The sequence below is a fragment of the Spirosoma jeollabukense genome (assembly GCF_054777855.1).
The window spans coordinates 1-57,671 of record NZ_BAAHAD010000017.1 but is presented as its reverse complement, the minus strand read 5'-3'; the positions used below and the strand labels follow the sequence as shown (position 1 = coordinate 57,671).

The window sequence follows — 57,671 nt, the reverse complement described above, 5'->3', positions numbered from 1 at the left end:
TGAAACGTGATAGGATCGCTGTTTAGGTGTTTCGCTAGTAACCAGCATCCACGCAGACAGCAAACACTCATCATCGTTTCCAGTCCGATGATCAATACGTAGCCCACATGAAACAGCAGTGGATTGTTGATATGTCGGTACTGAATCCGACTAGCCGGAAAGGTGGTATCCATTTTCAGCACGTGCTCGACGAAGCGATAATTGGTGTAATAATCGGTGGTGTTACCCAGTACAATGATGAGACCAAGGAGACCGATGGCCCCTACCGAAACTGTTTTGGCAACCCTTACTAAGCGAGCAGTTGTATACATGATTCAGGCGTTAAACGAGACGTTGCGTAGGAATATATGGCACGCTACATGGGCAGGCATGACGGTCATTTCTTGAAACAGGGTCGTATGCTTACTGGATTGAATCGGTTTGATGGATGGGATTCTTCCAAAAACTCAATCGTTTTTTTGAGTTCTAGATGATGTCGGTAGCAAGTGATCCACCAATAAATTAATGTACCTAAGCATAGCATAATCATACATTGTAAAACCGTAGACCTATTACTGTGGTCGCGAACCAGCCTGAAGCGAGTCACTTTCATAACGGCGCCCCTTCGTATAGTGGACTTCAAGTACGAAATTTGCGTAGTCATCAAACAAACATGTAAGAGTAGTTTTTATAGAATGATCGATAACAGGCGCTACCTGTAAAGAGAGAGTGTCGTCATGGGAAGTGGGCAGCCTTACATTCCTTTCGTTAGTGAACGTCAATAATCCACCGATTCGCAACGCGTCAATTTCGGAAAAATCAGGATTTGGTCTGATTAAGGCCATACACGGCATCCAGCCAGTCGAAGGCGCGCTGATTGAATAGCGAGCGATTGCCGCCCTCGCAGTGTTCACCGGCTCCTTCGGCCTTGGGAAAGAAAACAAAGGTTTTCGGGCAACGCAGCCCTTCATAGACGTCCTTGGCGAACGAGGCAATGTCATCGTTTTCGACCGCGCAGACCAGCGTAGGGCAGCGGATAGCCGACACGGTATGTTTGTAGCTAAAGGTTTTGGCGAGGTTAATGTAGTCGGGCACCGATGCGGCTTGATGCACGGCAAGGCCCCGGCGTAGCGCCCACCCTTTCAGGGGGTCCTGAAGGATGCGTTTGAGGATCATCTGAGCAATCCTATTGTTGAAACGGCTTTCACTCTGGATAAGCTTCAGCAGAAAACGGGGCATGCGCCGGGTAATCGCATCGTACAAATCGAACTGGGCCGGATCCGCGATCAGGGCCGAAATACGGTGTTCCTGCGTGAGAGCCCGGGGGGCCAAATAGCCCCCCAGGCTAATGCCCATTTGCGCGATACACGCCTGATCGACATCGGGGCGGGTGGCTAGATAATCCACAACGGGCGTTACTACGTTTTCCCAATCGGGCCGGAGGGGAATCCCCTGTTCAATCAGCATGTCGCCCTGCCCCGGTCCGTCGTAGAGCAGACAGTTGTAGCCACGGCGCAGGGCGGCTTCCCCGCTTAAAAAAAACAACTCTTCGGCGGTGCCATCGTAGCCGCCCGTCATGATGAGGGTAGGACGCCTAGCCTCCGATTGATCGGGTTTGAAGAAATAGCCCCTCATGGCTGTCTGTTCATAGGGTATAGTAATTTCGTCCACCCCATAGGGGGAATACCGCATGGCCTGGCGAAATGTATCGCGCTGCTTTTGGTAGGTTACTTTCACGCGTGGGTCCGTGAGTGAGCCGATGAGAAAAATATAGGCCGTGCGGTAATAGTTAGAGGCCTTGAGGTAGGCCTCCCGGGCACTGACCCAATGGCCAGCCTGCTCGCTGCTTTGTGCTTGCTGATCCATTCGCCCGGCGGTGGCGGTCCATTCACGGTACCAGCTTTCGGTGTCTTTTTCACGGATACGGCTGGCCGTCATCAGGCATTCGCCGACATCCGCCCCATTATGATACACGTGATTGACGGCCCGCATCAATTGTCCGTCAAACATTAGATCGTTAAAATAGAGTCGCATAGAGAGTAGGAGTGTTAGGATCAACGTAGTCGCTTCGGGCTAGTTTGTGGGATTATCTTACGTAATGAGTCTGTTTGTACCTGTCGGAAACGATCAATAGTCACCAGCGACCACCCGCCAATACACGAGTACACTCCGGTTCTGGCTAGGTTCGTTGAGCCGATAGCCGCTCGGTTTCGGCCTGGACGAGGCTAGCCAGAACCGGGGTATCTTGGGGCGTTGATTCGGGTTGAGAAGTGGTGTGACAGGCTGACAGCAGCCAGGCCATTAGTAATGCGGTTCAGACAGACGGCCCGTTAACGAGCCTGACCGGTGTTGGCATGCGTGAAAATGGATTAGCGAAAAGTTCGGGGCAAGCGTCCGCCTGATCAGCAGAGACAATGACGGTTGACGGCGGGACAAAATTACCCGGGGAGCTGCCCGGCCTGGTTGCCTGAATCCGACAATTCACTTGCCCAAATCCGCCAATGTTACCTTTCAGGGCATGCCAAACCGGACTGATTGGCAAAATCAACCGAACGAAGTAGCCGAAAAGGGCGCTTTATTAGGGTTGAGACCGGGTTAGCCCGTAGGCCGAGGGGGAAACGGCGAACTGCGCTTTGAAGGAGCGGGAGAAATGAGAAACACTCTCAAAGCCGGTTTTCTCGGCGGTTTCGGACACCGAACAGCCAGCCTGTAAGAAAGCAGCCGCCTTTTGCAGTCGGTACGAGCGCATTAGCTCGGCGGCATTGCTGCCCGTCAGCGTTGTCAGCTTGCGCAGCAGCGTCCTTGGACTGACGGCTAACTCGTCGGCTAACTGCTCCACACTGAACGCCGAGTTCGTTAATTGGGTGTCCAGCACACTATACAGTTTGTGCAGGAATGGGTCATCGACGGGCAGTGGGGCCGCCGGTAGGGCTGATTGTCCCTGTCCTAACTGACTCATCTGCTGCTGCCAATGCTGGCGCAACTGCTGCTGATGGTGAAGCAAATTACTAATCCGGAGCTGCAACTCCCGAACGTTGAAGGGTTTGGTCAGGTAATCGTTGGCCCCCACCGATAAGCCCTGGATGCGTGAATCGGTCATGGTTTTGGCCGTTAGCAGCATCACGGCAATGTGGGCCGTCAGGGGGGTGGTCTTGATCCGCTCCACTAGCGTAAAGCCATCTACCTCAGGCCCATCCAGGCTGGGCATCATGACATCCGAGATGACCAGCTCAGGCAGTTCGCTCAGGCAAAGCTGCCAGCCTTCCTCCCCATTGGCGGCTGTGAGCACCCGGTAGGTACCGGCCATCTCACCGGCGATAAACTCGCGCAGCTCGTCGTTGTCTTCCACCACCAGCACCAGCGGAGCCGTAGCGGGCGCTACCAACCGATCAGGCACGGCCCCGGACTCAATACTGGGTTGATCGGGTAGTGTCTCCACCAGGGGTGCTACCGCGTCGGCCGGCTCCAGCGGCAGGGTTACGGTGAAGGTCGTGCCCTGCCCGGGCTGACTCTCGACCTTGACCGAGCCACCCATCAGGCGGCTAAATTCAGCCACCACAAACAAGCCAATACCCGTTCCTGGCCCACTACTGGCGTTAGCACTCGCTCCCTGATAAAACCGGTCAAAAATATGGGACAGTTGCTCGGGGGCGATGCCCACCCCCGTGTCGGAGACCACCAGCTGAAGCCCGCTGTGTCCACCCGCGACGTTTTCCGGGTTTAGATGCACGTCGATACGTCCACCGGGGGGGGTGAATTTGAGGGCGTTGGCCAGCAGATTATAGCCGATCGACTCCAGCTTATGGGCATCGAAGCGGTAATCGGCCGTTAGGCCCGAGGCTTCGTAGGTGAGCTGAAGCCCCTTTTTTTCGGCGCGGGGCCGGAACGAATCGACCAACTGGGCAACGAAAGCCGGCAGATTGCCCTGCGACTCGGTCACCGTCAGTTGGCCCGCTTCCAGCTTGGCGATGTCCAGGAGTTGATTGATCAGCCGTAACAGGCGCTGGGCATTGCGGTACATCACCCCGTACTGCTGCTGCAGACTGGATCGGGACATAGGGGGGAGGGGCTCCATGAGCCGCTCCAGGGGATTGATGATCAGCGTCAGGGGCGTTCTGAACTCGTGGGTGATGTTGGTAAAAAAGCGGGTCTGCCAGTCGGCGTTCTGCTGGATCAGGCGGGCCTCCTGTTTTTGCAGGGCGATTTCCTGGCCAAGCTGCGCCTGGTTGATCCGGTACTGGATGTAGGCCCGGATCAGCACCAGGAGCATCAGTCCATAGACGCCATACGCCCACCAGGTTTGCCACCAGGGTGGATCAATCACAATCCGAAGCGTTTTCATTAGCGGGCTCCAGTGGCCCGAGGCATCGGCGACCATGGCCCGAAATTCGTAGCTGCCGGGGGCCAAATGGGTATAGTTGGCCAGGGTTTGATTGCCCACGTAGACCCAGCCGGCATCCACGCCTGCCAGCTGGTAGCGATACTGAAGCGTGGTGGGTTTGTTGAACTGTAAACCGGCAAATTCCAGGCTCAGAAAGTTTTGGGTATAAGTTAAGCGTAACGTCGGCGTGTCGTTGATCGAGCGCGTCAGGGGCGATCCACTCGGACGAGGTTCGATGGGCACATTACCGATCCTGAGCGCCGTCAGGGCCAGGGGGATAGGTCGGGGCGATTCCTCCAGGGTTAACGGATTAAACACCGTCATGCCGGTGATGCCCCCGAAAGCCAGCCGCCCGTCGGGGAGCTGAGCCGCGTGCTGGCGTCGGTACTCAATATCGAGCAGCCCGTCGTCGGTGGTAAAGTGACGCATCCGCCCGGTGCGGGGATCCAGTCGGCTGATGCCCTGCAAGGTACTGAACCACAATCGCTGGTGGGAATCGGTGAGTAACGTGTTAATGGTGGCGTTGGGCAGGCCCTGCCGCTCGGTCCAGTTCCGACAGCGCAGGCTGCGGGTGTCCAGGCGGCTGAGCCCTTCCTGCGTACCTACCCAAAGTACGCTGGTATCAGCTGGGTCAGCCGCCAGACACAGAACCTGGTCGGAGATGGGGGAGGTGGAATCGGCCGCCTGAAAGCGCAGGTGGTGCACGATACGCCGCCTACGCAGATCATAGGCGTATAGGCCATTGAACTCGGTTCCTACCCAGACCAGCGAACCCATCGGCTGAATATCGCCCACCCGTTCTAGTCGCAGCGGCCATTCGGCCAGCACCCGCCCCGTCGTATCGACCTGGAGAAGGCCTCGGTAGGAATTATAGAGCCAAATCTCCCCAGCGGTAGTCACCTTCAGGCCGTTGCCGGGAATAGAATTGCTGGAGTAGATAGGGGCCGAAGGCTGAAACTGGTGGTGCTTTAAATCCGCGCGCGACAGCCGGTAAGCCCGGTCCATATAGCCCGCCAGATAGCGCACACCTTCACTCCAGCGTAGCGAGTACGCCATCTCATCGCCCCTGATGTAGTTTGGTACGGTCAGTCCCAGCTCACCGGCCAGCAGATCGACCAGGTAATTGACCCGGTAGGGGTACGTTTTGGTGGGCAGCGCTTTCAGATCTAGCTGCTGCACGCCGTCGCCGTTGGTGCCCACCCACAACATACCGGAGCGGTCCAGCAGCAGGGCATGAAAGTAGTTCTGGTAATCGATGCGCGACGCCGTCCAGAGGGGGGTAATCGTATCGTCAGGCGAGAGTCGGTACACGCTCATGCCGTAGGTAAAGTACGTATTGCCATCGAGTCCAGCGTGCAGCACGCCGGCCCGGATGGATAGCTTGTCCGGTATAGAGATGGTCCGAAACCGGTGGGTATGGGGCGAAAAAGCGATTAAACGGCCGGGAGCTACGGTCAGTAGTTCACCATTCGCCCGCCGGCTAATGGGAATGCCCAGATAGCTTTCGACGGCCCCCTGCTCCCCTAAACCGGCGAAGGGCCAGGCCTGGTACTGGCCCGTGCGGGTGTTTAACTCGGCGATGCCGCCCGGATAGGGTGCGTAGATGCGGTGTTGACTGGAGTCCAGCAGCAGATGGTTCCCCGCAAAAACGTCGTCCGGCAGGAAATCCTTCGGTAAGGGGTGGCGGGTGAATCGATTCTGACGAAGCGAGTACTCGGTCAATTGCCGTTCATTACGAACCCAAAAATGGCGTTGGTCGGCCGTTAACAGAATGTTAGTCACCGGGATACGCTCCTGATCGAGCCGCTGGCGAGTGAGCAGGTCTTTGACCTGTTCGGTTTGGGGGTTAAAGAGCTGAATCGTTCCCGTCTCCAGGTGGACCAGCAAGGCACTGTCTGAAACGAGCTGGAGTGAGGAGATCACGTTATTGGCTAAGGAGCTGGGATCACGGGGTTGATGGCGAAAGAGCTTGAAGCGCCGACCGTCGTAGCGGGCCAGCCCGTCGCGGGTGGCGATCCAGATAAAGCCCGCCTTGTCCTGCACGATGCCGGACACGTAGTATTCGGGTAAGCCCTGCCGAAGACTCAGGTTACGACTGGGTACGTGCTGAGCTACCAAGGAATGCATAGCCAGCATGAACAGAACCGTAAACCAACGTCTTGCTACCATGTCGTGTAGGGGGTAGGTTAGCCGGTTTAAATATAGTTAATAGGGCGTATTAATAGATACGTTTGCCTGGTAAGTAGCCCTCCTTGAAAAGGAATTGTGGCCATATGGTACCCATACACCTTAGTCTGAACCAGTCCGCTAGTGCGGTCGGTCCGGCATCATTCCGGCGCAGGGTACAGGCCGCCCTGCGCAAGTTGAGTTTCTCCCGGCAGGTAGTGGCATTAGGTACGATGTGTCGCTCAGATAACTGCTTTTAACGAGTTGGGTGTAAACGCATCGGTGACCTGACTTCGCTCGATTATGTTTCGCTCTCAGCTGATAGGCTCACCCGGGCTCGCTCTGAAGTCAATCTAGCTTTCGTAAAACATCTTCTGCTAATTCTGTTAGTAACCTTCCGAAAGTGTGTCTGAAAACGGCCTGGAACGCAAAATTGGCGGATTCAGGCAAGCATATTGGCGGATTCAGGCAACCAGGCCGGGCAGCTGCCCGGCTAATTTTGTCCTGCCGTTGAGCTTCCTGGCCACCGCTGTGCACAGCGTACCATAAGCCCCGGCCAGTCCCATACACAGGGTCTCGTAAGGGGGCTATTAAGTAGGTATACATTATGTATCTACGCCATTGATGCCCCGCTGCGAGCCACCCGGAATCAATCAACTTTCTCCATCCGTTTAACGACTAATACCATGTTTTCACAAACAAGTAAGACGACTCGCCGACAATTTCTGGAACGTTCCATGCTGGGATTCGGCAGTGCATTTCTGTTACCCAGCCTGCTGCAAAGCTGCATGCAAGACCATGTCATTCCCGATCCAACCAAGCCACCAACGAATCCTCCGGCTTTATTCGATGCGCAAATTGATTGGAATGACGACGCCAAAACAGCCGTCACCACCGCGCTTGGCATGATCCCTGAAGCCGGTGAAATTCTTAGCGGATTAGTTGACATCTTTTGGCCTAAATCAAAGGAGGATGTATGGGGCAAGGTCAAAACCCAGGTGGAAACCTTGGTCCAGCAAGACATCGCAGCCAGTGTCTATCAGCATGTACAAGAAGATCTGGATGGCTTGAATACTCAGCTGTCGACATATCTGACTTACCTCAATCCCAAGAATGCAGATGGAACACCTGGTGTTAAAGATTTTGAGGCAATTAGAGGGGAATGGAGGGCAGTTAGGACAGCGTTTGATGGTGCGCTTCCCCATTTTCAATCAACTGCAGCTCCTCAGTACCAGTTGCCGCTATTAGGCTTGTTTAGCCAGTTTGCCAACCTGTATCTGGGTTTTTTACGCGATGCGGTAGCCCATGGAAGTGAATGGGGTATGCAAGAGGCCGAGCTGCAATCAATAACTACTGCGTTAAAAAATAATATCAATGATTATTATCGCTATACCGCTCAGACGTATAATGACGGTCGACTAAAGCTCTGGAATTCGACAAAGCGAAATGACAATCTGTGCGAGCCTTTTCGAACCGTTAATAATTACGACCGCCAGATGACCTTAACGATCCTTGACTTTATGTATAGCTGGTACTATTATGATGTCACTGTTTACAAAAGTACGCCTGGCAATCCGATAAAGGTAGAGATAACCCGCGAAATCTACTCGGATCCCTATGGCAGTTGTGATGACAGCGGAGTGATCGGGATAACGACGCCGGTGCCAACGCAGCGTCCTACTAGTATAACTGTATGGGGATATGATCGAATTGATGCAGTTCAATTAACCTACCCAGCCAATAGTGGTCCTGGTGGTTTAACCACAACGCCCCGGATGGGTAATCAGAATGGGGGCAATACTCAGCCCCCCCATGGCGGTATAATTACGAATACGCCCAATAACCCAATCATTGCGGCCAGCGTCTATTATGCTTTGTTTAAGTACAATAGTTACGTTAGTAATCCTCTTGTTGCTCAGTTGCAATTCCTGTTTGATGACAGGACAACGACAGATGTAATGGGTGGAACGGCTGGATCAATTAACGGCGTTAGCAACACAGATTGGATCGGTTATCCGTATGAGGCTTTGTCCAGTATACACATTAACGGAGTAAATAAAGTGCTGGGAACGGCTGACAGCATTGTATTTGGCTTTACATACTGGAAATCGCCGGATGCCCAAGTGGAAGCGCTTCGTAAAGTGTATGTAACAAGCCCTACAGAACGCTCGGTGTCTGATTTTGCCCAGGCCTACCCGAGCCTTGCCGTACCGGCGGGTCTGATTACCGACGAGTTAAAGGCGGCTCGCAAAGCGTATTGGGACTCGATTAAAGCGCGCGCTAAATAGACTGCCGGGCCTTCGTCAGCAAGTTAATGGATCAATGGCCCGGGCAGCCGGCCTGGGCCATTGATCAGGATTCTGAGTTCTCGCGTGGATGTCCGGCCTGTTCGTTGGGTTGGTCCATTGCTTGTAAAATCACGCGGCATATTCCCTTGACAACACCTAATTGATGATTATGCTGACGGGGCTATGCCGCCCCGCTGCGAGCCACCCGGAATCAATCAACTTTCTCCATCCGTTTAACGACTAATACCATGTTTTCACAAACAAGTAAGACGACTCGCCGACAATTTCTGGAACGCTCAGCCTGGGGCTTTGGCAGTGCCTTTCTTTTACCTAGCCTAATGATGCAAAGCTGTATGACCGATCATATTATTCCTGATCCAACCAAGCCACCGACAGATCCTCCGCTTTTAGGCGATCCGCAAATTGACTGGAATGACGACGCCAAAATACTCGTCTCCAGTGCGCTTAGTATGGTCCCCCAAGTCGGTGGAATTCTTAGCGGTTTAGTTAAAATCTTCTGGCCCAACGATCAGCCAAGTCCGTGGGACCAGGTCAAAACCCAGGTGGAAGCCTTGGTCCAGCAAGACATAGCTGCTGAAGTCTACCAGAATGTATCCGACGATCTAGGCGGCTTGACCCCTATACCCTATGGCTTAATTGGCTACATAACGCTTTATCTGAATGAGCTCAAAACCGGTACCCCAGAGTTAATCCTAGAACGATGGGGGGACGCCCGAGGGGCGTTTGTTGGTGCACTTGGCCATTTTCGAGAAAAAGGGTACGAGTTGCCGCTATTAGGCTTGTTTAGCCAGTTCGCCAACCTGTACCTGAGTTTATTACGCGATCCGCTACTGCCTAAGGAGCGAGGTTTTGAAGAACTCACCGGGACAAGCTGGGGTATGCCCGATGGTGACATTCAGCAACTAAGAACCGACTTACAAAATGCGATCGCAGATTTTATCGACTGGCCCAATTATTTTGTCTTGCAACATCTGCAAGACTTGAAAGTCGCTACGAAGCCAAATTATGAGCTGTGCCAGCCGTTCAGAACCGTAAATTCATATGTCAGCGGGATAACCACTATGGTCCTTGACTATCAGGATATGTGGCCTTATTATGATGTCACTAAATATCCGAATGGATCAACTGCGTCGTTTACCCGTGAAATCTACTCGCAACCCTATGGCAGATGCTATAACAGTGGAGATATTGTTTTAGCGCTGCCTGTGCCGACCCAGCTTCCGACCGGCATAGTGGTCTGGTCCTCTGACCGGATTGACGGAGTTCAGGTAACCTACCCAGCCGGTAGTGGACCTGGCGGTATGACCCAAACAGCTCGAATGGGCAATCAGAGTGGCGGTAGTGGTACAAGTATCGTTCCAATACCCGGCATTCCTATCACGGCTGCCCGGGCTTCAGTCAGTTCTTGGTATGACGGAAATTATTTTAACACTCCTGATTATCTCCTCGCTCAGATACAGTTCGGGTTTGCGGATGGAGGAACAACAGATGTACTAGGCACAAATGATGGAGCCTATGACCAGGTTGGCTATTGGTCGGATTGGGTTGGGTTTCCCAATAGGGCGCTGTCCAGAGTTCATGTCAACGGAGTTAATAAGCGCACGGGCACTGCGGACTGCGTGGTGTTTGGATTCGCACCCTGGACAGATCCAAAGATGAGCTTAAGAGCCGTGAAAACCCTGTATATAACAAGCCCAAAAGAGCAATCGATGGCCGATTTAGCCAAAGCCCATCCCAAAGTTGCCATTCCGGCTGATCTGATCACCGACGAGTTAAAGGCGGCTCGCAAAGCGTACTGGGCGGATGTCGAAGCGCGTGCAAAAGCCTTAAAATAGCCCGCATTGCTTTCTCCAGCAGGTGAATGGATCAATGGCCCGGGCAACCAGCCTGGGCCACTACATCAGGAATTCGAGTCTTCGCGTGGAAGTCCAGCCTGTTCGTTGGGTTGGCCTATTGCCTATAAAATTACGTGGTATAATCTCCTGCCAACACCTAAATGATGATTACGCTGACAGGGTTATGCCGCTTTGGCGCCCCGATGCGAGCCACTCTGAATCAGTCAACTTTCTCCATCCGTTTAACGACGACTACCATGTTTTCACAAACCAATTTAACTACGCGCCGACAATTTCTGGAACGCTCAGCCTGGGGCTTTGGCAGTGCCTTTCTTTTACCTAGCCTAATGATGCAAAGCTGTACCGATCACAACATTCCGCCAATCGACCCTCCGGTTGTAGGCGACCCGGACATCGATTGGAATGAGCTTATAAAAGAAGCCGTCATCACAGGGCTTGGAAAGATACCCGAGGTTGGTGCATTGGTTAGCTTAATAGCTAAAATCGTTTGGCCCAATTCAGGAGACACCCCGTGGGACAAGGTCAAAAACCAAGTGCAAATAGTAGTAAATCAATCGATCGCCGATAACAATTACAGTCAGGCAACAGGTAGACTGCAGGGCTTGAGTACTGCTGTATCCAATTACAAGACACAAGTCGATTTGAAGGTGGATGTCAAGAAGTTTTGGATTGATGCTTATAATGATTTTGGTATTTTTCAACGCGATTTCCAACAACCAGGGTACGAGATATTGCTGTTGCCTTTATTTACCCAGTATGCCAACATGTATCTGGCTCTACTCCGCGACGCGATGAAGTTTGGGACCAGTTGGGGGATGACCGATGGCGAGATTCAAGCTTACTATACTGTATTGGGCAATAAGATTACGGAGTTCTTACAATATACCACGACCTGGTATACTAATGGCAGAAACATTCAACTGACTACAACGCGAGATGACCATACCGTCGAGCCGTTTCGATCCATCAACGCTTATGATCGCTTTATGACGATGATGGTTCTTGATTATTCGGATACGTGGATATTTTATGATACAACCCAATTTCCCGATGGAGCGCCAGTAAACTATCGGCTGTTTGACAGCGAAATTTACTCAGACCCCTTTGGCAATACTTATAAATACTTTGGTGATCATCCCACCGTCGCCTTACCCTCACAGGCAAACGCGTTTCCGACTCAGCTAACCGTATGGGGTAGCAAGGACATTGGTGCGGTCCAGCTAACCTACCCAGCCGGTTACGGACCCAATGGGGCTACTACCACGCCCCGGATGGGTGATACGCAGAGTGGCAATCCGAACACATATGACCTATCGCCGAGCCAGCCGATTCTTGGTGTTTCCGTGTCCTATGACTATGCTGCGGAACGGAACTTCACGATGGTTATCAACACGCTTCAGTTCACATTTAGCGACGGCAGCTTATCGGCGCGGTTGGGCCAGAAACCAGGACAATTCCAGCAATATGTTGCGTATGATAATTATGCGCTGTCGAGTATTTACATTCAAGGAGTCAATGAACAGTTAGGGCAATACGCCAATTGCATCGTGTTTGGATTTAGGCGCTTCCCGCACTAAGTAAAAGCCCCACAGAACGCTCGGCGGCTGATTTTGCCCAAACACGTCCGGGCCTTGCCATACCAGCGGATTTAATCACTGACGAGTTAAAGACGGATTGGGATGGTCTGGAAGCGCGCGAAATAGCCCCCATTGTCTTCGCTAAACGGCTGATTGAAAATGGCACTGGTAATATGCCCGGACCAGCTGTCATCTGATTGGGCGAATGTGGGCCAATCCCTACCGAAAAATCATGAAAAAGAAATCTCCGTTTACTGCCCTACTGTTGCTGGGCGTCGTTACCCTGGCGGCCTGTAGCGACCATCTGCTGCCGCCGGAAATTGGGCAAGGGGCATCCCCAACCGATACCCACAACCGCATTGCCCTGCTGGCAATGTTCGCCGATGTCAACTACGACCTGGTGGCTGCGTCGGAGGCCGAGTTAAGCCAAAACACGCTGCGCATCAATGAGGCTCTGCAAACCAATGCCGACGTGCGGGCCTTTCTGGGCGCCGACTGGCAGGTCGTCTGGGGACCCGCCATTTCGAACAGCATCAAAAAATTCAGCACCAGCAAAGTCGATAGTTTTGTGACCGACAACACGATGTACGTGGCCCGGGGTACCGACGAGGCTACGGGCAAGCCGCTCTACGTAGTGGCCATAGCGGGAACGAATGCGGTTTCCAGGAAAGGCGCCCTGTGGGAAGATCTCAATGTGTTCGACGAAACCAATTGGGGCACCCAAAAACCCTGGAGCCGACCCAAAAGTGGCAAAGTCAGCGCGGGCAGTGCCCTGGGTTTCAGTATCCTGAACGCCATGGCCGATCCGGCCACGGGCAAAACCCTGCTCCAGTTTCTGGGAACACTGGCCGAGGCTGGTCCAGCCGATATTGCCTTTACCGGCCACAGCCTGGGGGGAGCCCTGTGTCCGCTGATGGCCCTTCATTGCATCGAGTGGAACGAGCAGATGGGCGATCACAACCTTCAGGTGAGCGTTTACCCCATTGCCGGCCCGACCCCCGGCGACGAGGAATTTGCCGGTTATGCGGCCCGGAAATTTGGCACCCGCTACCATTCGGTCATCAACGCCCATGATATCGTGCCCCATGCCTGGCAGAAAGATCAATTCGCCAAGATCCCGTCGCTTTACCAAAACAGCCCGCCGTTCAACCCGGGGGGTAAGGAAGGGTTTCGGTTATCGCTCAGCGATCAGCTCAAGTTCGATGCGGCTAAAGAGCTGATCGATCGGAAAGGCTACCGGCGGATTGCGCCTGAGGGGGAATTTGTCTTTTCCGGCAGCCCGAATGTCTATCCCGGTGGGGCGGGTAGTTTTTTTGCCGAGGCCAAGTACCAGCATACCATCGCGTATTATACCGAGGCTTTTGGCTTTCCGGCCCCGGTGGTTGCGCTGCTGGCCAATTAAACTGGCGGTAGCGCATCCGTTCGTCCCGATTTCTCTTTTTTACGTAAGCTCTACCATGCCAAAAACAGCCACTAAACACATCCGTCAGCTAGCTCTTTTCAGTACGTTTCTAGTCATCACCCTAAGCTGCATGACCCAGGACCATGCTGGTGTCAGCCCACAGACGGGCCCGGGTACACTCATTGATCATGGCTCGATTCCGGTACCGGTAGAGGGGCATGCTGAATTTGCGGAAAATGAATTCCAAACGGCCACCTACCAGAACCATTTTGTCTTTGTGGCCACATCGGATGGCCTGTGGAAGAATAATCTGCTCACCAAAGAATGGTCCCGAAGCGGCCTTGAGGGGAAACGGGTCTCCTGTATTTTCCGGCATCCTACGATTGAAAACAAGCTGTTTGCCGGTATTAAACCCGCTGAACATTCCCCGGAAAAAACCCTATTTATCTCCGACGACGGCGGGCTAAGCTGGCAGGCGGCCCAATCACCGGTTTACGATGAGTTGGAAAATCGGTATGAAACCTACGTCAGTCTGGCCGTCAGGCCCAATCATCCCGATCAGATCTATGCCAATATTGGCGGCACTATGATCGCCGTATCGACCGATGGAGGCCTGAACTGGCAACGAATGAATCACGAGCAACATAGCGATCTTGGTTATCGAAGCACGATTGTTTTTCTACCCAATAACGCGGGCCAGATTTTTCAGGGGAGTGAAAATCCGTTCGATGATGCCTGGCTGGGCCGCTATGATATAGACCCGAGCGATCCGGTGAAGCTGAAAAATTTTACCAAAGTGGTGGATATGGGCGTTTTCGGCAATCGACGGCCGGTCGAACTGCAGACCCACACCTATACCGGCAACAGCATTTACGTAGGGCAGGAAGGGGCTCTGGCCAAAGTAAGCGCCCCCACCCCCCAATTCATCTTTAAAGCCGAGGAAGCCAATCCTGCCGTTCCGTATATGTATATCTATGGGATCTGGGTCGATCCAAAAGACACCCATCATCTTCTGTTCGGGGGAGCCGTCAATGCGGAGAGTCAACCCTCGTTAAGTTTATTTGAGACCTTCGACGAAGGGAAAGACAGTAAGCCGGTAACCGCAGATCCCACGCTGGCCACTGCCGAAGTGAGCAAGATCGTTGCCACCGATACGTATCCGGCCATCGTGCTATATGATCCCACCACGAAACGTATCCGGCTTTTTCTGTATAAATCCGCCTAGAAACGCAAACCAGGCTAAAAATGGGGAAGTCATTTTCGACAGCAGCCACTAACCGTAGCTCCGTCTATTCATCGATAAAACGGAATGGGATCGCGCTCAACGAAATCGTAGTCAACCGTATCCTGTCCAAACCCGCACAGAAGCAAGCTGCTATGGGTTTCCGGTGGCTGTATTTTCTGCTTTTATCCACGGCATTCCCGGCCCTTTCCCAAACTGCACCGCTGAGCGTTGCGTCGGCTCGCCACCTAGATCCGATCAATCCCTCGGCTCACAAACAGAGCTTTACCTACGCCACCAAAGATTCCATACCGTTGGGGCTGGATGTGTATAGCCTGGGAGATAGGGGGACGATACGTAAAAAACCGTGCGTGCTGTTTGTGTTCGGCGGTGCCTTTATGGCCGGCCGGCGGGATGACAGTCTGTATAACAACTATGTCAATAGCCTGCTCGCCCATGACTACGTGGTGATCTCGATGTCTTACCGGTTGGGATTGAAAGGGGTCAAGAACCTGTCCAAATTCAACATTGCCCCTTTAGAGAAAGCCATTGGCATGGCCGTGGATGATGTCTATGATGCCACCGACTGGATTCTGGATAATGCCCCAAAACTTGGAGTTGATACGTCCCGAATTATTCTGTCGGGTTCCTCCTCGGGAGCCATTACCGTGCTGGAAGCGGACTTTAACCGCCGAAACCAGAAACCCAATGCCAGTAAGCTACCCCCTGCTTTCAACTACGCGGGTATCGTCTCCTTTTCAGGAGCGATCTTCAGCGTCGATGGACGGCCCAAATTCCGCATTCCGCCAGCGCCGGTTTTACTGTTTCACGGCACGGCCGATAAGATGGTGCCCTATGAGCAGATTCGCTTCCTGAACCGGGGCATGTTCGGCTCGTCCGCGATTGCCCGGGTGTTCAAAGCCAACGGCTATCCGTATTACATCTACCGGGCCGTAAGGCTTGGTCATGAAGTGTCGGTGCTGCCCATGATCGATCAGCTGCCCATCATTCACGAGTTTCTGGATCAGTTTGTGAGCAAGCCAAAAGCGTATCAGATCGATTTGTCGGTCAACGATCCAACGGCCAAACCCCTGATGGCGTTGACCCCAAAGGAGGTCTTTAAAAAATTACAGCAGCCTAACTGAGATGGGGGTGAACAGGCCCTTAGCAATCTATGATCCACGCCTTTTGCCGTCCCGTCGAGCGGATTACCACCCTGGATGTACTCTGGGGGCTGGTGCTGCTGGGGCTATTGATATCGCAGGCGTTTGGTCCGCTTGCCTACCCCCAACCGGTCCATATGCTGCACCTGGCGCATCACCCCGCCGAGCTGCCGGTTCAGTTTATGATTCGGCTACTGGTGAGTGGTCAGTTCGAGCGGATGGGTAGCTTTTTGTTCGGACTGGGGGTTTATCGGTGCTGGGGGCAAGCGGGGCCGGATGGTCCCGGACTGGATGGTCCCGGTCGGACCGACGCTCGGTTGGATGGTCCCGGACTGGATGGTCACCGGATCGTCCGACGGCTATTGATCGGCCTGTTAGGGATCGGCCTGGGCCTGAGTCTACTGCTTCGCTCGGTTGATTTACTGGTTCAGTATTCGCTGCTGGGGTTTACCCTGCTTTATTTTGTAAACCAGTCGGTGGTGAGCCTGCTGAGCTGGATGGTGGGTATCACCCTACTGGCTATGCTAATGCTCAGTATAGTGGGGCTACTGCATCCCGCCAGCGTAACGTCCCACGGCCTTTTCGGTTGGCAGTCCGTTAGGCACTGGCTGCTGACGGGTAACTCGGTAAGCCAGGATTTATCGTCCGTTCTGTCCTACGAGTTGATGATGCTGGGGGGATTACTAGTGGGTAAGCTGGCGATCGTGCATCCAGATCAAAAGCTCAGGGTGCGGTTATCCCTGCTACAGTTAGGGCTACTACCGACAGCTTTTCTCCTCAAAGGAGCCTGGGTGGTCATGGCGCTTGGGCTGGTGGTACTACCCCCACGGGTTATAGACTATCAATTCCTGCTGTTGTCTCTCAGTGGTTTTCTAGGGACCTTGCTGTTAACGGGAGTTTATTTATTGGATGTGGCAATAAACACCCGAATAGCCCCTTCAGGATGGGCTCGATGGATCGGCTGGATCGGCCGGTTTGGCTTATCGAATTATGTCTTCCAGTCGATGCTATGTACGCTTCTGCTATACGAGTACAGGATAGTGGCACCAGGCCCACTCCCTGCGTGGGGAAGGGGTACCATCGTAGTGGGCATTTACAGTTTTCAGATCGGTCTCAGCTGGCTATGGAGAAAACATCACCGTCTTGGGCCCCTGGAATGGGTTTGTCGCTACTGGCTCTACGGCAAAGCGGGCCCATCGAATTCAGTAACCACGGCTAAGCTATAACCAGGATTCGTAGTGAGAGCTACTCTTCCTGAAGCAATTGGTTTGTACTTAAACAAATCGTAACATTTAAATCTGGTTTACCATCTCAACAAACCCCCGTTTCAAGCGACGGTTGCCAAACTTATGTCGTTTGCGTTAATTCTAACTACGCTCAATCTCAAATTGGCGTCTCATGAATCAAATTCAAAATCTCATATTTTAGATGAGTTTGTGAGACTGATTTTTTTCCAAATGACGGCAGCGGCCGACCGTGAATTTGGTCCCTTTTTTTAGATTTGCCCAACCCTTAAAGCTTACTAGCCTGAATCCTGGCTATGCGTAGCATTTCCTCAGCTACCTCGATGGCTTCATACTTTTCGTGCCGCTTCAACTTCTCAACATAGCGTTCGTAGCGAGCGATGACATTCTCAACCGTGAAACCCTCCCGCATCACCTGTAGCGCATGGTATTCAGCGGGCAGGATAGATACCAACCGCGGCGACAACTCCACAAAGATTAGGGGAACATTCTGGGGAAATGTGACTTCATCCACAAAAGCCAGCTGCCTAACGGCTAGTGCATTCCGGGCAATTTCTTCTTTTGTCATAGGAATAGTATAACGAAAAAAGCCACGGCAATAAGATGTTATCTATGCGTTATTTGTATTATATATAACAAAACAGTATTATAGCAGTTTCATGCTTAATATTCGACACCGTTATGATCGAACCCGAAGACCGGATTGCCCTCCAGGATATGTTTCGCGCCCGGGTCCAGCGAAAATACGCTATCCCCTTTTTAATGGACTATGTACAGGCTGGCTTTCCTTCGCCAGCCGAAAACTATATTGAACGGGTATTGAGCCTGGATGATTTGTGCATCTATCATCCTGAAGCTACTTACTTCATTCGTGTAGGATCAGATAGTATGATTGGGGATCGTATAGACCGGGGCGACTTTCTCTTGTGGGACGCTTACTATTGTACGCCCGAAGTCACGCATAATAAAATCGTGATCGTACAGCTGGGAGATGATTATACCGTCAAGCGGATCAAATACGTCGACGAGAATCAGTTAATCCTCGAATCCTCGAACTCCAAATACCCACCCATCTACGTCCATAAGGGTGATAAATTCAAAGTGTGTGGTCGGGTGACATTCGCTCTACAAAAACTGATCTAGCGATGCTCTACGGCCTGGTTGACGCGAATGCCTTTTACGTTTCCTGTGAACGGAGCTTCCAACCACGCCTGGAAGGCAAACCTGTGATTGTGCTCTCGAATCGCGATGGTTGTATCGTCGCTAGGTCCGACGAAGCCAAGGCCTTAGGCATTAAAATGAGTAAGCCTTTATTTGAATACAAAGAGCTCATCGAAGCCCATAACGTGCAGGTATTCTCCTCCAATTATGCCCTGGTGGGTGATATGTCGCGTAGGCTCATGAGCACGCTTACCCACTTTGTCGAAGACGTAGAGGTGTACAGCATTGACGAGGCTTTCATTCTGGCCGATGGGTATGAGGGGATTTATCCCAGTGTGCGTGGGCTGGGTGAAGCCATTCGACAGACGGTGGCTCAGTGGCTTCGCATACCGGTATCGGTCGGGTTTGGCCCTACCAAGACGCTGGCCAAGGTGGCCAACAAACTCGCCAAAAAACAGCCTGAATTGGCCGGGGTCTGTGTCCTGGACTCCCCAGAGGCCATCCGTATGGCACTGGAGGAATTTCCTGTCAGTGAGTTGTGGGGCGTCGGTGGCCGTTATGCGGGTATGCTCAAACGGAATGGGATCGAAACGGCTGCGCAATTAAGGGATTTGCCGGATGATTGGACACGGCAATTTATGACCGTGAATGGCCTTCGGCTCGTGCATGAACTTCGGGGGACACCCTGCAAGCTGCTGGAGCTAAGCCAACCCGCTAAGAAAAGCATTTGTGCTGAACCGGGCTTCGGTACCCTGGTACCCGACCTGGAAACGTTGACGGATGCGTTAACGTCTCACCTGTCCCGTTGCTCAGAAAAGCTCCGAAAACAGGATTCACTTTGCGGAGCCGTCACGGTGTATCTAAAGACGAACAAGTTTCGCAAAACCCCCGGTAATGGATTACCCGCCAGGCAGTACTATAAGAGCATTACGGTCGACCTACCCCACCCGACCAACAGCACAGCCGACTTACTTAAGTACGCCATCAGTGGGCTTAAGGCCATTTTCGCCTTTGGGTACCAGTATCAGAAGATCGGTATTATGCTCACCGATTTGGTGCCGTTCGACTACCGGCAGAAAGGGGTATTTGTCGAGGGTCCCAATGAGAAAATGCTTCAGTTGTTTAATGTGGTAGATAAATTAAACCGGCGCTATGGCCAGGACAAGCTGCGCCTGGCTAGCCAGCAGTACAATCCCGATTGGCCTATGAAACAGAAATATTTGTCACCCAGGTATACAACACGTTGGGAAGATATACTGGAAGTAAAGTGAGCTTACCTGGACCGAGTTATGAACCGAGTTATTGCGCCCGGAGACCGGGTGATCATCACACCTGTTAAAAAGGGTATTACGCGTCAATCGTACAAAGCCACCGTGATTGGGTGGATGTCATCGGGCAAACTCAACGTCCAGCCTGATGGGGATAAACGCCAGAGCTCGAAACTAGTCAACCCGGACGATGTGAAGAAGTTGGCCGATAAACGGGCCACATAGCCACTGATAAAATCAATACGGATAGTCTGGCCAGCTATCGTAGACAGAAATCAATTTAGACATTAAACAACCCCTAAAGATTGCCATGACACAAGAACAGATGAAGGCCGTTTGGACCCGGAAGATCGCCTTACAAACCGCCTTGAGGGCATTAGCCGATTTACCGGAGAATAACCGCGCTATCTCGGAATTGAAAGAAGGGATTGACGCCTGTAATACGGAGTTAGTTTCCGGTACGTATAACCCACCCTTGACAGTTGAGTAAATGAAATGATTTCAATCCGCCTTTTTTTTCGGCCTCGTGGGTAACCGTCCGACTGGCCTTCAGGAAAAGTACCCTCCATATGTAATGGATCAGGTGAGCAAACGAGCTAATAGAACTAAAGTGCTAAATAAGGACTCTCCTGTTTCTGGATGCACAATAAACCGCTTAGACAGACGTTTTATATCTGTTACGTTACTTCAGCCCCATTGGTACGACCCGTGGGGCTTTTTCGTATTCTTTACTCCTTATTATTTCTGGCATGGAAGGCGTGTCTGATCAACTCCCCGCTCAACCCGAGCAACCAGCTCCTGAGAAGCTGCGGTTTGATGCCGCGAATGATTTTCTGACCATCTGCGATCGTCTGTCAACGGGTTATGACAGCGGCTATTATTGGGAAGATGTCCAACGGGCCTTACGCATTGCCGCTGGCTTAGAAAAGTGGCCCGATTAATCATTTCTCTATGCCGATGTCTGATCTTGTCGTTTCAACATGCGCCGTACCGTTTCAGATTGAAACAGCTTTCCATAGCGAGTGCGAAAGCCATGCTCATTTAATCGCTCAGCCATGGCCCGCAGAGTCAACGCATCTCGCTGGTAGAGTCGGATCAACTCACTGGCCTGCCGGTTGGCGGGGTGCGAAACCGCATTCGCCTTAATGGCTACGACACCCTGGGCTCGATGCGAGTCGGTCAGGTTCTCGGGTTTACCTAAGGTAAAACCACGCACCTTCTTTTGGGCGAGTGCCGCCCGGGTCCGCTTGGAAATCTGCTCGGCTTCATGCTGGGCAAAGCTGGCCATAATGCCAATGGTTAACGTATTGGCATCGGGTAGATCGCAGGCCACAAAATCCACTTCCGAGTCCCGAAGCACCATCACAAAGGAGGCATTACGACTAAGCCGGTCGAGCTTGGCAATCAGGAGTCGGGCGCTATGTTGTTTAGCGGTCTGGATGGCGGCTTGTAACTGGGGCCTCTCTTTTTTGCGTCCGGATTCGACTTCAGTAAATTCCTGCACGAGCTGATCTTCCTGGCGAAGAAAGCGTTGGACCATCTGGCGTTGATCATCGAGACCCAAGCCGGAGCGGCCTTGTTTCTGGGTGGACACCCGGTAGTAAGCGATATAGCGCATAATGGCCACAAGATAACTCCTTTTTTCGATTTGACACGAATCATAAACGCACGTTTGTGATTCGTGTCAAACGCCTAAGTTGGCTTACTGAATCTGCCAGTTCGTCAGTCGCCTCGCCTACGTTCTCCATTAAGACCTAATTACTTCAGTTTAGTATATTTATGCTATGATTCGACGCATACGTCTCGACGATCTGGATAATACACCCTATAAAGAGTTAATCCAGACTTTAACCTTACAGTGGGTTCGTGCCGAGTTACCCGATCAGGGGCTCACCTATGGTGATTACCAAACTGACATTCGTATCCTCCTGTTAACAACCCAAGACACAGATCGGACCAGAGCCATTGTTCAGGCGGTCCTTGCCCAGGCAACTAAACTGAACAAAATGTCAGGTTGGGTGGAAGAGGAACTTAAATTTGAGGGGATGATTGAAGGAGCCGACCGAGCCGATTTTCTGCGGTTCGAACTTCAACAAGCGCCTGCATTGGATGATCCGCTACTGGACAGGTATAACGAGCGAATGAATCGATTTGCCACCCATAGCGAATAAATTCACTTGGATCACCTGGCTACTTAGTACACGTTCGAATAAATACGAATAGCCGGTTTTGACGCCACATGCTAAAACACGACTTAATACCCTTTGGCCCGTATAGGTGGCAGGTGCTGGCCATTGAAGACGACAGCAGGGCACTGATTATTACCCAGGATATAGTGGAATTACGCTGGTACCACACTAAGTTCGTCGACATAACATGGGCCGGTTGTGCTGTAAGGCAATACCTTAACCAGGAACTTTACCATACATTCAGCCAAGACGAGCAGGCAAGAATCATTGAGGTGACAAACCCCAATGTTGATAACCCCTGGTTCAACACCACCGGTGGGCAAGACACCACAGATCGACTATTTTTACTAAGTCTGGAGGAAGTTTGCCAGTATTTCGGTGACAGCAGCGCTAAACTGAGGAATAAAGGGGAGCAAGCCTGGTCAATTGATGACGAAAATAACCGGAAACGACAGGCCAACTACGGTACTGATTACCACGGGTGGCGGCTTCGGTCACCCGGCTATTATGGACGCACGGGTGCGAGCATCAACAAAAACGGCCACGTTTATGTCCGAGGCAATGGCGTCTTCGGCAGTCCAAAAGACGGTGGAGGTATTCGTCCAGCTTTATGGTTGAGGCTAATTAATTAACTCGTTTAGGAATTGGCAATACAACTCTTTTCCCGTTTCAATTAGATTTTACCTTACTGGCAAGATAAAGAGCGTTTTAGAGTACGACTTAAGCAAAATTATAACTTGTATTTATTCTAGAAGAAGATAATAAATTTCATTAGAATTCTGAAACTCGAAAATGGTACATTTCGGATATGATTGCTCATGGCTTCCCAGTCTTAGCTAGTATTTTAAACAATAATTTTAACTAGACATGTTTCGCTTTACTACCCTTAACCTAAAACTGTAGCTGATTAATTATTGCTGATTTATCAGCTACAGCTTGGTCAGGATTGACGTTATCTCTTGCTGCCAAAAGCCAGAAATAGGCCAACGACCAGCACCGCAGCACCCAAACCAACAAAGACTTTCCCGGTAAGATCAGACGTTTTTGGTAAGACAGCGGCCGGATATTGAGCTTCATAACGCCCTTCCGTTACGGCCAGAATAAGTGCCACCGTTTCATCGGGCACATCCAATTGGGGCACGTGACCACAATTCGAAAACCAATGAAGCTGCGCGTCAGGAAACAAGGCTAAGGCCCGTTTCGCCTGGCTGGGTGGACAAATCCGGTCCTGACGCCCCCAGCCAATGACCAGGTTGGGGATAGAGCCAATCGGCGCTCCCTGCTGCGGGGGACCATGGGCCAGACTATCCAGCAGTTTGGTAAAACTGGGGGTAGGCAAAAACTCAGCAAATTCATTAAGGGCAACTGGAGCCGGGATCGTCCAGGGATGGGCCGAAAATTGCGCGAACAACAGCGTTCGGCTTACCGGGTTGCTGACCAGGGGTGGTAAGACAGGTTGGATGAGTTGGGATAATTGGGCCGATAGCCGAACCGATTGGTAGAAATAGGCCACCTGCCAGCCTTGCCAGAACCCACCCGGGTCCAGCGAGACGACGGCCCCGACTACCTGGCCCCGTCGGGCGAGCTCAAGCACCAGCCGAGCCCCCATTGAATTACCTACGGCATCAATGCCCAGCAGTTGGTGCTGACTTAAAAAGTCGGTCACCGCATCGGCCAGGGTGAGAATTGAAACCTCTCCGACTAGGGCTGGCGATTGGCCGAAACCAGGTAAGTCCAAGGCAATCACATCCCGCTGGGTGGCTAACTCATCAATAATAAGATCCCAGACCTTCAGGGAGCTCCCCAGGCCATGGAGCAGTAGCAGTGGTTTACCGGCCCCACGCCGGACATAATGCAAGGTCATAAATCGTTGTTAGTTTGTTTATATAGCCAATGAAGATAATCAACATAGGATGAACCAATGATCCTGTATATGGTTTCGGATGGCGTTTCCCTCTACTTGGTGATTTTGAAGGGGTCGGTATCAATGAATCACGTAATTGAGTACTCAACATGCCTTGCTTGAGTAAATAAACCGTTGACGTTGATCGTATAGCGGTAAAAATTACCCGGCAACATGAGCTCATAGCGTCCTGTTTTTGCTAGCTTCGAGGCCAAGCTCCTAGGTTGCCGAATAAAAAGCCACATCGAGTAGGTGTGGCTATACGTAATTGTCAGCTAAATCGATACTGGTTAGCCGCCTAATTGACCTAAAATCTGTTTAGTCAGGGCTACGTGCTCTTTAAACACGGCTAACGCTAACGTCGCCAGATGCCGCGTCTGGCTTTCAGCAGGACTAGTTTTGCCCATTGAATTCTTGAGATAATCCTGAGCCAGATCCCGCAGAAATTCATGGTTTTCGAGTTGAGCCTGAATGTAAGCTTTATCAAAAGCGGCTCCCGTTGTAGTCTTAATTTTGGTTAGTGTAGCTTGGGCCTTGGCGTTCATGGCCGGTACCGGTGTGCCCAGATCTTTAAGCACAGATGTAACCGCCTTAGCCTCTTCCAACTCAAAACCCGCAAATTCCTTGGCGTATTTATTGGTGGCTTTGCTCACCGCAATCTGGCTGGTAACCAGCGAAAGCTCGGCGGGCCCAATAACCCCCTGACGAAATTCTTTTTCATTAGCGGCCGTCGGTGAATCCTCTAAGGGTATTGCCGCCTGGGCCGTGAGCGATGGTAACAAAGAGGCCATTAAGGGCATACCGGCACTGAGCGCCAGCGTACCGGTTACTGTCTTTTTGAAAAAATCTCTGCGGGGTGTTGTTTCAATTGATTTCATAAACGTTGGGTTAAAATTGACTTGTTAATTAGTAAGCCATGGCTTAGAATTGATTTGCCGTAGTTACGATTTATTTGCTCTTTCAGATCTGCCCGTATGAGACTATTCGCTTATAGATGCTTCTATAGTATTTATAGTAGTTTCTTTTTTATTCATTTATAAACGGTTGTATACATACAACAACTCTCAAATTCGGATAGGTATGAGTTATTTTACTGATTCCTGAAATAGTATTTAACCGTTTAAATAGTTAGAAGATAGTAGCTCGTACCATTTTCAATACATTGTACTTTTCCAAGTAATCGCTTATAAATGGCAACCTTTACGTGAACGTTTTCAGATACAGGAACTGAGTATTAGACCTTCACTGAAAGTTTTAATAAGCGTTCATTCGGCCAAGGGTTTTCGTGAACGATTTCCAATTCGGCAAAAAGTTAGTATAACATGCTGATTTTTATCATGTTGTGCGTACAGCTAATGTCATATTCCAACCCTTTATTGAACGAAAACACAAATTATTCACCCTGAAATTGTCCGATTGACTAGACACCAATAATTTATATTCATTGCTTGTGGAGCATAATAGGGTTGTAACCTAGGGACTAAAATGATATATTTAAGCTAATAAATAATATGTACAAGCTTTGATTGTAAGTATATTGATACTTCTTTCTCTTTAAGTATTATCAATCCACAAACTTATTGTCTTGTTAAATATGAAAATATTTCTAAGTTATTCTCATGAAGACAAAAAAATAGCAGATAAAATTGTTCAATCTTTAAAACAAGCGGGACATGATATTATCTTTTATTCTCCGAAGAAATCTGACAATTGGTTTCTAAAAATGGATGAAGCCATAAAAGAAGTTGATGCCATTATAGTTTTAGTCAGCAAAAATTCATTAAACTCAGATTTTACAAACCTTGAAACACAGAATATAGCTTTACATAAGTTATCAAATTCAAATATCAATATTTTTCCAGTTAAACTTACGGATTCGCCACTACCTGGGTATTTATCAAGCCTTCCTTATATAGACATTTCCAATAACGTACAAGAAGGAATATTTACATTAGTTAACTTAGTTTCCTTAGCTAAAGAATCACCCACAGATATTTTACATGCGCAACCATCAACAAGTGGAAATAAAAAACCTCAGGAACAACATGTTACAAATTTATCAAAAATATTAAAAGATGGTAAATTGACATTAGTATGTGGAGCAGGAATTTCTATAGATGCAGGAATACCATCTTGGAACAATTTGCTATTGAGACTCCTTGAGTCTATGTTAAAAATAATGTCAAAAAATGATATTTTATCGTTGAAGAATGTAAGCCCTTCTGAAATTCAAAAACGAATCGGGTCATCTTCACTAGTGATTGGCAAATATTTGAAAACAAATTTAGGGAATGACTTTTTACCAAAATTAAGAGAAGCTATTTATGAAGACAATCCAATATCATGCGATATTGTCGATGCAATTGTTGAGTTAGCAAGGCCACAGAGAGATGGCAAACCACTTGACTCAATAATTACTTTTAACTATGATACACTCATTGAAGAAAATTTAGACAATTTTAATATAAAATATAGATCTATATACAAGGAAGGTATTAGAAACACTGCAAATGAGTTACCAATTTATCATGTACATGGATATTTGACTAGGAAAGAAAAAATTACTAATGATGTTGAAATAGTTTTTAGCGAAGACGCTTATCACACACAATTTATTGAACCCTATAGCTGGTCTAATTTGATTCAATTAAATAAAATGAGTCAAAATACTTGTTTACTTATAGGGATAAGTCTGACTGATCCAAATCTAAGACGTCTATTAGATGTATCTATTAGAAAAGATCCAGAAAAAAAGCTAAACCATTATATAATAAAAAAACGTCCAAACCTAAGTGGTATAAATAGTAACGTTGAAGATCTAATAGCTTTACTTGAAGAAAGAGATGCTAATGAACTTGGCCTTAATGTTATCTGGGTTGATGATCACCCCGAGATCGGCCCATTATTAAAAGACATAACGAATAGTGATAGATATATTCATTAATGGATATGCCCAAGTAAATAATTCCTTTATAAATTATCTAGTTGGAAATGAAGATTTTATCAGTCTACGAAGTTAACTTCTATACAAAATGATGGCCCTTAAATGATAGAGCTAATAATTGTAAACCTTTTCTTGAACTTGAGAATATGCCGCTTAAATTTTGAATTGATCATTCAAATATAATAACCAATAATCCTTACACCATCTGTGGAAAGCAAATTGAAACACCTTGAATTTATTCAAATTATAATAAACCGCCTTAACAGTAACGGTTTCCTAATTAAAGGTTGGGCTATTACATTGGTAGCAGCTCTATTCGCTTTAGCTGCTAAAGATGCTAACGAACAATTCATTTTGATCACATACTTATCGACTCTGGTATTCTGGCTCTTAGATGCATATTACCTCAGCCAGGAACGTCAATATCGATGTCTTTATAACCAGGTGATTCAGTTGGATAATGAGACTATCGACTTCTCAATGAATGCTAGGCCGTTTGCTAACGGACGAAATACATGGCCTGCTTCGTTTTTTGCTACAACCTTGCTTGTCTTTTACGGCTCATTGTTATGTTTACCAATAGTCATTATTGTGGCGATGATGCACATATTCTAATATATATTCCCTTTCTAAAATGCGTGACACTCTTTTTATCAGCCATGCCCTACCGGAAGATAATGAGTTTGCTAAATGGCTAGCAGCTCGTTTAAGAAACGAGGGATACAAAGTCTGGTGTGAACTGGACGAAGTTCATGGAGGAGAAGACTTTTGGGATACAATAAGCGCTGTTATCCGCAATGATACAATTAAATTTATATTCGTTGGTTCTCACACTTCGGTGCAAAAACTTGGCGTTCTTGATGAGTGGAAATTTGCACGTAGTATACAGAGAGAGTATAAACTTGAGCATTTTATTATACCAATTAACTTAGATGGGATCAGTAGTAATGCTATAATAGGGTTAACAGGGCTTGCTATGCTACACTTTTACAATTCATGGGCATCAGGATTAAAAGCCCTCATACGCAAATTGCAAAAAGATGATGTGCCTTATCAAACGAATAACAGCCCTTTATCAGCTGCTCACTGGCTCGTTAATCCATACGCATTAAAGGGTGGAGCTATAAAAAAAGAGGAAATATTTTACTCTAATTGGCTTGATCTACCCCAAATACCAGACCATTACTTTATACATGAATTTCTTAATAAATCACTGGCTGACAAACAAATAGCATATTTGCGTCAAGCGAATATATTCCCTGTTTCTCCGCATGACAGATACATAATTTCTTTTGCAAGTGTATTACCAGAGGCACCTTTTGAAGTAGACGATATAAGTTTGTTCAATGATTTAAAAATGCGAATGCGAGAGGCAATAGTTGTTGACGTAAAAGCTATATTGAATCGTTCTCTACAAACTGAAGAGTTCCCTACTACGTTGGATCGTTCAAATTTCCTCGTTCAACTTTTACGACAAGCTTTCCACGAGTTTCTGATTAAGAAGGGGCTGAAAACTTACTTCTTATCGAATAATAAAGTATGCTATTATTACAGTCGCGATGTTGAGAACCAAAGTGATAAAACGATAAAATTTACATACCAAGATAGACCTAAATCAAAGCAGCTAACAGGCAAATTTCTGGACGACGTATGGCATTATGGTATCACTTTCAATCCAAGGCTACGCCCGTATCCAAGCTTTAGTTTTAAAGGGCATATACTATTCAGTAAAGATGGACAACATATCTGGCCAGACAAAAAGAAGCTTCATTCTGCTAGACGAAAGAAAGGAAAGCAGATGTATAACGCTGCTTGGCGTGATTTATGGTTAGCGTTTTTGAATAGCCTTGCCGATGATAGCAATTCATTTCATGTGATAGTGACTGATGAAATAAAGCTGTGGTTTTCGACAACACCAATCCTATTTTTCAGTAAGCGGGGTTATAACGACCCAATTGATAACGCTCGGCTTGTCCCGCTTGATGCTTACGAAACAGACGATGAAGATAATGATGACTTCTCCGAGGACTTTGCCGAGGAAGGAGTTGATTATGAAATTGAAAATGACGAAGAAAAGGTAGATACTTTACTGATTAAACCTCAAGATTATGATCAATAATAATAGGTTGTGGGTGTTGCCTGAACCGCAACTTAAATTTGGATATAATCAAACATTGCCCGATCCACGTGATGGATTAACCTTGTTCGGCCCCTTTGATAAAGGAGAAGTTAATAATTTTTCCGTTGGTATTATAGGTACTCCCGATGGTATTGTGCGCTTTAAACAATGGATGCAAAATATTCGTAAACCTGTCTATCATTCAAAAATAGATTTAGCTAAACCATTTTTTCCAGGATTTGAGGAAGTGTATGGTATTACGTTTAACGACCAATATTATGCTCAAGTGATCATCGAACCAAAGTCTCTAGAACAATTTTACAAATTCAATGATAGTCACGTCCGTGTTGCCCGCATTGTTGATCTATATGTTGATGAGTTGGTTCGCTATCAAACCGAAGAGGAGCGAAAAGTTGACTTATGGTTCGTTATAATCCCAGATATGGTATATCAATTATGCCGTCCTAAATCACAGGTAAGTGGAGAAGGAACAATAAGCGAAGGCATAAGAAGCAGTTACGATCGAAATAATGAAGGCTTATTTGACAACGATGACACCCGTAAACTACGAACTGCCTACAAATACGAAAAAAATTTCCATAACCAATTAAAAATTAAGTTACTAAAGGATAAAATACTGACGCAAGTCATTAAGGAAAGTACTATTGCTTATCAAGAGTTCCTGAACAAAAAGGGAGAGCCCATCCGTGATTTAAAGAACTTCCAGACTGACATAATCTGGAGCCTTACTACATCCATATATTATAAGGTTGGCGGCTTACCCTGGAAACTTTCTGGCATTCGTGAAGGTGTATGCTATATTGGTCTCGTATTTAAAAATGATGATCGGCAAAAAGACCGACGTATCGCTTGTTGTGCAGCACAAATGTTTCTTGATTCAGGAGATGGACAGGTATTTAAAGGCGCTGTTGGCCCGTGGTATAATTTAAAAACAAAGGAATATCATCTGAGCAAAGAAGGTGCCATCGATTTACTTACAAAGGCCTTGATCAGTTTTAAAAAACAATATGGTGTCCCAAGAGAAGTATTTATCCACTCTCGAACTGACTTTAACGACGAAGAATGGGGTGGCTTTCAAGAAGCAGCAAAAGAAGTCGAAAAAGTCGTTGGTGTGAAAATTAGTCACGAAAAAACATTTAAATTATTTAGAGATTCTGACTACCCAGTCATGCGAGGAACTCTCTATGAAAAGGATCATCGTGTCGCTTACTTGTGGTCAAAAGGTTTTATACCTCGTATACAATCAGTTTTAGGCTTAGAAACGCCTAATCCCCTTCTAATCCAAATCAACCGGGGAGAGGCAGACATCAGAATAGTTAGTCAAGACATTTTGGCATTGACCAAACTTAATTATAATTCTTGTCGCTTTTCAGATGGAGTGCCTGTTACATTAAAGTTTGCTGATGCGATTGGAGAAATTCTTACAGCTGGCCCAAATGAAGGTCATGCAGTTTTACCATTCAAATTCTATATATAAAATTTGTTTTGAGTAAATATTTAAATAGTAATAGCGAGGCTTCATCAGCATTGCTATTTGTTGTTTAAAGGAGCTTATCGCTCGCTAGACAGCATCTATATGTATCCTGCTTGATATTACTTTACTTCAATTGTGCCTGTGTTCATCATTAGTATAGCCAAATATCATCCCTCATACCTTGATACTTAGTGCGTTCTGGGATAGATCGAATTGCTGATACCAAATTGGCAAATTTAATGTTTGCCGCAAATTCTTCATATAGCTCCGTGTCTCTGCATCAGCCGGTGAAGTAGTAACGATTATTAGTTCTTTAGCCAGTTGCCCGGTTGTCCAATACGAGTATTCCATCAGTTGACCAATGGCTTCACGGATGCATTTCTTCAATGATGAATACGTCTTAATTTCGTAAAAGCATAAGTCTTCGCCATCACGTCGGACAATGTCTATTGAAGAATTATAAAGCGTTCGGTTTTCAGTACCTATGTTTTCCGAACCGTAGACGTAAACAAGGTGCCTGTACAACTTATGGCTAAGTTCTTGGTGCTGTTTTGCTAATTGAATTGTTTTAGCCTGCCTGTCATACGTTGATGGCGCTATGCCGTTTGCTGTTACAAGCTCACCAGCCTTGAATTCAAATTGTTCTTCCTGGGCTACTTCTGGCAGAGATACACCTTGGGCATTTATAAACACATACCTGTGGTAAGTCATCACTGGACTGTCAGCGTCCACTTTTACTGGTTCTGGGTAAATTGTGGCCTCATCAGGATTAAACCGAATATTAAAGATAGCCTCACCTATGTGCCCCGAAAAATCATACTGATCAGAGTCAATTAAGCTTATCTGTTGCCGCATTTCGCCTAACCAACCGTTGACCTCATATTGACTCCAAGCGTGCTGAATCTGGTCTGGCATCAGCACTTGCACATTACGAATAAATCCTATCCAAAACCGCTCCTTAGTAGCTGCGTTTATAGTATAAAGCCATACATCGAACGTTTTTCCTTGATGAGCATTTTGGGGTGTACGGACTGGTTCTAAGAAACCATAGTGATACCCATCAAGACGTTTACCAAAATCCAACAACCATTCTTCGTAACCATATCCATATTTTGCCTCATGGGTAGTGAGATCAGTGCTTTTGCCGTACGACCCGGATAGGCACATCCAGTTTAAAGTATTGTATGCGACCCGAGCCAACCGGACTTCATTTGGCCATAACTGTTCAAGGACGTTATTATATACAGACTCGTATTTACGCAACACCGACGCCGTTTTATCAATGAGTATTTCCCACGAGGTTACCTCCTGCTGAATATCAGTTAATGATATAGAAACCCAATAACATTCCACATCAGGCCTAAGCAGTTGATGGCAGCGTTGCGCCTGCTGTTCAGAAAGGGTTGACCTCCCGTGACGTTGATAATCCAGCTTAATAATCAACCGCTCACTGGGCCCATCGACACCTATAGTATAGTATATATCTTTATTTGCGTCTACAGACTTATACACACGTGCCCAAGTGTACGTTTTAAATTTGGAAACGCGCGTACCGTTTTCCCAACCGCGCTGGCTCCAAATCATCTTGAAATCAACTTTGTATTTATTACCTAGCTGCTTGCGCAGGAGATCAGCCCAGTTCTTGGTTTTGCTCCAAACGCCTTGTTTAATCAAGTCTCGATCCTGCGTGTCTTCCTTCTTATTAAAACGGTATGTTTGACCAGCTATTTGGGTGAAATGCTTAATCTCATTTATTGTGAAAAACTCCATGCAGGTTAAGACTGAAAGGGTAGTTTTATTGCTCCGAAAATGTCCGCAAACGTTTCAATAAATACTGACTGTTAGGCTTTGGCTCTGTGTAGAAACGGTCATACACATTAGCTGTAACTTTACCAAAGACGCTGAAATATAGTACATACGTCTTTGAATAAGCGTCATTGAGCGAGAATGCATGTACTGGCTCAAAATACGGCAAGTCGTAACCAGATTGACTAGCGACAATGCATGCACACGGCTCTAATTTTCCTTTTACATCAGTTGGTTTCGTCCGAACAATGTATAATTCTCCAACAGAGTGACTTCAAAATAGGTCTTCATCCGCTCTGTTTTTTTCTTTGTCGCGAATGCCCGCGTTTATCACAAAGTACAATGTCAGGCCACGATCCATAATATTGCGGTACTCGAAAAATTTGTGTTTAAACTTTGCCAGCACTTGCATTGCTTCCATCTCAAGGGATTGTTCCTTTTCAGTACGGATAACCTCATGAGGTTTGTTGCTGGGATCAACATCATGTAGTGCGTCGTCTCTGCCGCTGGTGATTACTACTTCAGATTTGTCACGAAATACGATACCCGACTTTGTTTCAGGATTCCATAGGTGGCGTTATGTAATACGGCATGGAAAGTCTTCATAAATTGGTAAAGTGAGTTGATTTACGCATTGGTAGAGGACACTACCGCCGGTATTTCTCCACCGTCTTCACCACAGCCTCCACACCTTTACACCAATCCTGCGATAAATCAACGTACTGGATAGCATTAATTTCGCTGGGAAGTTTAGTAGGGTCGAAGTCGCTGAATTTTACGGGTATAATGTACACATCGGCGGGTGAACGTTCAGCTTGTTTGCGGGCGGCTTTTTTTAACTCGACTTGGAAGAAACCGCGCTTGTTCACCGACGACTGCGAGAGACAAACGATAACAAATTCGTGTTCTTTCAACGCGACTTCAATCTTGTGCTCCCAATTCTCACCGGGCAGCAATTGATAGTCGTCTTTCCAGACCTGAAACCCTTTGCTGATCAAGTCCTGGTAGAGTTGTTCGACTTGGACCGCGTCCTCGTGGGCGTAAGACATGAATACAGTTGCGGGTCTCATAGCTTGTAGTTTGGTAAACTCGGTAAGCGTAGCTTGCTTTTGAGCTTCTGCTACGAGTGGGAATGTGGTAAGAATATAGGTAAACTCTTCTTCAGTCAGGCCGTAAAGGGTAGCGACAATAGCGTCAATCTCGGCGCGGAGCGTGTTGCGCTCGGCTACGTCTGTTACGCCACTATCGGGTGTCCAAGGTGTTTGCATGACATCGGCCCACAAAGCAGCAAATTCCGGCGTGGTGCAGATGAGTTTAGCCGCCCGGCTGACCAACTCTGCAAACCATTTGTCGCTTACTTGAAGGCGTGGGACAGGGAGTTGGTATAGATAGAACATGTTGATATTCGCCGAAACGACCTGCCGAGCATAATAATCTACAATCAGACTATTCAGCAGAGTTGGAATAAGTAGCACCTCTGAGTTGGTAAGCACTGAACTGCTTACCAGTAGTGAATTACCACAGAAAACGTCACAAGCTAGCGTTGTGGCTATGATGGTTCTATAATCAGAGCTGCGGGCAATGGCTCGCAACGCAACCCTATATCGCTGATAGTTCAGTGTTTGGCCTGTATCCTGCGTATTTCTTCCTGAAACGGCTTTACGCCCTTCACTTATATCGATGTAATACCGTCCCTCCTGCGGCTTGTTGATGAACTGGTTCATCATTTTCCCCTCAAACAACCGCAGCGTTTCCGGCCCGTTTTCTGTACGGAACAGATGACTGTCATTTGTCATATCGAACTCGCGGGTTAGCGAAAAATTCCACATGCCGGGTAATTTATCGCCTAGCAGGGGAAACTGTAGAATCTTATCAGCAATAGTGAAATCGATGTCTCTCCGAATTTCCATCACTGACAATGATTCGGGCGACTGCCGCTTTATAAAGTCAGTCGTTATATCAACGAATGTATCAGGGTTGTGCAGAAATGAATCTAGCTCGCCTGTGCCAATGGCTTCGCGAGGATTAATACGAAACGTAGCTCGAAAACGATCAGTATGACCGCCCTTCTCAAACGACAGTAGAGTAAAAGGAAACCGGTGTTCTACCGTGTCGAAAATAAACTTCTCGTTCGACAAACTTACCAACTGCTGTACCTGTGTATTCTCGAAAAGCAGTTGCCGGAGTTGTTTGGCACCTAAAGTAGAGTAGATTGCACTGGATATAATAATACCACAATATCCGCCTGGCCTTAGCAGATTATAGCACTGCTCGGTAAAGAGTTTGTATAAGTCTGTGTCGGAGCCTGCCTTTTTACCGTTGATATACGAAATCTGGTTTACATATTGCGGGCTACTGCGATAATACTGACTCACATGCGGATAGCCGCTAAGATAACGCTCCCAAGCCACCCGCACATCGGGGTCTTTTACCAACTCCTGCTGCGCCTTCTCGAAATCTTTGATTGTCATGTTCTTCTTCGAGATCAATTCGGAGTGTCTCATGAAAAACTCTTTTGCATTAGGTTTAAATACCTCCCAAGGCGGATTGGTAATAATGGCGTCGAAACCACCCTTATTTACCATAATTTCATCAAACTCAAACGACCAATGAAACGGCTCCAATGTTTCAATATCCGCTTTTTTGAGCGTCCGCTTTACCGACTTACCAACGGCGTTCTTTTTGGTGTCCCACGTCGCTTCTTCGTATTTGATACCCAGTTTGCCCCATTCTAGTAGTGTAATAGTGTTGAGCGTATCGATGGCTTCTTTCCGTCGTTGATCTATGCCGTCGCGTAAGGCTTGCAAGTTCTGCGTGAACGTAGCCTCGTGTTTGTAGCTACGCACGGCAGCTGCTTTTTCCTGCACCAGCGTTGAGTAGTTTTTGGTGTATAGGTCGTATTGTTGAAACTGCGCGTCATTTACCCTAAGCAATCCAATCAATGAGTTACCCGGCATGATATTAAAGTCTATGTTGGGCAGCGGTTCCAACTGACTTACCTTCTCGGCAGACGCTACCAGTGTCAAAAACAATCGGAGTTTGGCAATTTCGGTGGCTTCCTCCATCAGGTCAACGCCGTAGAGATTGCTAGTGATGATCTGCTTTTTGATGTAATAGTTAACTGAAGGATGGTCACGTTCAATCTGCGCTTTCCACTCCGTCAGACTTCGATCGTTCAGAAACGGAATCTTGCCTAGCACCCCGGCGTAGATGTTGATGAGCGTTTTCATGGCCGCTATTAGGAACGCCCCGGAGCCGCATGCCGGATCGAGCAGCGAAAGGTTAGGTAGGATGGCGTTCGGCCCAACTACCAACCGGCGACAAATGTCAGCATCGAGGTTGATAAGCAGTTCAGGCACATCGGCATAGCGTTTCCGGCGTAATTTATTAGTCAGTTCATCAGGTACTTCAGCGGACAATTCTGGGCCGTTCACCTCATCTAGAATCAGTTTATAAACGGTCTGCTCGCAGAGGTAATCTGTAATTTCGGGTGGGGTGTAGTACGCTCCGAAGGCTTTTTGATTGATGTATTTCTCAAAGATGTAACCTAGCACATCGGGGTTAATTTCCCGATCATCTTCGCCCGGAGTGTCGTTGAGAGTCCAACTGTAGGAATCAAATAGCCGGAACAGATTGGTAAAAGCAACATCGGGAATTTGGATAGCTCCATTGTACTTCAGTTCTATTTTGTGTTTGAGAAACAGCCCCCCGTTCAGGTATTTAACACGGCCAATGAGTGTATTTGTCTCACTGCTGCGCTCGTTGTCAGGAATGGCAAAACCCTCGAAAAAAAGCTTCTGCAGAAAAAGGCTGTAGTATTGACCCTCGCCGTTTTTGGTTTGCACTTCGGCGAGTTTATCACTCAAGTACGTCACGTTACCTTTATCTATAAACTGCTTCTTTTGCAGGAAGTATATGAACATCAACCGGTTGAGCAACACCGATGCGTACCATCGCCGGTCGGATTCGTCGGAAATGCCGTCGATCAGTTCCAAAAATTGAAGGTGTTGCTGCTGGTAGTCCTTATAAAAGCTTCGGGTAACAACCTTAACATCGAGGGCTTTTTCAATCTTCAGGCTAACGGTCAGAATGTCTAAGCTACCTTGCTCGTTCAACTGGCTGATGTCGACAAATAGCGGACGCAACTTAGCCAGAAACAGATCGCCGGGTTGTCCTTTCAGGTAAAAATGTTCGCGCGGAAACTCTTTCTTCGCTTCCCGCTTCAGCCATCGCCATATACACTGCGTCCGGTCTTTATCCACAAATATTAGAATATGTACTAACTGCACCTTCTGAATATCTGCCGAAATCTGAGCTCGAATTGCTTTTTCAGGAATTGAGCCGTCGGATGTTGTGATCTCGTAAACAGAAGCTCCGCCCAGGTGCGCAATTTCCTGACGGATGTAAGGCGTATCTTTCGTACGGGAGAATTCGCGCTTTGGCTTTACTGGATTACCCCAGCCTAATTCGTCAATAAAAAGAGAATTGAAATCAAACGATTGTAACAGTCGGCGGGTAGCTTCAACGCGCATGAATGGGGTAATGATTACTTGGTTTTTAGGCCTAATGAACAAATGATTTGGGGCTGACGGTAGGGCAATTCATCTTCCCGGATGATGCATAGTTTGTCTTCTTCGCGTAAAGACAGTACCAATTTTGCTAAATCGGTGTCGCTGATACCCGTCCGTAATGAACGATTGAGAGTGTCTTTAGCCCACTCGCGTAGGGGATAGCGATACAGTTCATCCAAGGTAGCCTTCAGATCGTCCATAATGAACAGTGTATCCTCGTACTGCTTCGCGTAGTCTTCTAGCCGAGTATAGAGTCGATATTTGATACTAGTTTTTCTTCCCAACGTTCCACCCGTACTGGCCTCCTCCCGTCGGATCAGATCAACGCCCTGTTGTACTAGTTCATGGTGATTATCCAGCCGAGTTAAGCCTACCGTTTTAGGCGCGCACTCAGCCGCTTTTAGGATGGTCAATTGCGACTGTGTAATTACGCTGCCTTGTTCGTCAAGCCACGTCAGCACGTCATTTTCCTCAACCGTGCGAGTATACACAACTACGCCATTCCCAGTCGTTGAAGTATCATTCGCCTTGGTAGTATACGTGACGTTAGGCAGGCTCGGAATCACTTTGAGTAAAGTTGGGTCTTGGTCAACGGCATTCTTCCAAATCTGATAGGCATACGATGACAAATCCACTTCGGTATCGGCATCTTCTGCCTCCAAAACGGTTGAATTCTCGTTGTATAAATCGTGCAACACCACCTGATCGCCTTCGAAGAATAATTCATCAGAACCAACTACCTCAGCATTCTGGGCGATGCGGCTGCGGAGCCGTTCGCGCAGGTTAATGATCTGTTCGATACCGTCTTCGGGTAAAAACGAATAGCACAGAATGTTGTCTGATTGTTGGCCAATCCGGTCCACCCTTCCTGCCCGTTGAATCAGTCGGATAATGGCCCAAGGCAAGTCATAATTTAGGACAACGTGACTATCCTGTAAGTTGTGGCCTTCGCTGAGCCGGTCCGTTGTAACTAAGATACGTAGTTGATTGGGCTGGGAAGGTTTGGCTTTGTTACTGACGGGACTAAACCGGCGTACCTCGACGGATGGATCTTCTGTTTGCCCCGTCACGCAATCGACCGGACCTACTTGGTGCTGGGCTAACTGATCGCATAGGTAACGGGCGGTGTCAGCAAACTGCGTAAAGATTAGGATTTTTTCATCGCTGTGCCGCTTTTTACATAGGTCAATCAAAGCTTGTAGTTGACGATCCTGCGCCGGATTCCAGAGCACATTCTCAATCAGAATGGACAACAGTGCCCGTGCGTCATTGATGAGCGAAGGCTTCAGTTCAGGAATAAAAAACTCACTACGTATCCAGCTAAATCGATTGTAAAACTTGGGGCTGCGATACCGTTCATAAATGCGCTTTGCCTTCTCATAATACGTAGCTTCATCGGTGAGCAACAATAGTCCAAATTCGTCGTCATCGTCCTGATCCTCATCCGTCAGATCAGGATCAATCAAATCGGACAACTGCTGACCGATTGGCAAGGGAAAGCCATTTTCAAGCGCGTATACGAATACATAGTTGCGAATCGCGTGGCGACATAGTGACAGCAGAAAAGCGTAGCCACAACTTTCCAACCGCTTGAATAAGTTGGTTCGGCAAAAACCCATCAGACGCTGACCCGCTTTGGATAGATTATTGAGTAATTCGGTTTCATCCTGGGTTGGTGTTACGTGCTTGAGGGCTAATTCATAATTACCTAAACCATAACGGGGCAAACTCATCGACGTAATGATCGCCACTACTTTCGGGGAGTACAGACGGGCATATTGATCGGTAGCGTCTTCTGGGTCAAATGCATACTCAACTTTCCGAGCAATCCTATTGGGGAAGTATGAACGAGTACCATCTTTAAAGGTCAAAAAATGCCGCTCTCGTTCAGTATCATACGTCGCGTAGTTTTCCTTAACGAACGAACGCGTTCGGCGTACCATATAAAGACGCATGAGTTCACGCCAATCGTCGGGCTGTTCGCTTTTCTCAAACGCCCGAATGCTCCGCTGAAACAATTCAGGAAACTTAGCGGCAAATTGAACCTCGCCACCCAACACCCGGATAAAATGTTCGGGTGTTATGCCTAAATCCTGATCGTCGGATAGAAATAGCCGAAGTTGATTTGATAAGTCAAGATATGTCTTGTTATACGGGGTCGCCGATAGGAGAATTACCCGACTTTCATTTTCTTCTATATACGAACGAATGGCCCGGAACCGCTTTCCTTCACTATTACGTAAGTTGTGACTCTCGTCGATAATGACCAAGCGATACCGTCGTAGATCTCGTAACTTACTTTGCGCCTGTTGCAACGACATAACCAACGCATTCATTTGATACTGAATGCGGTAATTTTCCCACATCGGGACCAGCGTTGCGGGGCAAATCACTAACACTTCAGGGTAAATGTATTCTACAGTTTTGGCTAAGGCCGTTGCAGTAATGGTTTTGCCTAACCCCACCACGTCACCTAATAGAACCCCCCCCCGTTTGTGCAAATGGTGAGCAGCAATCTGAACCGCTTTCTCTTGAAAATCGAGCAATTCACGCTGAAATACCTTTGGAACAATAAACTGGTCGATACCAGCCTGAGCTTCTCGCGACAGGTGATATGCTATCTTCAGGTACACATGATAAGGTGATACCAGTTTATCCGATGCCCAGCTTTGCTCCAGAATCTCAATGAGTTCTTGAGTAATGTCGAGAGAAAGACGATCATCCCAGCGCTCATTAAACCATTGAGCCAGTCGCCGGGTTGTGTCCGGTTCAAAAATGTCGGCGTTCATTTCGGCCTGACGAGTCAAGCCTGACAGAGTCAAATTACTACTACCCAAGTAACTGCCAATAGTTTTATCGGCCTGATAAGACAGGTATAACTTAGCATGTAGGAGTTGTCGCAAGTACAGCTTGACAACAACTTTTTTGCTTTTTAATTGACGAACCAACTGGCGTAGAATAAACTCGTCATAGGCTGTTGGTACACCAATCGTTAGCTGTTGCCGTAGCTCTTCTGTAACCTTGCGCTTAATTCGGATGGCTGTTGAATTATCGGTTACAGCTTGCTTAATCTGTTCTTGGCCAATACCTGTGTTTCCTTGCTGCTCAAAATAATCACGAATGATGTCGATTGGCATCTTCTGCATTCCAATGATGAGTCGACAGTAACGAAATTCCTCATCGTCATTTTCCTCAACATAGTCTCCAGTGAGTGAATCAACTGCCTCGGCAATTTCTCGCCACCCCCGTAGGTTGAAGTATCCTGCACACAAATCCGCACGGGCAGCACCTGTAACCAAGCTTCGCAGTTCGGTTCCTAGTGAAGGAGTCGTTAGGTTATCAATCAGACGGTGAACTTGCCGTTCGGTCGCAATCATAGCTTATAAAGAAACGAAAAGATAATATTAGCAATTTTGAGATGAATAAACTTACAGAGTTTTCCTATTTTGAACGGAATCATCATGGAGGCACCCACAACCTTGTGAATCAGATCTCGGCGATTCCAAGTACAAATCGCTGCACTAATATGTAAATGGGCAGTTCTAAAATCTGGTTCCTAATTTCTAATGACTTAAAAATGATAATTAAAGACGATCTGGTTGTCCTGTCTATTTGATGTATTAAATAGTGGGTTTTAGTTTCTATATCAAGGAAATAAACGTAAGATTACTCGTGACCCTGGAGTATAATGATTTAATATTTGTAGTTTTTAAAACGTTCAGAAAAGCCATTATTAGGGAAAATATGCTGAACTATTAAATTGAACGGATTTATTGAACGCAAAAAAGGCCGTTTCCAGCCCTTTCCTCCTACCCTGCCACCGTTCAGAAAAACGTCCGAATAAATCAGGCCAAGACACCGATCTCCCAATCAGCTACCCCGGGTAGCCAGTGACCCCCATAGTGTAGATCGTGTTTCCCATAAAATCAAGGTAGGCCAGTCAAATTTACGCGCATTAGCCTCTACCTACTCCTCAGCCCATACTTCTACCTAACGCCAAGCGGTATGTAACAACCCATGGCCGGATTGACTCAACCGATCTGACCCATCACCTCACAGCAGGCCACCGTGGGTTGAGCCGCCAAGTAGCCCGCTAGCTGCTGAAACACTGTCTGGCAGGCGTGGCTGCTTTCTGCCCCCTGACAGTAGCCCGCACTGGCCCACAGTGTCACCACCAGGCACCGCTCCTTTCCCGGCTCGGTTAGAAACTGCGCTTCCAGAAAGCCCGGCTGACGGGCCAGCACCGGCCGGATGGAGGTTTCAAAGAATTGGGCGACCGCCGGCAGGGTGCCTGGCAGCAACGGCAACCACAGCAGCCAGCCATGGCTCAGACAGAAGCGGGTCATAGTAGGGGAAGAGGATGAGTATACGCCAGCGACCAGCCGAACTTAGGGGTCCGGCTAGCCACCCGGGCATCATTTATTGAAATACTCAATCGTCTCAGCGTCCACATTGTTGTTTAGCCGGGTTTCGGTCCCACTCGGGTCGACCACCGTCGCACTCACACTCAGCCGGCCTTTGGTGGCCCCCGGCGTCAGCGGGCCACTCAGCCCGACACTGAGTCGGCCACCCGCCGGCAGAGGCTGGGTGGAGGTCAGCGTGTACATCCCATCCACGGGCCCACTAAACTGCCAGAGGGTGTTCTGCACGGGTTTGCCTCCCACAATGGTGGCGGCCGGATCAAAGCCCAGCTTGAGCATGGTATCCTCGCTCAGCTTGACGCTTACCGGACCCTGGGTCACCACCCCACCCAGCTCGTAGACACTCACCACCACGCTCACCGAGGTGGGGCCATACACCAGACTGGGTTGGGCAAACAGCAACAGCGTCAGGTCCGAAGGGGTAAGGGGAGGCCCCCCGTTGAGCCGCACACTCACGGTGTTGCTGTTATAATTAGCGGTCAACAGATCCAGATCCCCGTCCCCATCCACGTCCCCCAACGCCACGCTGTTGGGAAAACTCCCGACCCCCGGCTCAGGGTTGATGGCCGGGGGGGTGAAGTTGCCCGACCCGTCGTTGAGCCGTACACTCACCGTGTTGCTAGCGGTCAACAGGTCCAGATCCCCGTCCCCATCCACATCCCCCAACGCCACGCTGTTGGGAAAACTCCCGACCCCCGGGTTAGGGTTGATGGCCGGGGGGGTGAAATTGCCCGACCCGTCGTTGAGCCGCACACTCACCGTGTTGGGGTTATTATTAGCGACCACAAAGTCCAAATCCCCGTCTCCGTCCACATCCCCCAACGCCACGCTTTGGGGATCAACCCCGACCCCCGGGTTGGGGTTGAGGGCCGGGGGGGTGAAGTTGCCCGACCCATCGTTGAGCCGCACACTCACGTTGTCGCTGAACTGATTCGCGGTCAGCAGGTCCAGATCCCCGTCTCCATCCACATCCCCCAACGCCACGCTGAGGGGAAGATCCCCGACCCCCGGGTTGGGGTTGAGGGCCGGGGGGGTGAAGTTACCTGAGCCGTCGTTGAGCCGCACACTCACGTTGTCGCTGAAAGCATTCGCGGTCACAACGTCCAGATCCCCGTCTCCATCCACATCCCCCAGCGCCACGCTGTAGGGACCACTCCCGACCCCCGGGTTAGGGTTGATGGCCGGGGGGGTGAAGTTACCTGAGCCGTCGTTGAGCCGCACACTCACGTTGTCGCTGAAAGCATTCGCGGTCAACAGGTCTAGATCCCCGTCCCCATCCACATCCCCCAACGCCACGCTGTTGGGAGCATTCCCGACCCCCGGGTTGGGGTTGGTAGCCGGAGCGGTGTAGTTGCCCGACCCATCGTTGAGCCGCACACTCACATTATCGCTGTTCTCATTCGCGGTCAGCAGGTCTAGATCCCCATCCCCATCCACATCCCCTACTGCAACGCTGCTGGGACGATCCCCGACCCCCGGGTTGGGGTTGAGGGCCGGGGGGGTGAAGTTGCCCCGACCCGAGCCGCCCACCCCCGTGGTGAACCCGTAGACCTGGCCCCGGATCAGCCGGGCTCCACCCGTGCTCTGGATGGCTGTCGTGCTGGTAACATACACGGTCTCCCCCGGCTTGAAGTCGGTCGCCGGGTTGAAGTTGAGCGTACTGCCGCTCACGCTGGCGCTGCCCCCCGGCCCGTTGCGCAGCAGGCCGCCCCGCTGGGCACTGAACACCCGCACGCCATTTAGCGTGGCGGCATCGGCATTTAGCCCCTGATTGAAGGTCAGGGACACATCGGTGGTCTGGGGCGCCGAGCGGGCGTTGCGAACGGGACTGAACGCGGTGAGGGCCATGCATTGGGTAACCGTCACATCCGTGGTAGCCGTGACGACTTGCCCCTGGCTGCTGATCGTCAGGGTGAAGCTCTGCACGCCCGAGCCACTCGCCGGTAGGCTCCGACTAAAGGCCGGGGTGGTGGCCGAGCTGCTGATGACAGTACTGCCGTTCGAGAGGGTATAGCTGTAGCTGCCGGTGAGGTTACCTACGCTGGCCGTCACCGAGAAGGGTTGACCCGCACAGACGGGGTTGGGACTGGCCGACACCCCCGTCAGGGTGAGGGGGATTGGCCCATTAAGCCGCACACTCACGTTGTCGCTGACACCATTCGCGCTGAGCAGATCTAAATCCCCGTCCCCATCCACATCCCCCAATGCCACGCTGTTGGCCCCACTTCCGACCCCCGGCTCCGGGTTGAGGGTCGGAGCGGTGAAGTTACTCGACCCGTCATTGAGCCGCACACTCACCGTGTTGCTGACTCCATTCGCGGTCAGCAGGTCCAGATCCCCATCTCCGTCCACATCCCCCAACGCCACACTAGTGGGAGCACTCCCGACCCCCGGATTGGGGTTGGTAGCCGGGGGGGTGAAATTACCCGACCCGTTGTTGAGCCGTACACTCACCGTGTTGCTGCCCCGATTCGCGGTCAGCAGGTCCAGATCCCCGTCCCCGTCCACATCCCCCAGCGCCACGCTGTTGGCCCCACTTCCGACCCCCGGCTCCGGGTTGAGGGCCGGGGGGGTGAAGTTGCCCGACCCATCATTGAGCCGCACACTCACCGTGTTGGGGTTATAATTCGCCGTCACAAAGTCCAGATCCCCATCGCCGTCCACGTCCCCCAAGACCACGCTTTGGGGATAATCCCCGACCCCTGGGTTGGGGTTGGTAGCTGGAGCGGTGAAGTGGCCCGACCCGTCATTGAGCCGCACACTCACGTTGTCGCTGTTATAATTAACGGTCAACAGATCTAAATCCCCATCCCCATCCACGTCCCCCAACGCTACGCCGACGGGTTGATTCCCGACCCCCGGATTGGGGTTGATGGCCGGGGGGGTGAAGTTACCCGACCCGTTGTTGAGCCGCACACTGACAGTGCTGCTCAACTCATTCGCGGTGAGCAGGTCCAGATCCCCATCCCCATCCACATCCCCCAGCACCACGTTGCGGGGACCATTCCCGACCCCCGGGTTGGGGTTGGTAGCCGGAGCGGTGTAGATGCCCGACCCGTCGTTAAGCCGTACACTCACCGTGTTGTTGCCCCGATTCGCGGTCAACAGGTCCAGATCCCCGTCCCCATCCACATCCCCTACCGCCACGCTGAAGGGCGTGTCTCCCACCCCCGGGTTGGGATTGGTGGCCGGGGGAGTGAAGTTGCCCCGGCCCGTTCCCAACACCCCGGTGGTGAACTGGTAGACCTGACGAGGGGCCGTATTGCCCCCCCCGCTCTGGATGGCCGTCGTGCTAGTGATAAACACGGTCTCCCCTGGCTTGAAGTTGGTCGACGGGTTGAAGCGCAGCGTGTTGGAGTTGGCCGCCACGCTGGCGCTGCCCCCTTGCCCGTTGCGCCGCAAACCGCCCCGCTGGGCGCTGAACACCCGCACGCCCCCCAACGTGGTGGCATTGGTGCTCAGCCCCTGATTGAAGGTCAGGTTCACCTCGGATTGCACCGGCGCCGAGTGGGCGTTGCGGCCCGGCGCTAGCCCGGTACTGGTGAGGCATTGGGTAACGGTCACAGAGGTGGTGGCGGTGGCGACTCGTCCCTGGTTGCTCACCGTCAGGGTGAAGGCCTGCACGCCTGCGCTACTGGCTGTCAGGGGCTGCGTAAAGGCCGGACTGGTGGCTGTGCCGCTGGTGGTGGTGCTGCCATTGGTGAGGGTGTAGCTGTAGCTGCCGCTGATGTAGCCAAGGGTAGCTTGAAAGGCGATCGGTTGGCCCGCACAGACGGGGCCGTTATTGGTCAGCCCGGACAGGGTGAGGGGAAAGAAGCCGTTGAGCCGCACACTCACCTTGTCAATATAACTATTCGCGGTCAACAGGTCCAGATCCCCATCCCCATCCACATCCCCCAGCGCTATGCTGGAGGGACCATACACATCCCCTATAGTCGGGTTCGCGTTGACCACCGGGCGGGTGAAATTACCCGACCCGTTATTGAGTCGCACACTCACGTCACCCGTGTTAGCATTCGCGGTGAGCAGGTCCAGGTCCCCGTCCCCATCCACATCCCCCAGCGCTATGCTGGAGGGTCCCCCCTGAACACTAAGTTCCGGGTTGGCCGGGGGGGTAAAGTAGCCCGACCCATCATTGAGCCGTACACTCACCGTGTTATTACCAGCATTCGCGGTCACCAAGTCCAGATCCCTATCCCCATCCACATCCCCCAGCGCCACGCTGCGGGGACCAGCCCCTACCGGCGGGTTAGGGTTAGCTGGAGCGGTGAAGTGGCCCGACCCATCGTTGAGCCGTACAGTCACCGTGTTACTGTTGCCCCCATACGTGTTCACAACGTCCAGATCCCCGTCTCCATCCACATCCCCCAGCGTTATGCTGTTGGGTCCTCCCCCTAAACCAAGTTCCGGGTTGGTGGCCGGGGGGGTGAAGTTGCCCGACCCATTGTTGAGCCGCACACTCACGTTATCGCTGTTCTCATTCGCGGTCAGCAGGTCCAGATCCCCGTCTCCGTCCACATCCCCCAACGCCACGCTGAGGGGAGCATCCCCTACCCCAGGCTCCGGGTTGGTAGCGGGAGCGGTGAAGTGGCCCGACCCATCATTGAGCCGTACACTCACGTTGTCGCTGCCCCGATTCGCGGTTACAAAGTCCAGATCCCCGTCCCCATCCACATCTCCTATAGCCACACTACGGGGATCAGAGTCTACCCCAAGCTCCGGGTTGAGGGCCGGGGCGGTGAAATTACCCGACCCATTGTTGAGCCGTACACTCACATTATCGCTGCTGGCATTCGCGCAGAGCAGGTCCAGATCCCCGTCCCCATCCACATCCCCTACCGCCACGCTGGCGGGATAATTCCCTACGCCAGGGTCGGGGTTAGTGGCCGGGGCGGTGAAGTTTCCCTGTCCCATACCGTTCACCTGGGTGGTGAACCCGTAGACCTGACCCCGGATCAGCCGGGCTCCACCCGTGCTCTGGATGGCTGTCGTGCTGGTGACATACACGGTTTCCCCCGGTTTGAAGTTGGTCGCCGGGTTGAAGTTGAGCGTACTGCCGCTCACGCTGGCGCTGCCCCCCGGCCCGTTGCGCAGCAGGCCGCCCCGCTGGGCACTGAACACCCGCACGCCATCTAGCGTGGCGGCATTGGGGTTTAGCCCCTGACTAAAGAGCAGGGTCACATTGGTGGTCTGAGGTGCCGAGGGGGTGTTGCGGACCGGATTGAGCCCGGAGAGGGTCAGCGGTTGGCCGGAGGCCAGCTGGACCAGGGGCCACAGGGCCAGTAGCAGCCCCAGTTTATAGTAGTGGTAGTTCATACGCGTAGATTACTTGAGTGGGTATGGCCCGTCGGAAGGCATAGCCTAGGCCATTGATGGCCACCCGACAAACCGGTCAGGCGGGTATTTTTCCTTCCAGAACCGGCTCAAAGCTAGGGAGGCAGTACCCTTTAAGACGATAAGAAATGATTCAAATACAATAACAAATGGGTTAAAATGGTGCCGTTACGGTAAGTTTTCTCCCTCTTGCGTGACAACCTCCCGAGAGCTCACCGGGTAGCGCTCTCCAAAACCCATGCTGAAGTAGGCCGGACTCTCGAAGCCCACCGGATAGCCCGTCTCACCCACCGAACTACCGGCCCCTAACCGGTGATCCGCCTGCTTGAGCCGGTAGTGGCGCAGCAGCTCGTGGGCCGTGAGGCCCGTCATGGCTTTGACCTTGCCGAACAGGGTAGTGCGGCTCATGCCCCGTTCACTCACCAACTCCTCGAGACCAAAGCCCTCATTGCCCAGGTGGGTCTCGACTAGCGCATACAGGCGGATCAGCAACGGGTAGACGGGCTGGGAAACTGGCTGAGACGACGACCTGACATTCCTCCAATCAGCTGGCCCACCCGCCCGTTGCCGCGGTTGGCTCACTCCTTGCTGGCGCGGGGATAAATGATAAACAAACGAGTTGATGGGCATGATGTAAGGGGTTACCGATGAATACTGTATGGAGGTTTTTGTTTGGGCCTGCAACCGGTTCAGCCCTCGTCTACTCAGCGCCAGCTGACCCGGGCAGGCTACTGAGCCACAACCCACAGGCCGGTAAACCAACGAGCCCGTCACAAACCCGAGTCGGTTGGTGCGTCAACCCGCGGGGCCAAAAATTCAGCCCACGGCCTCATCTTGATCATCGGATGCGCCAGGTGGCCCGCCCCCTGGCCGGGTGTGCTGGTCCAGGCCATCCACCCGAGACGGGCCGGTCAACGAAAGTGTCTGTACGATCTTCATGGGGGTAGTCATCCGAAATAGCTTTGCTAAAGCGTCTATGTAAAATTGGCGGGCAATCGGTTGCCTTGCCCGGAAAGGGGAATAAACGACCAAATTCGGTACACGAACGACCGGATTTGGGTAGTAAATGAAAAGAGGAACCGCTTTAATGAGTATAAGACCCGGTGAATCCTGGCCCGGCAAAAGGCGTTACGCCGGGCCAATCCTGGCCGGGGTCGGAATCCACAGCCGGAAGTAGGTGTCGTGCCGACTCGTCAGGCTCATCTGGCCCCCTAACGGGTCCGTCAATTCCCGAATCAATCGTTGGCTAAAGGAGCCTTTTCGCCAGCAACTAGCCGGGATTGGAGAGTTCAATCCCGTACCCTCCAGCCGAACGTCGGTCCGACCGGTCTCCCCCAGTCCGGGACCATTATCCTGGACCTCGACGAGTAACCCGGTGACCGGGCCATACGTGACGGGCTGGAGCCGAACGGTCAGCTTAGGTTTGGCTACGTGGGTATTGGCGTATTTGAAGGCATTGATCAGCACTTGGTTCATCAGCAGCCCAGCGACACAGCCACATCCAGCTGAATATCGGCTACCTCACCCTGACAGGCGAAGGTCGTAGGCGACGCATTAGGTTTGACAATGATTAAAATCAAAAACAAGTCACTATTGCCGTTCAACCCTCATTAATGTAGCTGTCGACTAACTTGAAAAGCACTTACACCGCTTCTGATATGGGCCAGCTAGTTTTCTACTTACAGCCTATCCATGCTTATGTGCATACAAGCCCCTGCTGTTTTAACTGACCATTCCGTCCAAGGAAAGGGTGGGTTAATTGGCCAAATGAGTCTATAAGCTACTAATAATAAGCTATTTGTGTTATTAATTGTGGTTATAAAATCGTTCTGGAAAACCTCCGATTGATTGAACTAGTTTTAATCGCTAAACCTTACTTTGAACCAAATTTATGATAAGTCAGATGTCAGAGATTTGCCCGCCTGGCGGCCCGGCGGCCTGATTGGTTACACTCAGAGTTGGTAGTTCAAAACTGAAGAGATCACTGAGTGGGATGTCCAGCTTCCTCGCAATCAGGAAGATAATACTTAGACTTGTATTCGTCTCTCCTCGCTCAATATTGGTAATTTGATTTTGACCAAACCCACAACGAAAAGCTAGCTCGGTTTGAGTTACTCCTCTTTGTCTGCGGATTTGCTGTAGTCGTTTGCCAAAGACTTTTAGTGCTTCCTGGTCTCTGTAGTAATTCACAGACCAAAGAATTAAAAAGAAAGGGGGAATAAATAACTACAATTTTGGTTATTTTTGATTTTTACTACTTTTGCATAAGGTATCAGCTAAACAGGATGCCGTTTAAACCTGGTTGTGTGACTGTGGATATAAGTTAAACGATAGTCATTATAAAGCTGTAAGCCAATCTTTAAACTTATTAGTATTTTCGACGTGAAGTTAACCTCTACTAGCCGGACGCATCTTTTTGTGCTTAGACTTCAGCAACTGATGGAACTCTATCAGCTCGATGCGACCCAATTCGCGCAACAAATCAAGGTTGAGCCCACCAGTTTCTGCCAATTGATGGCCCTCCAACCCGTGGAAGCGGAAGTCGTCTTAGCCGTGATTGATCAACTCCATCAGAACATGAAGCTAAACTTTGAGTGGTTTCTGACTTATGATTTGGCCATCATTCCCGATTTATCGGAGTGTCTCGGTACCCTGCTTTATAATCGGGATGGGATGGCCCGGCGAATAAAAGCGCGCCGAGAAACAGTGCAATGGATGCTGCACGGACTCATTGATGAATTGGGGTCTGGAATCGCCGATCCCGACAGCCGGGAGGTGTATTCCAGTAATTGGACAATGGGCAAACTGGAGTGAACTTTATAGCCATGATTGGTAAGACCTTGGAGAGTTACCAAGCGTAGATGTCTCAAAAGCTTATCCATTAACCTTTCGTACAATTACTAATCGGTCGACCGATCAATCAATGAAAACAGACGACATTATTCGGCAGGCTCAGGACCGAGTACCCAGAGAATTCATCCGAGAGTTGACGAGCCTGACCGACTTGAGCCAACAGGATTTAGCTTGGCTGATTGGCTTTCGCGGGCGGACAATCCACAAAACGGCTAAACGCGATTTTTCCATTTTGATATCCGAGCATCTGCTCTTACTGCGATCCGTATTCCAACTGGGATTAGAGGTGTTTGATCAAAACAAGAAAGTCTTTACTCAGTGGTTAAAGACGCCCCGACCCGAACTGGCCTTTGGCCAACCGGCTCCTTCGCCAAGTAACACCAGCCTGTCCTCCTCCGAGCAGACAACCTTGAACCCTACCCCTGATCAACCAGCGAAGGCTGAATCCGCAGAAGTCCAACTTCCTTCAGCTCAATCGCAGCCTACGCCAGTACCCCTAGTCTTCCCTACCCCATTTTCGTTGCTTGACTCCAACACGGGTATTGGTTTAGTAGCGGACCTATTGATGCGTCGTAAGAGCAATCAGACTGACCACTAACCAGTCAGGTATTGATAAAGAGCCCCATTGACGCAATTTCTTTCCAGCAGGGGCTTAGGTCAATGAAATCCGCCCAACGCTCGATTCAGATGGCTGAGCGGATGAATCCAGCCGCTCGCTTGACTAATGCGTTAGCCCAAGTGGTTAGCGGCTGCGGGCAATTGTCCCGAGGGCGATTGTACCGGTCGCTACTGACCAACTACCCTCAGCGTCTGCGAACCCGTTTGGGCTCAGCGTCTTCCCCCAATCGTTTCTTCTTAGGGCGAACCACATTAGCCGATTCACCTAGAATGGCCAACAACCCTTTTTGGGGCACTTGCTGCTCATAGCGCTCCAGTACCATTATTAATGAGTCGTTGGAGGAAAACCTATCCGCCGAGGGAGAATAAAGAGGCATATCCGTCGGCTGACGTTGGGTCGTTGGACGAGTGGGAACTGGTTTACCGGTTGCAGCAGGTGTCCGATGAGGCTGACTGACCAGTTGGTCCAGCAAAGCCTGGGGCTGTAGCACGGCCAATAAATGGGGAAAGGCCTGATAGATACGTTTCTGTTGGTAGGCAACCCGATCGGTCCCGGCGCCACTATCGATGCTGCGCGCCAGGGCACGCATTCGGTGCGCCATGGGTGATTCAGGCGCGGGCCAGGCTCCTTCCAATACGTAGCCGTTCGTTTCCTGGTGCGTCGGAAATTGATCTTTAAACAGATCAGTAACCGGTTGCGGGACGGTTACGTAATGGGTTGGAGCCGTTTTAAAATGACCCATTTGATAGAGAATACCCCCCTGACCGTCCAGTTGCTGATTGACCAGAAACCCCCGTTGGTATAAAGCCGATAGGTAACGCCGGGCGGAGGTGTGCGCGCCAAAGTCTTGTTGCGTATCGATCAATACCTGACTGCCCCGTTGATGGTTGTACCAGCGCTGAAAATCAGCCTGAGCCGATTTCGGCAAAAATCGTTCGATGGTGGGCACGGTCAATCCGGCTACCTGCCGGGCATTGAGATCGGTATACGATTGCGATTCGCTTAGGGTTAGCAGAAAGGCCTTATCGGATGAGGTTAGCTTGATGGGGACTGGCGCGTTCCTGCCAGGATGACTAAAATAGCGTTGTTGATCTGGGGTTAAGCGATACGTAGGTCCGGGTTGCGTCGATGAATCATTCTCTTTTAGTTGTAATTGGCCGGACGTTGAACGTTGCCAGTTCATTCCCAGTTGACTGGCTACCTGGTAGCGTTCGGGTGGGGTTAGTTCGGCGTGGATTAACCATTCGGTTATTTGTTGGCCTTTGGTCGAGAATCGGTTAACCGTATCAACGGCGTTGGCTTTCTCATTTTTTGGTTGATTGAGGCTGTGTTGTAGACGAGACTGCCACGCGATTGCCTGCTCTCGCACGGATGCGGTCTGCCGTGGCAGCTCGTCACATTGAGGGGTGTTGCGGATAAGCCCCGTGAGCTGCGCGGTCTGCTTTAAGTCCAGGGCCTGACTTAACGCAATCAATGTCTGCCCCTCGGTAGAGGATAACTGATTGACTTGTTTGGCTACCGACGGGATAGACTCCCGATCCAGTTGCCGGGCTAAATCAGCCCGGATGGGTGTAAAGTGATCGGGTCGGGTTAAATAATGACCCATTCGGTACGTTCCTGCTCCGAGTGATTCCACCACCAGGCCCCTCGCCTGTAATTGATTGAACAGGGGCTGGTCACTGGCCACATGGGGCAATACCTGTTGGCTATAACGTTTATTTAACGCCCCAGATACTGTATTAAATAAAGGGCCGGTTGTGGCTTTCAGTCGGGAAGCCGGTACCTGATAAAAGCTGATCGGTTCGGGAGGTTGCTGCCCCGTAGCCATCGCCAGGTAGACACTTCTCTCAAAGCGGGACAAGGAATTTAGGAACGCTACCGTCGCCCCTGCCTCCTGGTTAAGCTGCGTTTGACTAACTACGGGTATGACGTAGATTAACTGCGCATCGTCCCGGTGGGTCAGCTTGCGGGAATCAGCAGATAGCGAATAGCCAGCAGCGGTCAGGAACGATTGCTTACTGGTGGCCGATAACGGTAGTTTCCCGGCCAGGTTGACAAACTGTTCGGCTGTCTGGGCAAAATAAGCTTCCTCTTTGGCCCGGATTTCGGGCAACTGACTTTGCTTATAGGCTTCGAGCTGAGCCACGGCCTGGCGGGCATTCTGGGGGTCTACCCCCTCCCCCACTAACAGGTTCGTCAGCTGTTCATGGGGAAATCGCCTGATCAATTGACTCTCAAAATAAACGGGTTTGTTGCCACCAACACCCTGTTGACGTAGCTGTTGATAATAATGGCTAACCCGTCGACGTAAAGCCAGTTGTTGGGGCGTTGGTTCATCAACTTTAGTTGTCGATCCATTGGATTGCTTTCTCGGTTCCCAGTTTGGTCTGGTTTCATTTTCCGCTGTTGAGGAGGCTATCTTCACCCGATTCTGACGGGCAATTAGCAGTTCACTTTGATCGGAAAATGCCGCCTGCTGGGTGGAGCGCGTATAGTCCTTGCCCAACTCGGTATCGGCGTACACATTGCGGTTATGATGGTCGACATACACGTAGTGCGTTCCGGTGTCAATCACCTGAATGCCGACCGCTCGAAGTTGTCCTTTAAAGTCGGATTCGGCGAGTTTAGTATACTGGCCCAGGCTGTTGTGGATACGCTGTCGAGTCGCATCTTTGCCTTGGTTGATCTGACGTTCATTCTGTTTAAATTTTGACTGGAGCCGTTCGTAGGTTGGCGCAAAAGAAAACCGGCTGGCTTTAATAGCTGGGCCAATGGCCTGACCGCGCCGATCGTTCTGCCCATTATGAAGTTGAAAGGTAACGCCGGTGTAAGGTATACCATCAGCGTTCACTCCATCCCGCTGATTCATCTGCACCCGATGCTGGTTTAGGAATTCGGAAAAGGTCAGCATATTGGAAAAGTTATAATCCGTCAGGGCAGTACGGACCACGTTGCCGATGGCTTTTTTAGCTTCGGGCTCTTTGTAGGCCAGAATCTGTTCAGGCAGCAATCCCGTCATTAGAATTTCTTTACCCTGCTTCTCCGCTTCAACTAAATTGTATTCTTTTTCCAGCGCTTTCCGAATGGCATTGCTGCGTCGTTGCTGGTGCGAATCGGAAATTTTTTTTCCTTGATAGTCGACCGATACGGACACAATATGGATATGGGGGTGATGCGTATCTTCATGACGATAGACTAAATAAGGTTGTTCGCCATAGCCTAACCGTTCCATATAAGACTGCCCAATTTTACTCAGTTTCTCATCCGTTAACTGTTCAGAAGGATGAAACGCCAAGGAAACGTGAAACGTGGGTTTACCTATGTTTTCATTGCCCCGCGCGTAACGTTCCAGCTCGCTAATTTTTTGCTTCACCGATAGTGTGTCCTGACTATACGAAATGGCATTATAGCCCCCTAAAAATCGAGCCTCCCCGTGGGCTACTTTGTATTCATTATAGAGCACGGCTCCAGCGGGATTTGCTCCCGTATTGATTCGGGCGACCATTGGATTAGGAATTTAATGTTTCACCCAATAAATCCGCCTGTTTGTATTGTTGATCGCTCCACTGAATCAACTTGGCTATTTCTAGTAATAGCCCTCGCTGCTGAGTAATTTCGGCTCGTACCTCGTTCGATAGATAGACATTGTTCAGCCGTTTAACCGATTGATTATAATTCTGACCAATCGTTCGTAATTGTATCACGAATTGATTTAATAATTTGATGCCTTGATCCAGTCGGTCCAATAGCAATTTTGAATCCACTCCAGCTTTACTTTTTGGTAATAAATTACCGAATACAGAGGTTGCGAACAGACGTTGTTTGGCAAATTCGTTACGCGAAATTTTCCTGGTCAGTCGATGCTGCTGCCAGGCCGCATCAAATGACCGGGCTTCTTCTTCAGTCAGGTGAAGATAGAGCCGATTACTCTTTTTAAGGGCTTCTTCTTTGGTTGGCCTTCCACCTTTGTTGCCCTTTTTTTGATCACGAAGCTCGGTGGATGCTGGCTTTTTAGGGGTTGGCTTCATAAGCATGAATGGTTTTAGGGCTATAAACGATCCTCGATTACGGGGCGGTTAGGGCTCTCGGTTAGGGCTGAATGTGTTAACGAAGTCCGGTTAAGCCGCTTTTTTAAGCCTCGCCGAGCAAGATTCGTTTGCAGCGCAAAAACCGGCCAAAGGTAACGTTTTTTGCCGCGAAAAACACATCTTGCTTTCGCAATGGCGAACCGGTTTTCCGGCGAAAAACGTCCCCTAATAGGCGAAAAGGCTTAAAACGATATTTTTATTAATTAAAAGGTGAAGAGCTGGCTTATGATTTGATAAAGCATCAAGCTTGACCATTATCAATGGTGATTACTTTCCTCTACACCTTCTTGATTCAAAAGTAATTGAGCGGTTTCTAAAAGAAAACAAACTAGTCAAATATATAGTGACCGAAAAAAAAATAATTTGACATCCAGGAAGAATGTGATTTGGCAAAGACTAATTTTGGCGAGTGACCTGTTGAAAAGCCCTATTTTGAGCTAGAGAGACTTTTCCTAAAGATAGTAAAGTCATTAATGGTGCCAAAGTCTTTGTAGTGAATACTATGGCTAAAGGGTATTATAGACGGCAAAGTAACTAATCTGCTAACTACAGTTAAAGTCGCTAAAATGTGACTATGAGAGTGGTCTCTTCAGGATAATTTTGAAAAAAGGGTTTATAGGCTTCTAAGGTATATATGCTCATATAGAATATATAGTGTACCCTATATGGCTAGTGTATAAAGTAACTATAGTTGATAAGCAGTAGTAGTAGCTGAAGTTCCGGAAGTTTTAATAGTAGTTAAAGATTACAAAGTATGTGCAGACTCTACTATCATTCCTTACCGGTATAGCCACTAAATAATGAATAGTGTTTAAAGTCAGTAAAGGAACAATGGTTTCTAAAGCTTCTAAAGAATAGTCATAGTTGGAAGGAATTTTAGTCTTTAAGTGTAACCTCTAAAAAAATAAGGAGTTGAGGTGAAGTCTAATTAGTGATTGCGCTAACAAGAGAAAATAATTTTTTCAAAATAAACATATAGTTAACATGACGAAAGCAGTCAGTTTTAGCCCGCAGAAAGGGGGTCCTGGTAAGACCACGATGACCATTTTAAGTGCTACCTATTTGAACAGTATTGGGGCGAATGTAGCCGTTATTAATACGGATTTTCCGCAACATTCTTTCTTAAGAACCAGAGATAAAGATTTACTAGATCAGCAGAACAAACCGGCAAAAAAAATGATCAACAGGGGAAGAAAAACAACAAAAAATTAAGGTTTATCCTGTAATTGACACTAGCATCGAACAGGCTTCTGTTACCATCAAAAGTTTAAAGACCAGCAATCAATTAGATTTTATCTTTATTGATGTGGCAGGAACCAGGAATATTGATGGTATGGAAAGCGTCTTTAGTGAACTTGATTTAATAATAGAGCCCGCCCAGCTTGAATATAAAAATATAACGGCGGCACTTGAATCGATGAGTATTCTTCGTAAAATGAATCCAACGTCACCTATGGGTTTTTTGTGGACTTAAATAAAACTAATCACAAGACAGCGGAACGTCATGCTTACGAAGATTATTTTCGGCAAAAACACAATTGTTTTGTGTTTGACTATGTGCTAATGGACGCCGTTCGGGTTAGTCAACTCTTAAATACAATTACTCCTCAACCGGCAGTTATTGAAGGGTTCATTAGTAAGCCAGGCAATATACTCCAAGAGAATGAAAGCACAACGGTTAAGTAATAACGACACTCATGGCAAAAAAAGTAAACCTACCACCACTTCCAGATAATAAACCATCCGGGAGCATACTGGCCTATCTAGAGCAAGTACGCCAAAAGCGAGAGGATAATCCGTCGGAGAATGAGCGAATAACTAATTCTACGGAGAAGTCAGCTATCCCGGAAAAATCTCATTTAATGACAATGACTACGAATCAACTGTCAACTGAATTGGAGCCGGAGAATAACTCACCCATGGCGGACAAGGTGGAAAAAAATCAAACTGAATCTACCGTCCAGCACCCACCAACTGCTGAAGGAATGTTTGACGACATACCCAAAATTTTGGACAAATCTGAGTCTTTGGAAGTAGGTGTCACTGAGGAAGAAAAAATCACCTCAGGGTCTGCTAATCTACTGACCTCTTCTTCAAACGAAAATGGCAATGGTGCTAAAAAGAAAGTAAAAGGGGTAAATAAGCCGACAGAGTCTTTGTTAGTTGACTATTTGAATAATCTCCCAATTGAGTTTACCACTTATTCCTTTACAAAAGGAGAAATGAAAGTTCGGGTGTCCGAAGATATGGCCTATTTTTTAAAACTACTGAGTGAGAGTTGTCCAGAAGCGAAAGCCATACGCTATTTATCAGAAAATTTAATTAATCGACTTCTTTGGCAATTTTTTCAGACCTATGGCGCTGAAATAGAAGCCTTACATCAAGAAGTGGAGCGCCAGCGACTAATGAATCATACCCGACGAATGGGAAGCCTGAAAAACAACTAGGATCGTTGATAATTTGATTCAACGCTATAGCTTCTCCTTCAAAAAGTTTTACAACAGGATTAAATAGGGTGGGGATCAGTAAAGGGACTTACCGTATTTACGTATCAACTTAACACACTATCTGAACACGATGAACCTACTTGGATTTTTAGCCATTGTTATCGCCGTTACGGGGTCCTTTAGCTGTTGCAACTGATCGTTAAAGGCAAAGATCGAATTGACATCAATCTGTCTATAGGCCGTAGCAGCCTGCCCAGGCTGGAAGTTCCCATTTAATCAGCTGAGCCCGATAAAACTCCGGCCTCCACAAAGTCGGATTCGGAGTTAGTATTAGGCGATGTTGTTACTTATGGCGGTCAAATTCCCCAGCCCTCCTCCCCTGTCAGCAATCAGGCTGATTCCTCAGGTTCCGGATAGCCCGATTAACCGAATCAGGCTATCTACCTGGATTCAATCGATGAGGACTTTGACGAGCATAGCAGCTTTTCGCTGTTATCGGATAAATTGAACCAGTGACTCAACACGACGACGCCAACAGGTGATGCCTTGACGAAAGTATGAAACTGCCATTGATTCGCTCCCATTTCGGTACACCTTCTGTTTCAATGAACCCATTTCAAACGCTTCTTTTAGAGAAAATACATAAGCCATTACCACAATAGCGATGAGCAACATGATCTTGCCGTCGTTTTTGAAGTTCAAATCTTCAATCGGGGCCGCCCGTGCGATTGAATCCCTGAGTTTTGAGATGTTTAAAATAGGTTTCGATCCGCCATCGACGTCGGTAGGCTTCCATAATTTTGACATTGTGAGTGAGGCTGGAAATGAAGTATAGAAGTGGTTCATCAGGATCGTTTTTAGGGTTTTTGAGCATGACAACAGAAAGCGGGCAGTCATTTAGGATGAACCTTTTGAGAACGCCCCGTTTGCGATGATAGGCTTGTCGGGTAAGCTTCGAATAAGCTGGGCCAGGTGCTGCACTGATAGCCAGCCGATAACAGCTTTCACTAAGTCGGATGACAAAGTCAACGTCTTCTAAATAAAGATAGCGAAGCCACCGCTTCGGCCTTTAGATTTGAGCCAGTGTAAAATTCCAAGAATGTCCTACCTTGGAAAGCTCTCAGAATGAGAGTAAACCAGTGCCAGTGGGGATG

General features: G+C 49.3%; 43 protein-coding genes (1 of these 43 running past the window's edge). 22 read left to right on the top strand and 21 right to left on the bottom strand.

Translation table 11 applies throughout. The annotated features are described in order from the left end of the window. The 4 genes from ACYVEA_RS32615 to ACYVEA_RS32600 all read right to left on the bottom strand — a co-directional run. On the bottom strand, positions 1–311 hold the 5' portion of the coding sequence (locus tag ACYVEA_RS32615) for a DUF2165 family protein (protein ID WP_461117566.1). 190 nt of this gene lie to the left of the window's left edge; only the first 311 of its 501 coding nucleotides appear in the window; its start codon is at positions 309–311; its stop codon lies off the left edge, out of view. A 487-nt stretch (positions 312–798) separates the two neighbouring features. Beyond that, positions 799–2,013: an alpha/beta hydrolase family protein gene (locus ACYVEA_RS32610; protein WP_461117565.1), complete on the bottom strand. Its 1,215-nt coding sequence runs from the start codon at positions 2,011–2,013 to the stop codon at positions 799–801. Positions 2,014–2,158: 145 nt separating this feature from the next. Continuing rightward, positions 2,159–2,281: a hypothetical protein gene (locus ACYVEA_RS32605; protein WP_461117564.1), complete on the bottom strand. Its 123-nt coding sequence runs from the start codon at positions 2,279–2,281 to the stop codon at positions 2,159–2,161. A 276-nt stretch (positions 2,282–2,557) separates the two neighbouring features. After that, entirely contained in the window at positions 2,558–6,529 is a 3,972-nt protein-coding gene (locus tag ACYVEA_RS32600; RefSeq protein WP_461117563.1) for a hybrid sensor histidine kinase/response regulator transcription factor, read from the bottom strand. A gap of 683 nt (positions 6,530–7,212) precedes the next feature. Between ACYVEA_RS32600 and ACYVEA_RS32595 the strand changes: the two genes are divergently transcribed. The 7 genes from ACYVEA_RS32595 to ACYVEA_RS32565 all read left to right on the top strand — a co-directional run bounded on the left by ACYVEA_RS32595 (position 7,213) and on the right by ACYVEA_RS32565 (position 17,281). Then, positions 7,213–8,814 (top strand): insecticidal delta-endotoxin Cry8Ea1 family protein, encoded by a 1,602-nt coding sequence (locus tag ACYVEA_RS32595; protein ID WP_461117562.1) that lies wholly within the window; start codon positions 7,213–7,215, stop codon positions 8,812–8,814. 248 nt (positions 8,815–9,062) lie between these two features. Next, complete coding sequence (locus ACYVEA_RS32590; protein ID WP_461117561.1) at positions 9,063–10,670, top strand: insecticidal delta-endotoxin Cry8Ea1 family protein; 1,608 nt, start codon at positions 9,063–9,065, stop codon at positions 10,668–10,670. A 257-nt stretch (positions 10,671–10,927) separates the two neighbouring features. Further along, positions 10,928–12,268 (top strand): insecticidal delta-endotoxin Cry8Ea1 family protein, encoded by a 1,341-nt coding sequence (locus tag ACYVEA_RS32585; protein ID WP_461117560.1) that lies wholly within the window; start codon positions 10,928–10,930, stop codon positions 12,266–12,268. A gap of 232 nt (positions 12,269–12,500) precedes the next feature. Then, a complete protein-coding gene (locus ACYVEA_RS32580) occupies positions 12,501–13,670 on the top strand; it encodes a lipase family protein (protein ID WP_461117559.1) in 1,170 nt (389 codons plus the stop codon). 55 nt (positions 13,671–13,725) lie between these two features. Next, positions 13,726–14,895 (top strand): WD40/YVTN/BNR-like repeat-containing protein, encoded by a 1,170-nt coding sequence (locus tag ACYVEA_RS32575; RefSeq protein ID WP_461117558.1) that lies wholly within the window; start codon positions 13,726–13,728, stop codon positions 14,893–14,895. Positions 14,896–14,915: 20 nt separating this feature from the next. Then, positions 14,916–16,037 (top strand): carboxylesterase family protein, encoded by a 1,122-nt coding sequence (locus ACYVEA_RS32570; RefSeq protein ID WP_461117557.1) that lies wholly within the window; start codon positions 14,916–14,918, stop codon positions 16,035–16,037. 29 nt (positions 16,038–16,066) lie between these two features. Next, positions 16,067–17,281, top strand: a complete 1,215-nt coding sequence (locus ACYVEA_RS32565; protein WP_461117556.1) for a DUF418 domain-containing protein — start codon at positions 16,067–16,069, stop codon at positions 17,279–17,281. Between the two features lie 286 nt (positions 17,282–17,567). Here the strand turns inward: ACYVEA_RS32565 and ACYVEA_RS32560 are convergent, their stop codons facing one another. Next, complete coding sequence (locus ACYVEA_RS32560) at positions 17,568–17,867, bottom strand: hypothetical protein (protein WP_461117555.1); 300 nt, start codon at positions 17,865–17,867, stop codon at positions 17,568–17,570. Positions 17,868–17,980: 113 nt separating this feature from the next. Between ACYVEA_RS32560 and ACYVEA_RS32555 the strand changes: the two genes are divergently transcribed. From ACYVEA_RS32555 to ACYVEA_RS32535, 5 genes are all read left to right on the top strand, one after another. Next, positions 17,981–18,442 (top strand): LexA family protein, encoded by a 462-nt coding sequence (locus ACYVEA_RS32555; protein ID WP_461117554.1) that lies wholly within the window; start codon positions 17,981–17,983, stop codon positions 18,440–18,442. Positions 18,443–18,444: 2 nt separating this feature from the next. After that, complete coding sequence (locus ACYVEA_RS32550) at positions 18,445–19,731, top strand: Y-family DNA polymerase (protein ID WP_461117553.1); 1,287 nt, start codon at positions 18,445–18,447, stop codon at positions 19,729–19,731. Between the two features lie 18 nt (positions 19,732–19,749). Beyond that, a complete protein-coding gene (locus ACYVEA_RS32545; protein ID WP_461117552.1) occupies positions 19,750–19,953 on the top strand; it encodes a hypothetical protein in 204 nt (67 codons plus the stop codon). A gap of 85 nt (positions 19,954–20,038) precedes the next feature. Further along, the gene (locus ACYVEA_RS32540) at positions 20,039–20,218 is read left to right on the top strand and encodes a hypothetical protein (protein WP_461117551.1); all 180 of its coding nucleotides are present in this window, start codon (positions 20,039–20,041) and stop codon (positions 20,216–20,218) included. A 259-nt stretch (positions 20,219–20,477) separates the two neighbouring features. Next, positions 20,478–20,669: a hypothetical protein gene (locus ACYVEA_RS32535; protein ID WP_461117550.1), complete on the top strand. Its 192-nt coding sequence runs from the start codon at positions 20,478–20,480 to the stop codon at positions 20,667–20,669. Positions 20,670–20,677: 8 nt separating this feature from the next. Here the strand turns inward: ACYVEA_RS32535 and ACYVEA_RS32530 are convergent, their stop codons facing one another. After that, a complete protein-coding gene (locus ACYVEA_RS32530; protein ID WP_461117549.1) occupies positions 20,678–21,346 on the bottom strand; it encodes a recombinase family protein in 669 nt (222 codons plus the stop codon). Positions 21,347–21,512: 166 nt separating this feature from the next. On the opposite strand from ACYVEA_RS32530, the gene ACYVEA_RS32525 reads away from it, so the two are divergent. After that, positions 21,513–21,899, top strand: coding sequence for a hypothetical protein (locus ACYVEA_RS32525; protein ID WP_461117548.1), 387 nt, complete (start codon positions 21,513–21,515; stop codon positions 21,897–21,899). A 68-nt stretch (positions 21,900–21,967) separates the two neighbouring features. Then, positions 21,968–22,549 (top strand): DUF6273 domain-containing protein, encoded by a 582-nt coding sequence (locus ACYVEA_RS32520; RefSeq protein WP_461117547.1) that lies wholly within the window; start codon positions 21,968–21,970, stop codon positions 22,547–22,549. A 320-nt stretch (positions 22,550–22,869) separates the two neighbouring features. On the opposite strand, the gene ACYVEA_RS32515 is transcribed toward ACYVEA_RS32520, so the two are convergent. Both ACYVEA_RS32515 and ACYVEA_RS32510 read right to left on the bottom strand, forming a co-directional pair. Then, positions 22,870–23,781: an alpha/beta fold hydrolase gene (locus ACYVEA_RS32515; protein ID WP_461117546.1), complete on the bottom strand. Its 912-nt coding sequence runs from the start codon at positions 23,779–23,781 to the stop codon at positions 22,870–22,872. Between the two features lie 329 nt (positions 23,782–24,110). Beyond that, on the bottom strand, positions 24,111–24,698 hold the full coding sequence (locus ACYVEA_RS32510; protein ID WP_461117545.1) for a DUF4142 domain-containing protein: 588 nt from the start codon (positions 24,696–24,698) through the stop codon (positions 24,111–24,113). Positions 24,699–25,414: 716 nt separating this feature from the next. Between ACYVEA_RS32510 and ACYVEA_RS32505 the strand changes: the two genes are divergently transcribed. From ACYVEA_RS32505 to ACYVEA_RS32490, 4 genes are all read left to right on the top strand, one after another. Next, positions 25,415–26,764 carry a TIR domain-containing protein gene (locus ACYVEA_RS32505; RefSeq protein ID WP_461117544.1) on the top strand — a complete coding sequence of 450 codons (1,350 nt, stop codon included), beginning with the start codon at positions 25,415–25,417 and terminating at the stop codon, positions 26,762–26,764. 207 nt (positions 26,765–26,971) lie between these two features. Further along, on the top strand, positions 26,972–27,379 hold the full coding sequence (locus ACYVEA_RS32500; protein WP_461117543.1) for a hypothetical protein: 408 nt from the start codon (positions 26,972–26,974) through the stop codon (positions 27,377–27,379). A gap of 19 nt (positions 27,380–27,398) precedes the next feature. Next, positions 27,399–28,883 (top strand): toll/interleukin-1 receptor domain-containing protein, encoded by a 1,485-nt coding sequence (locus ACYVEA_RS32495; RefSeq protein ID WP_461117542.1) that lies wholly within the window; start codon positions 27,399–27,401, stop codon positions 28,881–28,883. Continuing rightward, positions 28,873–30,381, top strand: a complete 1,509-nt coding sequence (locus ACYVEA_RS32490) for an argonaute/piwi family protein (RefSeq protein ID WP_461117541.1) — start codon at positions 28,873–28,875, stop codon at positions 30,379–30,381. The genes ACYVEA_RS32495 and ACYVEA_RS32490 overlap by 11 nt, the downstream gene beginning before the upstream one ends. 171 nt (positions 30,382–30,552) lie before the next feature. On the opposite strand, the gene ACYVEA_RS32485 is transcribed toward ACYVEA_RS32490, so the two are convergent. The 10 genes from ACYVEA_RS32485 to ACYVEA_RS32440 all read right to left on the bottom strand — a co-directional run bounded on the left by ACYVEA_RS32485 (position 30,553) and on the right by ACYVEA_RS32440 (position 48,700). After that, entirely contained in the window at positions 30,553–32,148 is a 1,596-nt protein-coding gene (locus ACYVEA_RS32485; protein WP_461117540.1) for a hypothetical protein, read from the bottom strand. Positions 32,149–32,458: 310 nt separating this feature from the next. After that, a complete protein-coding gene (locus tag ACYVEA_RS32480) occupies positions 32,459–32,605 on the bottom strand; it encodes a hypothetical protein (protein WP_461117539.1) in 147 nt (48 codons plus the stop codon). A gap of 226 nt (positions 32,606–32,831) precedes the next feature. After that, positions 32,832–36,716 (bottom strand): Eco57I restriction-modification methylase domain-containing protein, encoded by a 3,885-nt coding sequence (locus tag ACYVEA_RS32475; protein WP_461117538.1) that lies wholly within the window; start codon positions 36,714–36,716, stop codon positions 32,832–32,834. 14 nt (positions 36,717–36,730) lie between these two features. Then, positions 36,731–40,132: a helicase-related protein gene (locus ACYVEA_RS32470; RefSeq protein WP_461117537.1), complete on the bottom strand. Its 3,402-nt coding sequence runs from the start codon at positions 40,130–40,132 to the stop codon at positions 36,731–36,733. Positions 40,133–40,786: 654 nt separating this feature from the next. Continuing rightward, positions 40,787–40,999: a hypothetical protein gene (locus ACYVEA_RS32465; RefSeq protein ID WP_461117536.1), complete on the bottom strand. Its 213-nt coding sequence runs from the start codon at positions 40,997–40,999 to the stop codon at positions 40,787–40,789. A 171-nt stretch (positions 41,000–41,170) separates the two neighbouring features. Further along, the gene (locus ACYVEA_RS32460) at positions 41,171–46,492 is read right to left on the bottom strand and encodes a beta strand repeat-containing protein (protein WP_461117535.1); all 5,322 of its coding nucleotides are present in this window, start codon (positions 46,490–46,492) and stop codon (positions 41,171–41,173) included. A gap of 186 nt (positions 46,493–46,678) precedes the next feature. Then, a complete protein-coding gene (locus ACYVEA_RS32455; RefSeq protein WP_461117534.1) occupies positions 46,679–47,140 on the bottom strand; it encodes a helix-turn-helix domain-containing protein in 462 nt (153 codons plus the stop codon). A gap of 186 nt (positions 47,141–47,326) precedes the next feature. Then, a complete protein-coding gene (locus ACYVEA_RS32450; protein ID WP_461117533.1) occupies positions 47,327–47,449 on the bottom strand; it encodes a hypothetical protein in 123 nt (40 codons plus the stop codon). A gap of 189 nt (positions 47,450–47,638) precedes the next feature. Further along, entirely contained in the window at positions 47,639–47,986 is a 348-nt protein-coding gene (locus ACYVEA_RS32445; protein WP_461117532.1) for a hypothetical protein, read from the bottom strand. A 423-nt stretch (positions 47,987–48,409) separates the two neighbouring features. Next, entirely contained in the window at positions 48,410–48,700 is a 291-nt protein-coding gene (locus tag ACYVEA_RS32440; protein ID WP_461117531.1) for a helix-turn-helix domain-containing protein, read from the bottom strand. Between the two features lie 249 nt (positions 48,701–48,949). Between ACYVEA_RS32440 and ACYVEA_RS32435 the strand changes: the two genes are divergently transcribed. Beyond that, positions 48,950–49,324, top strand: coding sequence for a hypothetical protein (locus ACYVEA_RS32435; RefSeq protein WP_461117530.1), 375 nt, complete (start codon positions 48,950–48,952; stop codon positions 49,322–49,324). A 109-nt stretch (positions 49,325–49,433) separates the two neighbouring features. Then, entirely contained in the window at positions 49,434–49,961 is a 528-nt protein-coding gene (locus tag ACYVEA_RS32430) for an antitoxin Xre-like helix-turn-helix domain-containing protein (RefSeq protein WP_461117529.1), read from the top strand. A 205-nt stretch (positions 49,962–50,166) separates the two neighbouring features. Here the strand turns inward: ACYVEA_RS32430 and ACYVEA_RS32425 are convergent, their stop codons facing one another. Together ACYVEA_RS32425 and ACYVEA_RS32420 are read right to left on the bottom strand one after the other, a co-directional pair. Beyond that, complete coding sequence (locus ACYVEA_RS32425; RefSeq protein WP_461117528.1) at positions 50,167–53,487, bottom strand: relaxase/mobilization nuclease domain-containing protein; 3,321 nt, start codon at positions 53,485–53,487, stop codon at positions 50,167–50,169. A gap of 4 nt (positions 53,488–53,491) precedes the next feature. Continuing rightward, positions 53,492–54,010 carry a plasmid mobilization protein gene (locus ACYVEA_RS32420; protein WP_461117527.1) on the bottom strand — a complete coding sequence of 173 codons (519 nt, stop codon included), beginning with the start codon at positions 54,008–54,010 and terminating at the stop codon, positions 53,492–53,494. Positions 54,011–55,054: 1,044 nt separating this feature from the next. Between ACYVEA_RS32420 and ACYVEA_RS32415 the strand changes: the two genes are divergently transcribed. Next, positions 55,055–55,282 carry a division plane positioning ATPase MipZ gene (locus tag ACYVEA_RS32415; protein ID WP_461117526.1) on the top strand — a complete coding sequence of 76 codons (228 nt, stop codon included), beginning with the start codon at positions 55,055–55,057 and terminating at the stop codon, positions 55,280–55,282. A gap of 485 nt (positions 55,283–55,767) precedes the next feature. Next, entirely contained in the window at positions 55,768–56,517 is a 750-nt protein-coding gene (locus ACYVEA_RS32410) for a hypothetical protein (RefSeq protein ID WP_461117525.1), read from the top strand. A 706-nt stretch (positions 56,518–57,223) separates the two neighbouring features. Here ACYVEA_RS32410 and ACYVEA_RS32405 read toward each other — a convergent pair. Further along, complete coding sequence (locus tag ACYVEA_RS32405; RefSeq protein WP_461117585.1) at positions 57,224–57,535, bottom strand: transposase; 312 nt, start codon at positions 57,533–57,535, stop codon at positions 57,224–57,226. Positions 57,536–57,671 lie beyond the last annotated feature (136 nt).

Excerpts from the sequence above, each read along its gene's own strand:
- ACYVEA_RS32610 (WP_461117565.1), bottom strand. The coding sequence starts at position 2,013 with ATGCGACTCTATTTTAACGATCTAATGTTTGACGGACAATTGATGCGG.
- ACYVEA_RS32605 (WP_461117564.1), bottom strand. The coding sequence starts at position 2,281 with ATGGCCTGGCTGCTGTCAGCCTGTCACACCACTTCTCAACCCGAATCA.
- ACYVEA_RS32600 (WP_461117563.1), bottom strand. The coding sequence starts at position 6,529 with ATGGTAGCAAGACGTTGGTTTACGGTTCTGTTCATGCTGGCTATGCAT.
- ACYVEA_RS32595 (WP_461117562.1), top strand. The coding sequence starts at position 7,213 with ATGTTTTCACAAACAAGTAAGACGACTCGCCGACAATTTCTGGAACGT.
- ACYVEA_RS32590 (WP_461117561.1), top strand. The coding sequence starts at position 9,063 with ATGTTTTCACAAACAAGTAAGACGACTCGCCGACAATTTCTGGAACGC.
- ACYVEA_RS32585 (WP_461117560.1), top strand. The coding sequence starts at position 10,928 with ATGTTTTCACAAACCAATTTAACTACGCGCCGACAATTTCTGGAACGC.
- ACYVEA_RS32580 (WP_461117559.1), top strand. The coding sequence starts at position 12,501 with ATGAAAAAGAAATCTCCGTTTACTGCCCTACTGTTGCTGGGCGTCGTT.
- ACYVEA_RS32575 (WP_461117558.1), top strand. The coding sequence starts at position 13,726 with ATGCCAAAAACAGCCACTAAACACATCCGTCAGCTAGCTCTTTTCAGT.
- ACYVEA_RS32570 (WP_461117557.1), top strand. The coding sequence starts at position 14,916 with ATGGGGAAGTCATTTTCGACAGCAGCCACTAACCGTAGCTCCGTCTAT.
- ACYVEA_RS32565 (WP_461117556.1), top strand. The coding sequence starts at position 16,067 with ATGATCCACGCCTTTTGCCGTCCCGTCGAGCGGATTACCACCCTGGAT.
- ACYVEA_RS32560 (WP_461117555.1), bottom strand. The coding sequence starts at position 17,867 with ATGACAAAAGAAGAAATTGCCCGGAATGCACTAGCCGTTAGGCAGCTG.
- ACYVEA_RS32555 (WP_461117554.1), top strand. The coding sequence starts at position 17,981 with ATGATCGAACCCGAAGACCGGATTGCCCTCCAGGATATGTTTCGCGCC.
- ACYVEA_RS32550 (WP_461117553.1), top strand. The coding sequence starts at position 18,445 with ATGCTCTACGGCCTGGTTGACGCGAATGCCTTTTACGTTTCCTGTGAA.
- ACYVEA_RS32545 (WP_461117552.1), top strand. The coding sequence starts at position 19,750 with ATGAACCGAGTTATTGCGCCCGGAGACCGGGTGATCATCACACCTGTT.
- ACYVEA_RS32540 (WP_461117551.1), top strand. The coding sequence starts at position 20,039 with ATGACACAAGAACAGATGAAGGCCGTTTGGACCCGGAAGATCGCCTTA.
- ACYVEA_RS32535 (WP_461117550.1), top strand. The coding sequence starts at position 20,478 with ATGGAAGGCGTGTCTGATCAACTCCCCGCTCAACCCGAGCAACCAGCT.
- ACYVEA_RS32530 (WP_461117549.1), bottom strand. The coding sequence starts at position 21,346 with ATGCGCTATATCGCTTACTACCGGGTGTCCACCCAGAAACAAGGCCGC.
- ACYVEA_RS32525 (WP_461117548.1), top strand. The coding sequence starts at position 21,513 with ATGATTCGACGCATACGTCTCGACGATCTGGATAATACACCCTATAAA.
- ACYVEA_RS32520 (WP_461117547.1), top strand. The coding sequence starts at position 21,968 with ATGCTAAAACACGACTTAATACCCTTTGGCCCGTATAGGTGGCAGGTG.
- ACYVEA_RS32515 (WP_461117546.1), bottom strand. The coding sequence starts at position 23,781 with ATGACCTTGCATTATGTCCGGCGTGGGGCCGGTAAACCACTGCTACTG.
- ACYVEA_RS32510 (WP_461117545.1), bottom strand. The coding sequence starts at position 24,698 with ATGAAATCAATTGAAACAACACCCCGCAGAGATTTTTTCAAAAAGACA.
- ACYVEA_RS32505 (WP_461117544.1), top strand. The coding sequence starts at position 25,415 with ATGAAAATATTTCTAAGTTATTCTCATGAAGACAAAAAAATAGCAGAT.
- ACYVEA_RS32495 (WP_461117542.1), top strand. The coding sequence starts at position 27,399 with ATGCGTGACACTCTTTTTATCAGCCATGCCCTACCGGAAGATAATGAG.
- ACYVEA_RS32490 (WP_461117541.1), top strand. The coding sequence starts at position 28,873 with ATGATCAATAATAATAGGTTGTGGGTGTTGCCTGAACCGCAACTTAAA.
- ACYVEA_RS32485 (WP_461117540.1), bottom strand. The coding sequence starts at position 32,148 with ATGGAGTTTTTCACAATAAATGAGATTAAGCATTTCACCCAAATAGCT.
- ACYVEA_RS32480 (WP_461117539.1), bottom strand. The coding sequence starts at position 32,605 with ATGGAAGCAATGCAAGTGCTGGCAAAGTTTAAACACAAATTTTTCGAG.
- ACYVEA_RS32475 (WP_461117538.1), bottom strand. The coding sequence starts at position 36,716 with ATGCGCGTTGAAGCTACCCGCCGACTGTTACAATCGTTTGATTTCAAT.
- ACYVEA_RS32470 (WP_461117537.1), bottom strand. The coding sequence starts at position 40,132 with ATGATTGCGACCGAACGGCAAGTTCACCGTCTGATTGATAACCTAACG.
- ACYVEA_RS32460 (WP_461117535.1), bottom strand. The coding sequence starts at position 46,492 with ATGAACTACCACTACTATAAACTGGGGCTGCTACTGGCCCTGTGGCCC.
- ACYVEA_RS32455 (WP_461117534.1), bottom strand. The coding sequence starts at position 47,140 with ATGCCCATCAACTCGTTTGTTTATCATTTATCCCCGCGCCAGCAAGGA.
- ACYVEA_RS32450 (WP_461117533.1), bottom strand. The coding sequence starts at position 47,449 with ATGAAGATCGTACAGACACTTTCGTTGACCGGCCCGTCTCGGGTGGAT.
- ACYVEA_RS32445 (WP_461117532.1), bottom strand. The coding sequence starts at position 47,986 with ATGAACCAAGTGCTGATCAATGCCTTCAAATACGCCAATACCCACGTA.
- ACYVEA_RS32435 (WP_461117530.1), top strand. The coding sequence starts at position 48,950 with ATGGAACTCTATCAGCTCGATGCGACCCAATTCGCGCAACAAATCAAG.
- ACYVEA_RS32430 (WP_461117529.1), top strand. The coding sequence starts at position 49,434 with ATGAAAACAGACGACATTATTCGGCAGGCTCAGGACCGAGTACCCAGA.
- ACYVEA_RS32425 (WP_461117528.1), bottom strand. The coding sequence starts at position 53,487 with ATGGTCGCCCGAATCAATACGGGAGCAAATCCCGCTGGAGCCGTGCTC.
- ACYVEA_RS32420 (WP_461117527.1), bottom strand. The coding sequence starts at position 54,010 with ATGAAGCCAACCCCTAAAAAGCCAGCATCCACCGAGCTTCGTGATCAA.
- ACYVEA_RS32415 (WP_461117526.1), top strand. The coding sequence starts at position 55,055 with ATGACGAAAGCAGTCAGTTTTAGCCCGCAGAAAGGGGGTCCTGGTAAG.
- ACYVEA_RS32410 (WP_461117525.1), top strand. The coding sequence starts at position 55,768 with ATGGCAAAAAAAGTAAACCTACCACCACTTCCAGATAATAAACCATCC.